Annotated in this window: 48 protein-coding genes and 1 tRNA gene; 31 read left to right on the top strand and 18 right to left on the bottom strand. The window is 64.7% G+C overall.

Going from position 1 to position 51,959, the window contains the following annotated elements; translation table 11 throughout:
- The coding region (locus EOA79_RS33125) for a hypothetical protein (RefSeq protein ID WP_206639227.1) at window positions 1–183 on the bottom strand (183 nt) is incomplete at its 3' end.
- Between the two features lie 6 nt (window positions 184–189).
- Here EOA79_RS33125 and EOA79_RS03785 point away from each other — a divergent pair.
- The 10 genes from EOA79_RS03785 to EOA79_RS03740 all read left to right on the top strand — a co-directional run bounded on the left by EOA79_RS03785 (window position 190) and on the right by EOA79_RS03740 (window position 14,977).
- Window positions 190–591, top strand: a complete 402-nt coding sequence (locus tag EOA79_RS03785; protein WP_095825513.1) for a PTS sugar transporter subunit IIA — start codon at window positions 190–192, stop codon at window positions 589–591.
- The gene (locus EOA79_RS03780) at window positions 588–884 is read left to right on the top strand and encodes an HPr family phosphocarrier protein (protein ID WP_095799052.1); all 297 of its coding nucleotides are present in this window, start codon (window positions 588–590) and stop codon (window positions 882–884) included. Before EOA79_RS03785 ends, EOA79_RS03780 begins: the two co-directional genes overlap by 4 nt.
- Before the next feature lie 173 nt (window positions 885–1,057).
- On the top strand, window positions 1,058–2,458 hold the full coding sequence (gene ahcY / locus EOA79_RS03775; protein WP_095825512.1) for an adenosylhomocysteinase: 1,401 nt from the start codon (window positions 1,058–1,060) through the stop codon (window positions 2,456–2,458).
- Between the two features lie 188 nt (window positions 2,459–2,646).
- Entirely contained in the window at window positions 2,647–5,202 is a 2,556-nt protein-coding gene (locus EOA79_RS03770) for a PAS domain-containing sensor histidine kinase (RefSeq protein ID WP_095825581.1), read from the top strand.
- A gap of 6 nt (window positions 5,203–5,208) precedes the next feature.
- On the top strand, window positions 5,209–6,720 hold the full coding sequence (tsaE, locus tag EOA79_RS03765; protein WP_095825511.1) for a tRNA (adenosine(37)-N6)-threonylcarbamoyltransferase complex ATPase subunit type 1 TsaE: 1,512 nt from the start codon (window positions 5,209–5,211) through the stop codon (window positions 6,718–6,720).
- On the top strand, window positions 6,717–7,478 hold the full coding sequence (locus EOA79_RS03760) for a nucleotidyltransferase family protein (protein WP_127335979.1): 762 nt from the start codon (window positions 6,717–6,719) through the stop codon (window positions 7,476–7,478). The genes tsaE and EOA79_RS03760 overlap by 4 nt, the downstream gene beginning before the upstream one ends.
- 60 nt (window positions 7,479–7,538) lie before the next feature.
- The gene (addB, locus tag EOA79_RS03755; protein WP_095825509.1) at window positions 7,539–10,658 is read left to right on the top strand and encodes a double-strand break repair protein AddB; all 3,120 of its coding nucleotides are present in this window, start codon (window positions 7,539–7,541) and stop codon (window positions 10,656–10,658) included.
- The gene (gene addA / locus EOA79_RS03750) at window positions 10,655–14,167 is read left to right on the top strand and encodes a double-strand break repair helicase AddA (protein WP_095825508.1); all 3,513 of its coding nucleotides are present in this window, start codon (window positions 10,655–10,657) and stop codon (window positions 14,165–14,167) included. Before addB ends, addA begins: the two co-directional genes overlap by 4 nt.
- 74 nt (window positions 14,168–14,241) lie before the next feature.
- On the top strand, window positions 14,242–14,565 hold the full coding sequence (gene trxA, locus EOA79_RS03745; RefSeq protein WP_041000044.1) for a thioredoxin: 324 nt from the start codon (window positions 14,242–14,244) through the stop codon (window positions 14,563–14,565).
- Window positions 14,566–14,695: 130 nt separating this feature from the next.
- Window positions 14,696–14,977, top strand: a complete 282-nt coding sequence (locus EOA79_RS03740) for a cupin domain-containing protein (RefSeq protein ID WP_067002933.1) — start codon at window positions 14,696–14,698, stop codon at window positions 14,975–14,977.
- 18 nt (window positions 14,978–14,995) lie between these two features.
- On the opposite strand, the gene EOA79_RS03735 is transcribed toward EOA79_RS03740, so the two are convergent.
- From EOA79_RS03735 to EOA79_RS03710, 6 genes are all read right to left on the bottom strand, one after another.
- Window positions 14,996–15,415, bottom strand: a complete 420-nt coding sequence (locus EOA79_RS03735; protein WP_095825507.1) for a VOC family protein — start codon at window positions 15,413–15,415, stop codon at window positions 14,996–14,998.
- Between the two features lie 29 nt (window positions 15,416–15,444).
- Window positions 15,445–16,770, bottom strand: coding sequence for a folylpolyglutamate synthase/dihydrofolate synthase family protein (locus EOA79_RS03730; RefSeq protein WP_095825506.1), 1,326 nt, complete (start codon window positions 16,768–16,770; stop codon window positions 15,445–15,447).
- Window positions 16,771–16,985: 215 nt separating this feature from the next.
- Window positions 16,986–17,912, bottom strand: a complete 927-nt coding sequence (gene accD, locus EOA79_RS03725) for an acetyl-CoA carboxylase, carboxyltransferase subunit beta (RefSeq protein ID WP_095825505.1) — start codon at window positions 17,910–17,912, stop codon at window positions 16,986–16,988.
- A 97-nt stretch (window positions 17,913–18,009) separates the two neighbouring features.
- Entirely contained in the window at window positions 18,010–18,849 is an 840-nt protein-coding gene (gene trpA / locus EOA79_RS03720) for a tryptophan synthase subunit alpha (RefSeq protein ID WP_095825504.1), read from the bottom strand.
- Window positions 18,850–18,851: 2 nt separating this feature from the next.
- Entirely contained in the window at window positions 18,852–20,102 is a 1,251-nt protein-coding gene (gene trpB / locus EOA79_RS03715) for a tryptophan synthase subunit beta (protein WP_095825503.1), read from the bottom strand.
- A 91-nt stretch (window positions 20,103–20,193) separates the two neighbouring features.
- Window positions 20,194–20,853 (bottom strand): phosphoribosylanthranilate isomerase, encoded by a 660-nt coding sequence (locus tag EOA79_RS03710; protein WP_095825502.1) that lies wholly within the window; start codon window positions 20,851–20,853, stop codon window positions 20,194–20,196.
- A gap of 110 nt (window positions 20,854–20,963) precedes the next feature.
- On the opposite strand from EOA79_RS03710, the gene EOA79_RS03705 reads away from it, so the two are divergent.
- On the top strand, window positions 20,964–21,182 hold the full coding sequence (locus tag EOA79_RS03705) for a hypothetical protein (protein WP_067002948.1): 219 nt from the start codon (window positions 20,964–20,966) through the stop codon (window positions 21,180–21,182).
- 44 nt (window positions 21,183–21,226) lie between these two features.
- Here the strand turns inward: EOA79_RS03705 and EOA79_RS03700 are convergent, their stop codons facing one another.
- The 4 genes from EOA79_RS03700 to EOA79_RS03685 form a co-directional block, all read right to left on the bottom strand.
- Complete coding sequence (locus EOA79_RS03700) at window positions 21,227–21,985, bottom strand: M48 family metallopeptidase (RefSeq protein ID WP_095825501.1); 759 nt, start codon at window positions 21,983–21,985, stop codon at window positions 21,227–21,229.
- A gap of 118 nt (window positions 21,986–22,103) precedes the next feature.
- A complete protein-coding gene (locus EOA79_RS03695; protein WP_067002952.1) occupies window positions 22,104–22,586 on the bottom strand; it encodes a DUF2852 domain-containing protein in 483 nt (160 codons plus the stop codon).
- Window positions 22,587–22,702: 116 nt separating this feature from the next.
- Complete coding sequence (locus EOA79_RS03690) at window positions 22,703–23,845, bottom strand: benzoate/H(+) symporter BenE family transporter (protein ID WP_095776870.1); 1,143 nt, start codon at window positions 23,843–23,845, stop codon at window positions 22,703–22,705.
- A 2-nt stretch (window positions 23,846–23,847) separates the two neighbouring features.
- Window positions 23,848–24,618, bottom strand: a complete 771-nt coding sequence (locus tag EOA79_RS03685) for an alpha/beta hydrolase (RefSeq protein ID WP_095825580.1) — start codon at window positions 24,616–24,618, stop codon at window positions 23,848–23,850.
- A gap of 214 nt (window positions 24,619–24,832) precedes the next feature.
- Here EOA79_RS03685 and infC point away from each other — a divergent pair, with 214 nt between their 5' ends.
- The 8 genes from infC (at window position 24,833) to EOA79_RS03645 (ending at window position 31,964) form a co-directional block, all read left to right on the top strand.
- Window positions 24,833–25,369: a translation initiation factor IF-3 gene (gene infC / locus EOA79_RS03680; protein ID WP_067003282.1), complete on the top strand. Its 537-nt coding sequence runs from the start codon at window positions 24,833–24,835 to the stop codon at window positions 25,367–25,369.
- 342 nt (window positions 25,370–25,711) lie between these two features.
- Entirely contained in the window at window positions 25,712–26,359 is a 648-nt protein-coding gene (locus EOA79_RS03675; protein ID WP_067324658.1) for an isoprenylcysteine carboxylmethyltransferase family protein, read from the top strand.
- A 239-nt stretch (window positions 26,360–26,598) separates the two neighbouring features.
- Window positions 26,599–26,802: a 50S ribosomal protein L35 gene (gene rpmI, locus EOA79_RS03670; protein WP_027166935.1), complete on the top strand. Its 204-nt coding sequence runs from the start codon at window positions 26,599–26,601 to the stop codon at window positions 26,800–26,802.
- Between the two features lie 38 nt (window positions 26,803–26,840).
- Entirely contained in the window at window positions 26,841–27,242 is a 402-nt protein-coding gene (rplT, locus tag EOA79_RS03665) for a 50S ribosomal protein L20 (RefSeq protein ID WP_040968947.1), read from the top strand.
- A gap of 185 nt (window positions 27,243–27,427) precedes the next feature.
- Window positions 27,428–28,480 (top strand): phenylalanine--tRNA ligase subunit alpha, encoded by a 1,053-nt coding sequence (pheS, locus tag EOA79_RS03660; RefSeq protein WP_245322440.1) that lies wholly within the window; start codon window positions 27,428–27,430, stop codon window positions 28,478–28,480.
- The gene (locus tag EOA79_RS03655) at window positions 28,477–28,917 is read left to right on the top strand and encodes a GFA family protein (protein ID WP_095825500.1); all 441 of its coding nucleotides are present in this window, start codon (window positions 28,477–28,479) and stop codon (window positions 28,915–28,917) included. Before pheS ends, EOA79_RS03655 begins: the two co-directional genes overlap by 4 nt.
- Entirely contained in the window at window positions 28,914–31,322 is a 2,409-nt protein-coding gene (pheT, locus tag EOA79_RS03650) for a phenylalanine--tRNA ligase subunit beta (RefSeq protein WP_095825499.1), read from the top strand. The genes EOA79_RS03655 and pheT overlap by 4 nt, the downstream gene beginning before the upstream one ends.
- Before the next feature lie 39 nt (window positions 31,323–31,361).
- A complete protein-coding gene (locus tag EOA79_RS03645) occupies window positions 31,362–31,964 on the top strand; it encodes a nucleotidyltransferase family protein (protein ID WP_127335871.1) in 603 nt (200 codons plus the stop codon).
- Between the two features lie 81 nt (window positions 31,965–32,045).
- Here the strand turns inward: EOA79_RS03645 and EOA79_RS03640 are convergent, their stop codons facing one another.
- A complete protein-coding gene (locus tag EOA79_RS03640; RefSeq protein ID WP_095825579.1) occupies window positions 32,046–33,041 on the bottom strand; it encodes an aldo/keto reductase in 996 nt (331 codons plus the stop codon).
- 96 nt (window positions 33,042–33,137) lie between these two features.
- On the opposite strand from EOA79_RS03640, the gene EOA79_RS03635 reads away from it, so the two are divergent.
- The 6 genes from EOA79_RS03635 to EOA79_RS03610 all read left to right on the top strand — a co-directional run bounded on the left by EOA79_RS03635 (window position 33,138) and on the right by EOA79_RS03610 (window position 39,683).
- Window positions 33,138–34,028: a LysR family transcriptional regulator gene (locus tag EOA79_RS03635; protein WP_067323833.1), complete on the top strand. Its 891-nt coding sequence runs from the start codon at window positions 33,138–33,140 to the stop codon at window positions 34,026–34,028.
- 64 nt (window positions 34,029–34,092) lie between these two features.
- On the top strand, window positions 34,093–34,665 hold the full coding sequence (locus EOA79_RS03630; protein ID WP_095825498.1) for a cytochrome b: 573 nt from the start codon (window positions 34,093–34,095) through the stop codon (window positions 34,663–34,665).
- Window positions 34,666–34,732: 67 nt separating this feature from the next.
- Window positions 34,733–35,308, top strand: a complete 576-nt coding sequence (locus tag EOA79_RS03625; RefSeq protein ID WP_067003284.1) for a YceI family protein — start codon at window positions 34,733–34,735, stop codon at window positions 35,306–35,308.
- Between the two features lie 267 nt (window positions 35,309–35,575).
- Complete coding sequence (locus tag EOA79_RS03620) at window positions 35,576–36,562, top strand: Gfo/Idh/MocA family oxidoreductase (RefSeq protein ID WP_067324656.1); 987 nt, start codon at window positions 35,576–35,578, stop codon at window positions 36,560–36,562.
- Between the two features lie 32 nt (window positions 36,563–36,594).
- Window positions 36,595–38,250 (top strand): FAD-binding dehydrogenase, encoded by a 1,656-nt coding sequence (locus EOA79_RS03615; RefSeq protein ID WP_095825497.1) that lies wholly within the window; start codon window positions 36,595–36,597, stop codon window positions 38,248–38,250.
- Between the two features lie 239 nt (window positions 38,251–38,489).
- The gene (locus tag EOA79_RS03610; protein ID WP_095825496.1) at window positions 38,490–39,683 is read left to right on the top strand and encodes a caspase domain-containing protein; all 1,194 of its coding nucleotides are present in this window, start codon (window positions 38,490–38,492) and stop codon (window positions 39,681–39,683) included.
- A gap of 232 nt (window positions 39,684–39,915) precedes the next feature.
- Here the strand turns inward: EOA79_RS03610 and EOA79_RS03605 are convergent.
- Window positions 39,916–39,992, bottom strand: a tRNA-Arg gene (locus EOA79_RS03605).
- Between the two features lie 202 nt (window positions 39,993–40,194).
- Window positions 40,195–41,688 (bottom strand): HAMP domain-containing sensor histidine kinase, encoded by a 1,494-nt coding sequence (locus EOA79_RS03600; protein WP_067002984.1) that lies wholly within the window; start codon window positions 41,686–41,688, stop codon window positions 40,195–40,197.
- A gap of 255 nt (window positions 41,689–41,943) precedes the next feature.
- Here EOA79_RS03600 and rpmH point away from each other — a divergent pair, with 255 nt between their 5' ends.
- Genes rpmH through yidC form a run of 3 tightly spaced genes read left to right on the top strand, consistent with a single transcriptional unit; the run spans window position 41,944 to window position 44,280 of the window.
- Window positions 41,944–42,078, top strand: coding sequence for a 50S ribosomal protein L34 (gene rpmH / locus EOA79_RS03595; protein WP_008833937.1), 135 nt, complete (start codon window positions 41,944–41,946; stop codon window positions 42,076–42,078).
- A 16-nt stretch (window positions 42,079–42,094) separates the two neighbouring features.
- Window positions 42,095–42,448 (top strand): ribonuclease P protein component, encoded by a 354-nt coding sequence (gene rnpA, locus EOA79_RS03590; RefSeq protein WP_095825495.1) that lies wholly within the window; start codon window positions 42,095–42,097, stop codon window positions 42,446–42,448.
- A gap of 14 nt (window positions 42,449–42,462) precedes the next feature.
- Complete coding sequence (yidC, locus tag EOA79_RS03585) at window positions 42,463–44,280, top strand: membrane protein insertase YidC (RefSeq protein ID WP_128292868.1); 1,818 nt, start codon at window positions 42,463–42,465, stop codon at window positions 44,278–44,280.
- A 345-nt stretch (window positions 44,281–44,625) separates the two neighbouring features.
- Here yidC and EOA79_RS03580 read toward each other — a convergent pair whose 3' ends face one another.
- Genes EOA79_RS03580 through EOA79_RS03570 form a run of 3 tightly spaced genes read right to left on the bottom strand, consistent with a single transcriptional unit; the run spans window position 44,626 to window position 47,703 of the window.
- Window positions 44,626–46,167, bottom strand: a complete 1,542-nt coding sequence (locus tag EOA79_RS03580; RefSeq protein WP_095825494.1) for a DHA2 family efflux MFS transporter permease subunit — start codon at window positions 46,165–46,167, stop codon at window positions 44,626–44,628.
- A complete protein-coding gene (locus EOA79_RS03575) occupies window positions 46,164–47,456 on the bottom strand; it encodes an HlyD family secretion protein (RefSeq protein WP_095825493.1) in 1,293 nt (430 codons plus the stop codon). Before EOA79_RS03575 ends, EOA79_RS03580 begins: the two co-directional genes overlap by 4 nt.
- Window positions 47,449–47,703, bottom strand: coding sequence for a hypothetical protein (locus tag EOA79_RS03570; RefSeq protein ID WP_095825492.1), 255 nt, complete (start codon window positions 47,701–47,703; stop codon window positions 47,449–47,451). Before EOA79_RS03570 ends, EOA79_RS03575 begins: the two co-directional genes overlap by 8 nt.
- A gap of 167 nt (window positions 47,704–47,870) precedes the next feature.
- On the opposite strand from EOA79_RS03570, the gene EOA79_RS03565 reads away from it, so the two are divergent.
- The 3 genes from EOA79_RS03565 to yihA all read left to right on the top strand — a co-directional run bounded on the left by EOA79_RS03565 (window position 47,871) and on the right by yihA (window position 49,588).
- Window positions 47,871–48,185: a hypothetical protein gene (locus EOA79_RS03565; protein ID WP_095825578.1), complete on the top strand. Its 315-nt coding sequence runs from the start codon at window positions 47,871–47,873 to the stop codon at window positions 48,183–48,185.
- 96 nt (window positions 48,186–48,281) lie between these two features.
- Window positions 48,282–48,920: a CatB-related O-acetyltransferase gene (locus EOA79_RS03560; RefSeq protein WP_095825577.1), complete on the top strand. Its 639-nt coding sequence runs from the start codon at window positions 48,282–48,284 to the stop codon at window positions 48,918–48,920.
- The gene (yihA, locus tag EOA79_RS03555; protein ID WP_067002997.1) at window positions 48,917–49,588 is read left to right on the top strand and encodes a ribosome biogenesis GTP-binding protein YihA/YsxC; all 672 of its coding nucleotides are present in this window, start codon (window positions 48,917–48,919) and stop codon (window positions 49,586–49,588) included. The genes EOA79_RS03560 and yihA overlap by 4 nt, the downstream gene beginning before the upstream one ends.
- A 158-nt stretch (window positions 49,589–49,746) precedes the next feature.
- On the opposite strand, the gene EOA79_RS03550 is transcribed toward yihA, so the two are convergent.
- The coding region (locus EOA79_RS03550; RefSeq protein WP_164893816.1) for a DNA translocase FtsK at window positions 49,747–51,959 on the bottom strand (2,213 nt) is incomplete at its 5' end.

Genomic DNA, 51,959 nt, shown 5'->3' with positions numbered 1-51,959 from the left:
GCTGTCGATAGCGCCTTTTTCATGATCCGGTCCGGATTTTTTGCTGCAATGCGTCAAAATGGACCGGGGCGTCGCAATTTTGGGCTTGTCAACCGGCCGTGCGTCGACAAGATAGCGCTCCCGCCGCCTGGAATGGTTGGCGAACATAAAATACGCCAGTGAAGCGGCGATGACGGGAGCCACCAAAGAATGATCGGACTCGTGCTCGTGACGCACGGTCAACTCGCCACCGAGTTCCGGCATGCCGTCGAACACGTGGTGGGGCCACAGGACAATTTCGAAACGGTCGCGATCGGCGCCGACGACGACATGGAGAAGCGCCGGGCCGACATCATCGACGCGGTGGCACGCGTCGACACCGGGGCCGGCGTCATCGTGCTCACCGACATGTTCGGCGGCACGCCTTCCAACCTCGCCATCTCGGTGATGGAATCGGGCCGCACCGAGGTCATCGCCGGCATGAACCTGCCGATGCTGATCAAGCTCTCCTCGGTCCGCAAGGGCGACAACATGGCCGCCGCGCTCGACGAGGCGCAGGCCGCGGGGCGCAAGTACATCAACGTCGCCAGCCAGCTTCTGAGCAGCAAATGAACGCCCATGCGCCGGAAAAAGACGAGGTTGTGCGTGAGTTCCCGATCGTCAACCAGCGCGGCCTGCATGCCCGCGCCTCGGCCAAGTTCGTCCAGGTCGCCAGCGGCTTCGACGCAACCATCCATGTCGAGAAGGACGGCGTGAAGGTCGGCGGCACCTCGATCATGGGCCTGATGATGCTGGCGGCAAGCCCCGGCTATTCGATCCGCGTCACCGCCAGCGGTCCGCAAGCCGGTCCGGCCATGGACGCGCTGGAGCAATTGGTCGCCTCGCGCTTCGGCGAGGAAATCTGAAGGTTCGCCGATCGGTGCCGCGCATTGTCTCCAAAGACATGCACGAATAAAGATTTCTTTATATCCCATTGTCGTTTGGCAGCCGATCTGCTAGTCAGGCCGGCAATCCGCGCCCTCCATGCGCCGTCCCGGCGCCGGCGCGCTTTTGAAGACAATCACACCGGAGCACTGCCATGACGGGTAGCAAGGACTATGTGGTCGCCGACATTTCGCTTGCCGGCTGGGGCCGCAAGGAGATCGAGATCGCCGAAACCGAGATGCCGGGCCTGATAGCCTGCCGCGAGGAATTCGGCGACAAGAAGCCGCTCAAGGGCGCGCGCATCACCGGCTCGCTGCATATGACGATCCAGACCGCGGTGCTGATCGAGACGCTGAGAGCGCTGGGCGCCGATATACGCTGGGCCTCCTGCAACATCTTCTCCACCCAGGATCACGCCGCCGCGGCGATCGCCGAGGCCGGCATTCCGGTCTTCGCCATCAAGGGCGAGTCGCTGGAGGACTACTGGGATTACACCGACCGGATCTTCCAGTGGGCCGACGGCGGCACGTCCAACATGATCCTCGACGACGGCGGCGACGCCACCATGTACATTCTGCTCGGCGCGCGCGCCGAGGCGGGTGAGGACGTGCTGTCCAGTCCCGGCAGCGAAGAGGAAGAGATCCTGTTCGCCCAGATCAAGAAGCGCATGAAGGCTTCGCCGGGCTTCTTCGCCAAGCAGAAGGAAGCGATCCGCGGCGTCACCGAGGAGACGACCACCGGCGTCAACCGCCTCTACCAGCTGCAGAAGAAAGGCCTGCTGCCCTTCCCGGCGATCAACGTCAACGACTCCGTCACCAAGTCGAAGTTCGACAATAAATACGGCTGCAAGGAATCGCTGGTCGACGGCATCCGCCGCGGCACCGACACGATGATGGCCGGCAAGGTCGCGGTCGTCTGCGGCTATGGCGACGTCGGCAAGGGCTCTTCGGCCTCGCTGCGCGGCGCCGGCGCTCGCGTCAAGGTGACCGAGGTCGACCCGATCTGCGCGCTGCAGGCCGCGATGGACGGCTATGAAGTGGTCACGCTGGAAGACGCAGCCCCCACGGCCGACATCGTCATTACCACCACCGGCAACAAGGACGTCGTCACGCTCGACCATATGCGGACGATGAAGGACATGGTGATCGTCGGCAACATCGGCCACTTCGACAACGAGATCCAGGTGGCGTCTCTGCGCAACCTGAAATGGACCAACGTCAAGCCGCAGGTGGACATGATCACCTTCCCCGACGGCAAGCGGATGATTCTTCTGTCCGAAGGCCGCCTGCTCAACCTGGGCAACGCCACGGGCCATCCGAGCTTCGTCATGTCGGCTTCGTTCACCAATCAGGTGCTGGCTCAGATCGAGCTCTTCACCAAGCACGGCCAGTACCAGAACCAGGTCTATGTGCTGCCCAAGCACCTCGATGAGAAGGTGGCGCGGCTGCATCTCGACAAGCTTGGCGCGCGCCTCACCGAGCTCTCTTCCGAGCAGGCGGCCTATATCGGCGTGACGCCGCAGGGCCCGTTCAAGCCTGAGCACTACCGCTATTAACCAAAACGAAAATATCTACAACATATTGAAGCCGGGTGTTGACTTTCCGCCCCGCTTCATTTTTTGCGCCTGTGATTCTTCACGCCGATTCCGGCAGGCGTTATTGTTGTGATTCGCGGTCCGGGGACAGTTGGGCCGGGGACGCATTCAGGGCGGTCTTGCATTCAAGCGGCGAAGAGGACCAAGACATGCCGGGGGATAACCCGCCACGCGCGGGAAAGGCCGTTTCCGGCGGCCACGAGGATTCGATCACGACCGGCTCCGCCGCGGCGGGCGGAGCCCTCTCATGGCGCGCCGGCGCCCGTCTCGGCACGCTTCTTGCCGCCGCCACGTCTGCCGCCCCATTGCTGAGCGTTGTGGCGCATGCCGATACCGGCGTGGCCGCGGCGGTCAGCACGGTCGAAGTGATGCAGCTTGCCATGTTTGCCGGCGTCATGGGGGCAGCCCTTGTCTCGGCCATCTTCCTGATCCGCGAGCGGGCACGGACGGCGTCGCAAAATGTCCAGCTCAGGGCGCGAATCGCCGACGTCAACGCGGCCTTGCAGCGCTCCGAGGCGCTGCTCAATTTGCGCGACCAGCGCGTCGTCGTGTGGAGTTCCGAGATCAAGAAACCGGAGCTGATCGGCAGCCTGCCGCTCGAAAGCGGCGCACCGGACGAGCGGCCCGCCTTCCTCGCTTTCGGCCGCTGGCTGATGCCGCGCTCCGCCGCGGCGCTCGAGAACGCCATAGCGGCGCTGCGCGACCAAGCGAAAACTTTCGATCTCGTCATCGAAACGCAAGCGGGCATGCCGCTGGAGGTGCATGGCCGCAAGAGCGCCGCGCATGTCTTGGTCCGCTTCATATCGCTGTCGGAAACGCTGCGCAGCCAGGCCCGGCTGAAGGTCGAGAATCAGCGGCTCAGCGCCGACTACGATACCATGCTCGGCTTGCTCGACGCGCTGAAGATGCCGACATGGCTGCGGGCGGCCGACGGGCGGCTGAAATGGGTCAACCGCGCCTATGCCGAGGCGGTCGAAGCGGAAAGCGCGGAGGCCGCCGTGCGCGAAGCCAAGGAGTTCCTCGGCGGACAGGCGCGCGAGCAGATTGCCGAACAGCACAAGTCGCGCCCCGTCTTCGAGCAGACATTGTCGACGGTCATCGAGGGTGATCGCCACATGTTTTCGGTCACCGACTTTGCGAGCGCCGACGGCTCGGCGGGGCTCGCCTGCGACATCAGCGCGATCGAGACGATCCGCGCCGAATATGAGCGCACCGTGCGCAGCCATGCCGACACGCTCGACCAGCTCAACACGGCGGTGGCGATCTTCGATACCGACGAAAACCTGCGCTTTTTCAACCAGGCATTCCAGAAACTGTGGGGCCTGGACGGCGGCTTTCTGCACAGCGCCCCCTCCAACGCGCTGCTGCTCGACCGGCTGCGCAGCGAAGGCAAGATCGCCGAACAGCCGGAATGGCGGCGCTGGAAAGAGAACCTGCTCGGCGCCTATCGCGCCGTCGAATCGCAGGAGCATTGGTGGCACCTGCCGGACGGCAAGACGATCCGCGTGGTGGCCAACCCGCAGCCCAAGGGCGGCGTCACCTGGGTGTTCGAGAATCTGACCGAGAAGATGGACCTCGAAAGCCGCTACCAGACCGCCGTGCGTGTGCAAGGCGAGACGCTGGACAATCTGGCGGAGGGCGTGGCGGTGTTCGGCCCGGACGGACGGCTGCGCCTGTCCAACCCCGCCTTTATCGCGCTGTGGGGGCTGGCGCCGGACGCGATCAAGGCTAACGTGCATGTCTCGGCGATCCGCGATCTTTGCGACCAACGCGCGGCAGACAGTCCGTGGGGCGGCTTCGTCGCCGCCATCACCGGCTTCGACGACGAACGCCGCGACAGCCACGGCCAGGCGGAACTCGTCAACGGCACGGTGCTGAGCTATGCCGTGATCCACCTGCCCAACGGGCAAGTGATGATGACCTTTGTCGACGTCACCGACACCGTCAATGTCGAGCGGGCGCTGAAGGACAGGAACGAGGCGCTGGAGAAGTCAGACCAGTTGAAGAACGAGTTCGTGCAGCACGTTTCCTACGAACTGCGCTCGCCGCTGACCAACATCATCGGCTTCACCGAACTGCTGTCGCTGCCGACGACGGGACCGCTGACGCCGAAGCAGCGCGAATATGTCGAGCATGTCGGCTCGTCGTCCTCGGTCCTGCTCACCATCGTCAACGACATACTGGATCTCGCGACGGTCGATGCCGGCATCATGCAGCTCGACATTTCCGAGATGAGCATCGACAGGACGATCGCTGCGGCCGCCGAGCTGGTCGCGGACCGGCTGGAGGAGCATCAGATCAAGCTCAAGGTCGACGCTGCATCGGCGCCGAAGAGCTTCCACGGCGACGAGATCCGGGTCCGCCAGATCCTCTACAATCTCTTGAGCAATGCCGCAAATTATGCGCCAGCGGCGAGCACGATCACGCTCGCTTGCCGTCAAATGGCAGACGGCGTCGAATTCTCGGTGCATGACGACGGGCCGGGCATGCCGCCGGACGTGCTGGAATCGGTCTTCCGACGCTTCGAGCCGCGCGCCAATGGCGGCCGCCGACGCGGCGCCGGGTTGGGACTGTCGATCGTCAAGAGCTTCGTCGAATTGCACGGCGGAACGGTGCGTATAGAGACCGGAGCGGACAAGGGCACGACCGTGATCTGCACCTTCCCGGAGACGCCCTCCGGCGGCATCCGCGAAGCGGCCGAGTAACGCGCTTTGGCAGAAACGGTGTTGGAACGATTTCTCGCCGACGAGGCGGCGACCGCGAGGCTTGGCGAAGACCTTGCCATGGCGCTGCGGGCTGGCGACGCAATTGCGCTGAAAGGCGATCTCGGCGCCGGCAAGTCGACGCTCGCCCGCGCGCTCATCCGGGCGCTTGCCGACGACGCCGGCCTCGAAGTGCCGAGCCCGACCTTCACGCTGGTGCAGAGCTACGAGACGCGGATACCCGTGCACCATTTCGACCTCTACCGCCTGTCCTCGCCGGACGAGCTCGACGAGCTCGGCCTCGACGACGCGCTGGCGCAGGGCGCGGCACTGATCGAATGGCCGGACCGAGCCGGCGACCAGCTGCCGGCAAATGCGCTCCAGGTCGAGCTTATCGAGCAGGGCGCGGGCCGGTCGGCAAGGATCTCCGGACAGGGAGCCGCCTTCGAGCGCGCGGCGCGCTCGCTGGCGATGCGTGATTTCCTGGCCTCGGCCGGCTGGGGCGAAGCGAGCCGCCGTCATTTCGTCGGCGACGCGTCCGCCCGTTCCTACGAGATCGCCTCGCTTCCCGGCCGGGCGCCGCGGGTGCTGATGAACTCGCCGCGCCTGGTGCTCGGACCGCCGGTGCGCGACGGCAAGCCTTACGCCGTGATCGCTCACACCGCACAATCGGTCGCCGCCTTCGTCGCCATCGACCGGGCGCTTCTCGCCGCCGGCGTCAGCGTGCCGCTTATCCATGCGCAGGACCTCGATCAGGGCTTTCTGTTGCTCGAACATCTCGGCTCGGAAGGATTTTTGGGCGGCGACGGCCAGCCGATCGTCGAGCGCTATGAGGCAGCGGCGGAGCTGCTCGCCATGATGCATGGTAAGGCCTGGCCCGACCGCATGGAGGCCGCGCCGGGCGTGTACCACGACGTTCCGCCCTTTGACCGCGAGGCGATGCTGATCGAAGCGGACCTTCTGGTCGATTGGTATGTGCCGATGGTCACCGGCGAGCCGGCAAGCGATGCATTGCGGGCAGGCTACCACAAGGCATGGAACGCGGTGCTCGACCGGCTCGAGGGCCAGGAATACACGCTGATGCTGCGCGACTTCCATTCGCCCAACATCATCTGGCGGGCAGAGCGTTCCGGCCTCGATCGGCTCGGCATCATCGACGTGCAGGACGCGCTGATTGGCCCGGCGGCTTACGACGTCGCCTCTTTGGCCATGGATGCGCGTGTCACCGTCTCGACCGAGATCGAGCGGCGGACGGTCGAAGCCTATGTCGCAGCGCGGCGTTCGGCCGGCGCCTTCGACGAAGCCGGCTTCGCCGAGGCCTATGCGATCATGGCGGCGCAGCGCAATTCGAAGATCCTCGGCATCTTCGTGCGGCTCGAAAAGCGCGACGGCAAGCCCTACTATCTGAAGCACCTGCCGCGCATCCGCGCCTATCTGAGGCGGGCGCTGGCGCATCCGGCGCTTGCCGGCCTGAAGGAATTTTACATGGCCCACGGCCTGCTCGAGGAGCGCTCGCCATGAAGCCGAAGACCGCGATGGTGCTTGCGGCCGGTCTCGGCAAGCGCATGCGGCCGATCACCGACACGATGCCGAAGCCGCTGGTGAAGATCGCCGGCAAGGCCTTGCTCGACTGGGGGTTGGACAGCCTGGAAGCCGCCGGCGTCGCCAGCGCCGTCGTCAACGTTCACTACCTGCCGGAGCAGATCATCGCCCATGTCGCCGGCCGCCGGGCGCCGAAGATCGACATTTCCGACGAGCGCGCGGGCCTGCTGGACTCGGCCGGCGGCATCGTCAAGGCGCTGCCGTTCCTGGGGGGCGAGCCTTTCTACATCATCAATGCCGATACGTTCTGGATCGACAGCGGCGAGCCCAGCCTCGAGCGCCTCGCCCTTGCATGGGACGCCGCTAGAATGGATATTCTGCTGATGCTCACCGATCTCGACTCAGCGATCGGACACTGCGTCGGCACCGACTTCCTCGTGGCGCCGGACGGCGCGCTGCACCGGTCCAAAGGCGACCCTGCCGGCTTGATCTATGCCGGTGCCGCGATCATCGATCCGCGCATCTTCAAGGATGCGCCCGAAGGCCCGCATTCGATCAACGCCTATTTCGACAAGGCAATCGACGCCGGCCGCCTGTTCGGCATGAAGATGAGAGGCCGCTGGATCACCGTCGGGACGCCGGACGCCATTCCGGCGGCCGAAGCGGCGGTCACCGGCGCGCCCGCGACCGCATCGGCCCAAAAATCGGGTCCGATTTTTGGAAAGCACGATGCGTAGACTCAAAGAGTTAGATCGTCGTTTGTGCGCCCAAACGGGCGCACAAAGATCTAATGCGGTATGAGCGGCTCGCGCCGCGTCTTGTCCATCCCGTCCGGAGCGCCGTTCCTGCCGACGCTGGCGGAGGCGTTGCTCGAAGGCCGCCTGATCCCAACCTTCCGCTTCGACGGCGAGCCGCTGGCGCTGGCTGACGCGACCATCTATGTGCCGACGCGGCGCGCGGCGCGCGCCCTGCGCGGCGCCTTCGTCGACATGCTCGGCAGACGCTCGGCCATCTTGCCGACGGTGCGGCCGCTCGGCGAGTTCGACGAGGACGAGGCCGCCTTTGACGCCGAGGCGGCACCGGCAATAGACCTCGCACCGCCGATCGCCGCGCAGGAAAGGCTGCTGTTGCTGGCGCCGCTGGTGCGTGCCTGGAAGGAAAGCCTGCCGGCGCACGTCCGGACGCGCTTCAACGAGGAGTTCGTTGTGCCGACCTCGGCCGCCGACGCCATCTGGCTTTCGCGCGACCTTGCCCGGCTGATGGACGAGATCGAGACCGAGGGGACGGATTGGGCGAAGCTCGCCACGCTGGTCACCGGCAACCTTGCGGGCTGGTGGCAGGTGACGCTCGATTTCCTCGGCATCGTCACCGACAACTGGCCGGAGTTGCTCAAAGAGCGTGACCGCTCCAATCCGGCCGCGCACCGCAGCGCGCTGATCCGGCTGGAAGCGGCGCGGCTGAAGCGCAGTCCGCCGACCGGACCGGTGATCGCCGCCGGTTCGACCGGCTCCATTCCAGCCACGGCCGAGCTGCTTGCCGTGATCGCCGGCTTGCCGAACGGCGCCGTCGTGCTGCCCGGGCTCGACCGCGAGCTCGACGACGCGTCCTTCGCGGCGATAACCGCGCCCGGCGCGCGGCCGGCAACACTTGGTCACCCACAATACGGCCTCGCCAAGCTGATCGGCAGCATTGGCATTGAGCGCCGCGATGTCGAGGAGATCGGCGCTGCGTCAAGACCGCTTGCATTACGCGCCGCCCTTGTCGGCGAGGCGCTGCGGCCGGCCGAGACCACCGAGCTTTGGACGGAGTCGCGGCCGCGTTTCCCGGTCAGCGATGTCGAGCAGGCGCTGGCCGGCGTGACGCTCGTCGAGGCTGCCAATGAGCGCGACGAGGCGGCAGCGATTGCCATTGCGCTTAAGCGCGCAGTGGAAATGCCGGGCAAGCGCGCGGCACTCGTCACCGGCGACCGCGCCCTGGCGCGACGCGTCTCGGCCGAGCTGCTACGCTTCGGCGTCGTCGCTGACGATTCCGGCGGCACGCCGCTAGCCAACACGCCGGCCGCCAGCCTGCTCAGGTTGGCGCTAGGCGCAGCATTCCGGCCAGGCGATCCGGTGGGTCTATTGTCGCTGCTCAAGCATCCGCTGCTTGGCCTCGGTCTCGAACGCCAGAGCGTGCGCAAGGCTGCCGAGCTGATCGAGCTGGTGGCGCTGCGCGGCGGCACCGGCCGGCCGGACGTCGCTTCCCTCGACGCGCTTTTCGAGACGCGGCTCGCGGGCCTTGGCGGCGACAGCCGTCAGCCCTTCTGGTTCCAGCGCCTCACGGTACGCGGTATCGAAGAGGCGCGGGCAGTGCTCAATCGCCTCACCGATGCGCTATCCCCGCTCACTGCGATGCGCGGCGAGAAGGATGCCGATATCGCGACATTGACGCGGGCGAGCGTCGTGGCGTTAGAAGGTCTCGGCCGCGCGGCCGATGGCAGCCTGACCAGCCTCTATGCCGGCGACGCCGGCGAGAAGCTCGCCGAGCTGCTGCGCGGGCTGGTTGCCGTGTCATCGCCGTTTATGATCGGTGCGGGCGAATGGCCCGACGTGATGGAGGCGCTGCTCGCGCCGGAAACGGTCAAGCCGGCGCAAGGCACCGACCGCAACATCGCCATCTGGGGCGCGCTGGAAGCTCGCCTGCAAAGCGTCGACACGCTGGTCATCGGCGGCCTCAATGAAGGGGTCTGGCCGCGCAAGCCCGAGAGCGACCGGTTCATGTCGCGGCTGATGAAGACCGGCATCGATCTCGAGCCGCCGGAGCGGCGCATCGGCCTGGCCGCGCATGATTTCCAGATTGCGATGGGTACTGAAACGGTGGTGCTGACGCGCTCGGCCCGATCCGGCGACGCGCCGGCGGTGCCGTCGCGCTGGCTGCAGCGCATCGTCACCTTCATCGGCAAGGACCAGGCGACGGCAGTTCGCCGGCGCGGCGACGCGCTGCTTGCCTGGGCGCGCGCGCTCGATGCCGGCGACAGGAAGGATTTTGCGTCTCGCCCACAGCCGAAACCGCCGCTGCACCTGCGGCCACAGCATTTCTCGGTCACCGAGATCGAGACGCTGCGCCGCGACCCCTATGCGATCTATGCCAGGCGGATTCTCAGCCTGATGCCGCTCGACCCGGTGATCCGCGACCCCGGCGCTGCCGAACGCGGCACGCTGTTCCACGAAATCCTGCATTTGTTCTCGCGAAGGATGGAGGATCCGAGGGCGCCGGGCGCGCTGGCAGCCCTCATCGAGGCCAGTCGCGCGTGCTTTGCCGACGCGGCACTTCCGCCCGATATCGAGGCGGTGTGGTGGCCGCGCTTCGAAAAGCTCGCGGAAAACATCATCGAATGGGAGCATACCCGCGCCGACGCCGTCGCCCGGCGCTATGCCGAGGAACGCGCCGAAAAGACCGTTATCGGCCGCACCGGCATCACGCTTTCGGGCTATGCCGACCGGGTCGACCTTCTCGCCGGCGGCATGGCCGACATCCTCGACTACAAGACCGGTTCCTCGCCTTCGAAGGCGCAGGCGCATACGCTTCTGTCGCCGCAGCTGGCACTCGAGGGCGCGCTTCTTCGGCGGGGCGCCTTCAAGGAGCTCGGCATCTGCGAGCCCTCGCAGCTTGCCTTCGTGCGGCTGAAGCCGAACGGTGAGGTGTTCGAGGAATCGATCCTCGAATACAACCGCAAGCCGAAGACCGCCAACGAGCTTGCCGAGGAAGCGTGGGCGCGGCTGGAAAGGCTGCTCTTCCACTATGCTGACCCGACCACCGGCTATCTGTCACGCGCGCTGCCGTTCCGCGAAGGCGAGGCCGATGGCGACTACGACCATCTGGCGCGCGTGCTGGAATGGTCGGCCGGCGGCGCAAGCGAGGACGAGGCGGAAGGATGAGATATCCGATCCCCTCCGACACCGCCGCCAGCCAGGCGCGCGCTTCCGATCCGCAAAATTCCGCCTGGGTCTCGGCCAATGCCGGCTCGGGCAAGACCCATGTGCTGGCGCAACGCGTCATCCGGCTTCTGCTCAACGGCACCGATCCGTCGAAGATCCTGTGCCTGACCTACACGCGCGCCGCCGCCGCCAACATGTCGAACCGCGTGTTCTCGACGCTGTCGGAATGGACGGCGCTTCCCGACGCCGAGCTCGCGACACGGATAGCCGCGCTCGACGGGCGGTCGGCCGATCGCGATACGATGCGGCGCGCGCGTCGATTGTTTGCCGAGGCGCTGGAAACGCCGGGCGGCCTGAAAATTCAGACCATCCACGCCTTCTGCGAATCGGTGCTGCATCAGTTCCCGCTGGAAGCCAACATCCCGGCGCATTTCGAGATGCTCGACCCGCAGATGGAGGCCTCGCTTTTCGCTGATGCGCGACGCGACATGATCTCGGGTGCCGGCACCGGTGTCGAAGGCCTGGCGGAAGCCTTTGCCACGGTGCTGGAGCGCGGCGGCGAGTTCGGGCTCGACATGCTGCTCTCCGAGATCGTGGGCAAGCGCGACGAACTGCGCGCCTTTATCGAAAAGCTGGGCAAGGACCGGGAGTTCCGGCTGCTGTTCGCCGAATTCGGCTTCAACCCCGGCCAGACGGCAGCCGGCATTGCCGCTTCGGTCTGGCCGCTGCCGGGCTTTGCGCCGAGCCAGTTCGCTGAATTCGGGCGCGCCGCCGAAGCCGCCGACGCGCGGCAGGTGCTGAACAACGTGCTGCCCTATGCGCAGACCGCTTTTGCCGAAGCTGATCCGATCAGGCGACTGCGACTGCTCGCCAAGGCATTTCTGCGCTCCGATGGCGACCCTTACGATCCACCGAAAATCTTCAAGAAAGCGCTGGTGGACAGGCTGCCCGACCTGCCCGAGCGCTATCTCGCGGCGGCCAAGGCGATCCTCGATGTATCGGACCGGCTGGGGCTGTTCCGCATGCTCGAAGGCACGGCCGCTGCGCTCACCGTCGCCGGCTGGCTGATCGCCCGCTACGAGCAGCTGAAGCGAAGCCGCGGTTTCCTCGACTTCAACGATTTGATCACCCGCACGGTCAGCCTGCTGTCGCGGCCCGATGCCGGGCCGTGGGTGCAGTTCAAGCTCGACCAGGGCATCGACCATATCCTGCTCGACGAGGCGCAGGACACCAGTCCCGACCAGTGGGAAGTGGTGAAGAAGCTGACGGAAGAATTCTTCGCCGGGTTCGGCCAGCGAGAGACGGTGCGGCGCACGGTGTTCGCCGTCGGCGACGAGAAACAGTCGATCTACTCCTTCCAAGGCGCGGCGCCCGATTCCTTTGCCGAAAGCCGGCTTTTGTTTGCCGGGCGGGTGCGCGACGCGGAGGCTTCGTTTGCCGACCTGAAGCTCACCTGGTCGTTCCGCTCGAGCGACGACGTGCTTGCCGCCGTCGACCGCGTCTTCGCCGAGCCAGGCGTGCGACGCGGCATCAGCCACGATCCCGATCCGCTCAGCCACAAGGCGATCCGCACCGATGCGCCGGGCTATGTCGAGGTGTGGCCCTCGATCGGCGCCGAAATGGTCGAAGAGCCCGACGACTGGACCTTGCCGGTCAACCACGCCAGCGCGCCCGCCGTGCGCGTGGCCGAACATGTGGCAACGACGATCCAGAACTGGCTGCGCAACGGCGAGGCCATCGAAGGCAAAGGCCGCAAGCTGACCGCCGGCGACATCCTGGTGCTGGTGCGCAAGCGCGATCGCTTCGTGCACGCGCTGTCGCGCAGCCTCAAGAACCGGCAGATCCCGGTTGCCGGCGCGGACAGGCTGAGCCTTCCCGGCCATATCGCCGTGCAGGACCTGATCGCGCTCGGCCATTTTTTGATTCAGCCGGAGGACGACTTGTCCCTGGCCGCCGTGCTGCGCAGCCCGATCTTCGAGGTTTCCGAGGAGACGTTGCTCACGCTCGCTGGCGAGCGGCCAAAGGGCCAGTCGCTGATCGCCTCGCTCCGGCAGCATGCCGGCGGAGACGAGGTCTTGGCCGCCGTTGTTAGCCGGCTCGATGGCTGGGCGACTGAGGTGGCGTTCAAGCCGGTGTTTGAATTCTATGCCGCCGCGCTTTCGCGTGACGGCCTGCGCCGCAAGATGACGGCCCGGCTCGGGCCGGAAGCCGGCGACATCCTCGACGAGTTCCTGAGTTTCTGCCTGGCTGAGGAACGTACCGGCCTGCCGGGGCTGGAATCCTTCCTCTCGACGCTGGAAAACAGCGGGCCGGAGATCAAGCGCGAGATGGACCAGACCCGCAACGAGGTGCGCGTCATGACCGTGCACGCCGCCAAGGGCCTGGAGGCGCCGGTCGTCTTCCTGGTCGACGGCGGCTCGGCGCCGTTCAGCGACCAGCACCTGCCGCGGCTGATGGCCTTCGAAAGCTCGGGCGCTGATTGGAAGGGCAAGGGCTATCTCTGGCGCTCGGCGAGTGACGTCGCCAACGGCGTTTCGAAAGCGGCCTCGGCGCGGGCGCGCGAGCTTGCCGACGACGAATACCGGCGGCTGCTCTATGTCGGCATGACGCGCGCCGAGGACCGGCTGATCGTCTGCGGCTATCACGGCAAGCGCGCGCCGAGCACCGGCACCTGGCATTCGATTGTCAGCCGGGCACTGCTGGGTGCGCCGGAAAGCGCTGAGCGGCGGCATCCGGCGACACCCGACGTGGCGGTGCATCGCTTCCATATGACCAAGCTGCCGCCGATGGCGCTCAATCAGGCTGAGGAGACGATACCGTTCGATCATGCCGCGCCGCTGCCGGACGGCCTGTTCCGGCCGCTGCCACCCTATGAGGACTTGCCGCGGCCGCTCTCGCCTTCAGGCGCCTCGGCGCTGATCGACGAAGCGACGGAAAGCTTGCCCGACACGCGCTCGCCGGTGCTCGATGCGGAAACCGAACCCGGCTTTGCGGTGATGCGCGGGCTTGCACTGCACAAATTGCTGCAGATGCTGCCCGGCATCGCCGAGGACGAGAGGCGGAGCGCGGCCGAACGCTATCTGGCGCGCGCCGGCGCCGACTGGCCGGCCGAAGAGCGCGACACCGCGCTGGAAGCCGTGCTTTCCATCCTGTTCGACAGAAGCTTCGGGGCGCTGTTCTCGCCGTCCTCGCGGGCGGAAGTCGCCATCATGGGCAGCCTGGAGGTGAAGGGCAAGCTGCGCTCCATCTCCGGCAAGATCGACAGGCTGGCGGTCACTGCGGAAACGGTCTCGATCGTCGACTACAAGACCAACCGGCCGGCGCCGGCCAGCCTGGCCGAAGTGCCGCCGGCCTATGTCCTGCAGCTTGCGCTCTACCGCGCGCTGCTTCAGCCGCTCTATCCGGGCCGCATGGTGACGGCCGCGCTGCTGTTCACCGAGGCGCCGCGCCTGATCGAGCTGCCGGCAGCGGCCATGGACGGTGCCCTTGCCCGACTCACGGGAGCGTGACACAAGAACTGCTTGAACATCGCCACCACAGCCACCACATTTGGTGCAACCCGAGTTTTCGAAAGGATTTCAGCATGGCCACCGTCAAGGTCGACAAGGGCAATTTCCAGGCCGATGTGCTCAATGCCAAGGAGCCGGTCGTGGTGGATTTCTGGGCCGAGTGGTGCGGTCCGTGCAAGATGATCGCCCCGGCTTTGGAAGACATCGCCAAGGAGCTCGGCTCGAAGGTGAAGGTCGCCAAGCTCAACATCGACGAGAATCCCGAGTTGGCCGCCCAGTACGGCGTGCGCTCGATCCCGACGCTGATGATCTTCAAGGGCGGCGAAGTGGCCGACATGAAGGTGGGTGCGGCGCCGAAGACGGCGCTGTCGCACTGGATCAATGGCAGCCTCGCCTGAGCCAATCCGAATATCAGAAAGATCGAGCCCGGCCATTGCGCCGGGCTTTTTCCTTGGCGCCATCGCTGACGGCGCTCTGGCCCTGACGCTTCGGGCAGCCATCTCCTTTCCTTAAGAAAAGGAGAGTCCCATGACCGGAACAGCCAAGGCCACAGTTCACGTCGACAATGAGCGCGTGATCGTCACCGAATACCGTTTCGCCCCGGGCGCCAACACCGGCTGGCACCGCCATGGCCACGACTATGTCATCGTGCCGCTGATGGACGGCAAGGTGAAGCTGGTGACCAAGGACGGCGAATCCTTCGCGGAGATGAAGCAAGGCGCGCCCTATTTCCGCCGGGAAGGCGTCGAGCACGATGTCATCAACGCCAATGACGGCGAATACGCCTTCATCGAGATCGAGCTGAAATAACCTTCGAGGCAGGCGCCGCTACCAATCGGCGACGCGATCGCCGCCGATGAATTGCGCGCTTTTGTCCGTGTATTCGAACAGCTCGATCTTCACGCCGTTGGGGTCTTTGATCCAGGCCTGCCAGGTGCCGTCGCAAGCGAGCTTCTTCGCCGTCACCTCGACCGCTTGCGACCGGATATGGGTGATCGCGGCGTCCATGTCTTCCACCTCCAGGCAGAAGTGGTTGATCTGGTTCGCCTCGCTGTAGCGGGCTTCGGTCTTCTCGAACACCTCGACATGGCTGCGGCCGCCGCAATTGAGATAGAAACCGAAGATCTTGCTGTCGCGCAGGAAGTTGAACTGCGTGTCCATGCCGAGCACATCCCGGTAGAAGCCGCGCGTCGCCTCAAGGTCATGCGCGAAGATGCAGACATGGGCCAGTTGGTTCACCTTGATCACGATTGCTCCTCGCGACTGCCTCGGCGCTATCAGGTCGGCGGCGTGCCGTTCTCGTCCAGCACAGCGCCGGCGAAATAGAGCGAGCCGCCGATGAGGATGCGCGGCGCCGGACCGTCCCAGCTGTCGCGCAGCAGCATAAGCGCATCGGCGACGGAGTTGACCGGCTCGGCCGACAGGCCGGCCTCGGTGGCGCGCAGCGCGAGCTCGTCATTGGGCACCCCGGCATCGCTCTTGCTCACCGGCACCGTGTAGACATGGCGGGCAAGCCCCTTGAAGGCGCTGAAATAGCCGGTCTGGTCCTTGGTGTTGATCATGCCGGCGATAAGGATCAGCGGGCGCGGGTTCTTTTCCTCCTGCTCGGCCAGCGCTTCGGCGATGACGACGCCGGCGCCCGGATTGTGGCCGCCGTCGAGCCAGATCTCGGCGCCCTTTGGGGCAAGCTCAACCAGCCTGCCCTGCGTCAGCTTTTGCATCCGGGCCGGCCACGTGGTGCTGGTCATCGCTTTTTCGGCAGCCCGATGGCTTATCTCGAAGCCGGCGGCCTTGACCGCGCCGATCGCCGCGGCGGCATTGGCGAACTGATGCCGACCGGGCAGGCGCGGCAGCGGCAGGTCCATCAGACCGTCCTCGTCCTGATAGACCATGCGGCCGTTCTCCTCGAAGGCCAGGAAATCCTGACCGTAGACAACGGTCGGGCAATCCAGCCGCTCGGCGGTCTCGATCAGCACCTCCAGCGCGGTCTCGCTTTCCTGCGCGCCGATCACCACCGGGCAGCCGCGCTTCATGATGCCGGCCTTTTCGGCCGCGATCAGCTCAACGCGGTCGCCGAGATAGGCTTCGTGATCCATCGACACCGGCATGATCACCGAGACGGCAGGCCGCGAAATGACATTGGTGGCATCGAAGCGGCCGCCGAGCCCGACCTCGATGATCGCCGCCTCGGCCGGATGCTCGGAAAACAGGATGAAGGTGACGGCGGTGAGGATCTCGAAAACGGTGATCTTCTGGCCTTGATTGGCCTTGGCGACGCGCGCGATGGCCTCGGCAAAGACATCGTCGTCGACCAGCTTGCCGCCGCCCTCGGCGGCCAGCCGGTAGCGCTCGTGCCAGTTTACCAGGTGCGGCGAGGTGTGCACGTGGACGAGATGACCGGCCGCCTCCAGCAGCGCCCGCGAGAAGGCGGCGCAGGAGCCCTTGCCGTTGGTGCCGGCGATGTGGATGACCGGCGGCAGCCGGTCCTGCGGGTTGCCGAGACGCTCGAGCAGGCGGGCGATGCGGTCCAGCGAAAGGTCGAAACCTTTCGGATGAAGCGTCATCAGATGTTCGATTTCACGATCGGCGGCGAGCGTTGTCATGGCGGAATCCTAGAACATTTGCGGCGAAAGAACAGGATCGCCTTCAATGCCTTTCGTTCGTGTGCAATTCCGGACGCAAAACCGCTACGCACTCTTGCTGGAATTGCTCTGGCGCATGAGCCCGTACCGGGATCGGTTTTGGAAAGGGATCATGCGCAAACAGCTACTGCGCAGCGCAGCTGGCGCCATCGCGGTGGGCGGCAAACGGTGTCGCGTCAGGCCTGCGGCCGGGCTTCGGCGTTGACGACCGCCGGCGGCAGGATCTCAGGCTCCAATGGCTTCTCGGCCACTGGGGTCTTGAGCAGCATCTTCAACAATCGTGCGATGGTCGGGCGCATCTCCAGACGCGAGACCACCATGTCGACCATGCCGTGTTCCATCAGATATTCGGCGCGCTGGAAGCCGTCGGGGAGCTTCTCGCGGATCGTCTGCTCGATGACGCGCGGGCCGGCGAAGCCGATCAGCGCGCCGGGCTCGGCGATGTGAACGTCGCCCAGCATGGCATAGGACGCGGTCACGCCGCCGGTGGTGGGGTTGGTCAGCACCACGATATAGGGCAGGCCGGCTTCCTTCAGCCGGTCGACGCCGACCGTGGTGCGCGGCAATTGCATCAGCGAGAGGATGCCCTCCTGCATGCGGGCGCCGCCCGAGGCGGCGAACAGGATCAGCGGCCGCCTGCGCTGCAAAGCGACCTCGAAGGCATGGACGATGGCCTCGCCCGCGGCCATGCCGAGCGAGCCGCCCATGAAGGCGAAGTCCTGCACGGTAACCACCACCGGCAGACCTTCGATGGTGCCGACTGCGTTAAGAATCGCGTCCTCGAGGCTTGTCTTGGCCTTCGCCTCTTTCAGCCGATCGGTGTAGCGCTTCTCATCGCGGAACTTCAGCGGATCCTGCACGACCTTGGGGTTTTCCAGCGTCTCGTATCTGCCGTCGTCGAAGAAGTATTTCAGCCGCTCCTTGGCCGAGATCTTCATATGGTGGCCGGAAGACGGGATGACGAACTGGTTGGATTCGAGGTCCTTGTGGAAGATCATCTCGCCGGTCTCGGGATCCTTGATCCAGAGATTTTCCGGCATGTCGGTGCGCCGGCCGAGCATCGAATTGATCTTCGGTCGAACGTAGTTGGTGATCCAGTTCATCGCTTCGGCTCCTGTCCCGACGAAGAGACGTCCAGCAATTCCAGGAAAAGTGTGCGGCGGTTTTCCGTCCGGAATTGCGTAAAAACAAATAGTCAGACTATTCGGCGGCAGCAAGGCGGGCCGAGCGGACGCCCTGGGCAAGCCCGCTGACCAGCGTGGCGACCGCTTCGGCCGGATCGGCGGTCTTCTCGCCCTTGGGCCCGAGCACATTGGCGACCGCGTTGACAATCGCCGTGCCGACGACGACGCCGTCGGCGGAGGCGCCGATGGTACGCGCCTGCTCGGCGGTCTTGACGCCGAAGCCGACGCAGACCGGCAGCGCGGTGTGACCCTTGATGCGTTTGACCGCCGCCGACACCTTGGCAGTGTCGGCCAAGGCCGAGCCGGTGATGCCCGTCATCGACACGTAGTAGACGAAGCCGGAGGTGTTCTCGAGCACCTTCGGCAGGCGCTTGTCGTCGGTGGTCGGCGTCGCCAGGCGGATGAAATTCATGCCCGCCTTCAGCGCCGGAACGCAGAGCTCCTCGTCCATTTCCGGCGGCAGGTCGACAACGATCAGGCCGTCGATGCCGCTCGCCTTTGCGTCGGCCAAGAAACGATCGACGCCGTAAATGTAGATCGGGTTGTAGTAGCCCATCAGCACGATCGGCGTTTCGTCGTCGCCGGCGCGGAATTCGGACGCCATCTTCAGCGTCTTGACCAGCGTCTGACCGCCTTTCAGCGCCCTGAGACCCGCCGCCTGAATGGCCGGGCCGTCGGCCATCGGATCGGAGAACGGCATGCCGAGCTCGATGACATCGCTGCCGGCGCCGGGAAGCGCCTTCATGATAGCGAGCGAAGTGTCGTAATCCGGATCGCCGCCCATGAAATAGGTGACCAAAGCCGGACGGCCCTCGGATTTGAGCTTCGCCATGCGGCGGTCGATGCGGGTCGTCATTGTCAGATCTCCATGCCCAGCATCTTGGCCACCGTGTGCACGTCTTTGTCGCCGCGGCCGGACAGGTTGACGATGACGATCTGGTCCTTGTCCATTTTCGGCACGATCTTCATCGCATGCGCGATGGCGTGCGCCGATTCCAGCGCCGGGATGATGCCTTCGACGCGGGTCGTCAGTTGGAAGGCCTCCAGCGCATCGTCGTCGAGGATCGGCTCATATTCGACGCGGCCCGAATCGCGCAGCCAGGCATGCTCGGGCCCGACGCCCGGATAATCGAGACCGGCCGAGATCGAATGGCCGTCGAGAATCTGGCCGTCCGCATTCTGCAAGAGATAGGTGCGATTGCCGTGCAGCACGCCCGGCGAGCCGGCATTCATCGAGGCGCAGTGCTCGACGCCGTCGAGGCCGCGACCGCCGGCCTCGATGCCGATGATGCGCACATCCTTGTCGTCGAGGAACGGGTGGAACAGGCCAATGGCGTTGGAGCCGCCGCCGACGGCGGCGATGATGACGTCGGGCAGCCGGCCTTCCTGCTCCAGCATCTGGGCGCGCGCTTCCGTGCCGATCACCGACTGGAAGTCGCGCACCAGCTCCGGATAGGGATGCGGGCCGGCGGCGGTGCCGATCAGGTAATAGGTGTCCTCGACATTGGTGACCCAGTCACGCAGAGCTTCGTTCATGGCGTCCTTCAGCGTGCCGTGGCCGGCGGTGACCGGGCGCACCTCGGCGCCGAGCAGCTTCATGCGAAAGACGTTCGGGCTCTGGCGGGCGACGTCGGTGGCACCCATGTAAACCACGCAAGGATAGCCGAAGCGCGCAGCGACCGTGGCGGAAGCGACGCCATGCTGGCCGGCACCGGTCTCGGCGATGATGCGCTTCTTGCCCATGCGCTTGGCGAGCAGGATCTGGCCGAGGCAATTGTTGATCTTGTGCGAGCCGGTGTGGTTCAGGTCCTCGCGCTTGAAATAGACCTTGGCGCCGCCCCCGAGGCCCTTCGCCGAGGAAACCTCCCGAAGATGCCTTGTCAGGCCTTCGGCGAAATAGAGCTTGGACGGTCTACCGGCATAATGGGTCGAAAGGTTCTCCAGCTCCGCCTTGAACTCCGGATCATTCTTGGCCTTGTTCCACTGCTCTTCGAGATCGAGGATCAGCGGCATCAGCGTCTCGGCGACGAAGCGGCCGCCGAAAATGCCGAACATGCCCTGCTCGTCGGGCCCGGTGCGGAAGGAATTGGGCATAGCCGGCCTGTTCATCGCCGATCTCCTGAGTCTTTGCTTCTGAGCACGTCCTTATCGGAAAACCGGTTCCCACTTTTCCGGGACATGCTCGGGTTTGAAAACTTCCTCAGGCGGCGCGGTCGTCGCGCGCGGCCCTGACGGCCCGGAAAAACTGCTCGATCAGCGCCGGATCCTTGACGCCCGGAGCGCTCTCCACGCCGGAGGAGATGTCTATCCCGGGCGGATTGGCCAGTCTGAGGGCATCGCCGACATTGGCGGCGTTGAGCCCTCCGGAAAGCATGTAATCGAGGCCGGCGTCAAGGCCAGCAAGGATGCGCCAGTCGAAGGCGACGCCGTTGCCGCCCGGCAATTGCGATCCCTGGGGCGGCTTGGCGTCGAACATGACGCGGTCGGCAACGCCGACATACGGCTTTATTCGCTCGAGATCCGCGGCTTCGCTGACCGACAGCACTTTCATCACCGGCAGGCCATGGCGAGCCTTGAGTTCCGCCACACGCTGGGACGTTTCGGAGCCATGCAGTTGCAGCATATCCGGCTGCATCCTCGCGACAATATCGTCGAGAAAGTCATCATCCGCATCGACGGTGACGGCAACCGCCTTGGCCTTTCCGATGGCCGCCTGGCGCAGACGGCCGGCCTCGGCCGAATGGACGAAGCGCGGGCTTTTGGCAAAGAAGATGAAGCCGACATGGCTGGCCCCGCCGGCGAGCGCGGCGGCCATCGCGGCGTCGGTCTTCAATCCGCAGATCTTGATGTCGAGCGTCATGGCGCGGGATTGGCACGAAAAGCCGCAAGAGTCGAGAAAAAGCATGCCGTTGCCGGGCCGACGGAAAGCGCTACCTTTCGAGTAGGGACACAGGCGGGAGCAGGAAGATCATGACCGACAAGACCGTCGCCGAACTCAGGCAGAAGATCGCGCAGGCGCGCGAGGTGATCGCGCATCTGATGGACAAGTCCGCTTTCAACGGCGCCGAGGCGCACCGGGCGCTCGACTATTTCGGCAGCGACGCGTTCGACCGGAATTTTCTGCCGTGGCCGCATGCGAGTGAGGAAGGGCTGCGGCCGGAGGAACTCAACGCGGCGAATGACGATTGAGCGGCTGCGGTGGGCCGCCAGCTATACGGGTGCCAGGGCGACGCCTACTCAAACACGATCGCCTGCAGCGCGCCGCCGTTGCGCTTCAGCCAGTCCTTGCAGCGATCGGTGTCGGGGCAGAGCTTTTCGCACAGCTTCCAGAATTTCGGTCCGTGGTTCATCTCTTTCAGATGCGCGACCTCATGCGCCACCAGGTAATTGATGACCGGTGGCGGCGCCATCATAATGCGCCACGAGAAGGACAGATTGCCCTCCGAGGTGCATGACCCCCAGCGGCTGGAGGTATCCTTGTAGCGGATCGCCTTGGCGCGCTTGCCGATCGCCTCGGTATGCTTGATCACCAGCTTCTCGATCTCGCGCTTGGCCTCGCGTTTCAGATAATCGGCGATGCGGCGCGGCAGGTGGACACGCTCGCCATGGATGATGAGCAGCGGGCCGCGCTCGTCGCGCGCGATGGTGACCGTGCCGCGTTTGGCCGGCTCATGGACGATGCGGTGCGGCACGCCGCGGATCGGGATCTTGATGCCGGGCCGCACCTGCGGGCGCATCGGCACCTTGGCCAGGCGCTGCTCCAGCCAGTCCTGATGGCGGTCGAGGAACTTCTCCACCTCGCCGCGGCGCAAGCCGGGCGGCACCGTTATGCGCAGCCCCTGGCCGCCGGAATCGATACGCAGCGTCAACCGCCGGGCCCTCGCGCTCTCGACGATTTTGAGCGGCAGGGTGCGGCCGGCGACGCAATGCTCGCGCTCCACGACGGGCTTGGGTTCTGGCTTGGTCAGATTGCGAAAGAAGCCGAGGGTCATGGCCGGACGATACGCGATTCGAGAAAAACGACCAGTAGAGTGAGGCTACATGGAGAACAAAAAAGAAACGGCGCCGCTCGCGCGACGCCGCATGTCGGCCGAGTCTTATGATTGAGGCTCAGTCGTCAAGGAGGTTCGACCCCTTGCCGCGCTTCGGCCCCGTCGCTCCGGTTGGACCACTCGTCGTGGTTGGCGCGGTCCGCTTGTTACGCTCGGCCATGAAGCGGTCGAACTCTTCCTGGTCCTTGGCACGGCGCAGCTCGCGGGCATACTCGTCGAACTCGTTCAGCATCTCGTCGAGCTTGCGGCGCTCCTCGGCGAGGCGCTCAAGTTCCTTCTCGCGCCAGTCGTCGAAAGCGACGTTGCCGGTGCGGGACGAGCCATGGCCCCAGCGGGCCGCCTTTTCCGAGCCACGGCGGCAGCCGGCGAAGATGCCGTCGGTGGCGCGGTTGACATCGCGCTTGAAGCCTTCGAGCCGGTCGCCCCAGATGATGTAGGCAAGCATGGCGAAGCCCAGCGGCCAGAACACCATGAAGCCGATCACCATCAGCGCGATGGTCGCCGGCGTCCAGGCCGGACGGATCAATGCACTTGTGTTCATTTTCTCCCAATCCTTCCGTTGGAGACAGCCAAACCGGCTGCGTGGAATCGAAATGGGAAGGCGAAATCGGCGATTCAAGGCAAGTCCGGCCAAAACCGGCGAAAGGCCTGAAATGATTATCGCTTTTTGAGTTTCTCGAGGAAAAGCACTGCCATTCCGGCGACCAGCCCCCAAAAAGCCGCGCCGACGCCGAACAAGGTGAGCCCTGAGGCCGTCACCGCAAAGGTGAGCGTGGCCGGCATGCGCTCGCCCGCATCATGGAGCGCGATCGAGAGCGCGTTGGCTAAAGGCGCCATCAGCGCCAGGCCGGCGACCAGCACGATCAGGCTCTGCGGCAGGACGGCGAAGATCGCCACCAGCGAAGCGCCGAAGATGGCGAAGACCAGATAGGCGAGCGCATAGAACGGCCCCGTCTTCCAGCGCTCGGCGGGATCCGGATGGACATCCGGGCCGGTGCAGATCGCCGCGGAGATCGCCGCCAGATTGGTCGTCGAGGCGCCGAACGGCGCCGAGAGCAGCGAGAACAGCCCGGTGACGCCGATCAGCGGGCCAGGTTCCGGGTGGTAGCCGGCGGCTTTCAGCACCGCGAGACCGGAGAGGTTCTGCGAGGCCATGGTGACGAGGTAGAGCGGCAAGGCCAGGCCAATGATCGCCGAAACGGTGAACTGCGGAGCGATCAGCGTCAGTGTCGACAATTCCGGCGCCGGCAGGCCGCCGACGCGGCCGGTGAGGAAGGCGGCAAGGCCGCCGCCGATCAGCACGACAAGGACCGAAACCGCCGGGTTGAACAGCCGGATGACGAAGAAGGCGGCGATCAGCGGCAGGATCAGCCACGGATCGGCGGGAATGGCCTTGACCGCACTGATGGCGAAGCCGACCAGGATGCCGGCCAGCATGCCGGACGCCACCGAGGCCGGAATCTGCGCGATCAGCCGGGTCAGCGGCTTGAACAGGCCGGTGGCGATCAAGAGGATGCCGGTGACGATGAAAGCGCCGACGGCTTGCGCCATGGTGAAGCCGCTGGAGGCCGCGATCAGCGCCAGGCCCGGGGTCGACCAGGCGGTGATGACCGGCATTTTCGTGCGCCAGGACAGCCACAGGCATTCTAGGGCCATGGCCAGGCAGATCGCCGTCACCCCGCTCGCGGTCTCGATCTGAGTGGCGCCGATCGCCTTGGCGGCGGCAATGACGATGGCCAAAGTGCCGCCAAAGCCGACGATGGCCGCAACGAAGGCGGATATCGGGATTGAAATGCGCATGCTCATGAAACCCGCTGGACCAGGTCGCCGACGGCGCGGTTGAGCATGTCGAGATCCTCCGGGCGGGAGAGGCGATGATCGCCGTCGGGGATAAGCGACAGCGTGACGTCATCGGCCGGCAGCAGTGCGGCGAGCTTCAGCGCATGGCCGGAAGGCACGTCGGGATCGGCGAGACCCTGCAGGATATGCACCGGGCAATGAGTGTCGATCGGCCTGGTCATCACCCGGTTCGCGCGGCCGTCCTCGATCAGCGCGCGCGTGTAGATATAGGGCTCGGCGGAATAGTCGGACGGTTCCTCGAAAAATCCCTTTTTCGAAAGGTCGCGCTTCTGCGCCCTGGTCAGCACCGGCTCGATCAGCTCGACGGTAAAGTCGGGCGCCGGCGCAAGCAGCACCAGGCCGGCGATGCGGTCGTCGCCGGCCTTGCGCAATTCCTGCACCATGCGCAGCGCAATCCACGCCCCCATTGAGGAGCCGACCAGGATCTGCTTGCCCTTGCTGAAGCGGCGAAAGACGGCGAGGCTCTCGGCCAGCCATTTCGAGATCGTGCCCTCGGCGAATTCGCCGCCCGATTCGCCGTGGCCGGAATAGTCGTGGCGCAGATAGGCGCGGCCTTCGCGGCTCGCCCAGGCCGACAGCGCCTCGGCCTTGGTGCCCAGCATGTCGGACTTGTAGCCGCCCAGCCAGACGATGCCCGGCGCTGAGCCCGGCCCCTGCCTGACAGCGATCTGCGTTCCGTTCACGTCGATGAAAACTGGTGCGCTGGCGTCCATGACCTCGTCCTTCCGGCCGGTCTTTTGGCACATCCGGCGGTTCGCGGAAAAGTGCTCGCACCTTTTCTTTGCTTGGTGCAGGCAATGGCAAGCTTTGAGGTGATTTCCTGGCGAGGCTGTGCTATTGACTCCGGCCGCGCGCTCACCACATAGGCGCGTCCAAGCGATTGAACTCAAAGAAACCCTGAACGAAACGGCCGAGGAGACCACGACCATTCGCAGACCTTTCAAAGCAGCGGCCCCGACCAAGGACGGTCCGCGCTCCAATCGAGACATCCGGGTGCCCCGGGTCCAGCTCATCGACGCAGAAGGCCACAACCGTGGCGAAGTTTCCATCAACGACGCTCTGCTGCTGGCCGAAGAGGCCGGGCTGGATCTCGTCGAGATATCGCCCAATGCGCAGCCGCCTGTCGTCAAGATCCTCGATCTCGGCAAGCTGAAATACGCCAACCAGAAGAAGGCGGCCGAGGCGCGCAAGAACCAGAAGGTCATCGAGATCAAGGAGATCAAGATGCGCCCGAACATCGACAGCCATGACTACGAGACCAAGATGAAGGCCGTGCGGCGCTTCTTCGAGGACGGCGACAAGGTCAAGCTGACGCTGCGTTTCCGCGGCCGCGAAATGGCGCATATGGAACTCGGCATGCAGCTCCTGAACAAGGTGCGCGAGGAAGTCGCGCCGATCGCCAAGGTCGAGGCCGAGCCGAAGCTCGAAGGCCGACAGATGATGATGGTGCTGGCGCCCCGCTGACGGTGCGCCTCACGTTTCTTTCCGTCCTGGAGCCATTCCGGCGCGATCGCCGCAAACTGTCGCGCCGATCACGGTTTCGCGAAGGAGAATTGACCGGCCGGCGCTGCTTGGTGCTCCAAAATCCGCCTGAATTGCCGCGGAGGGCGACCCGACGATCGGCGGGGCGCCTGTTTTTCTATCCGATCGCCGGCTTCTCGATGGATCGAGCTCCTCGATCGCGAGCAAATCGACGATCGGATTTTCCCGATCGCGAGCAAATCGACGATCGGATTTTCCCGATCGCGACCAAATCGACGATCGGGTTTTCCCGATCGCGAGCAAAACACGACGATCGGATTGGCCATGGTCGATGAAACAAAGATCCCGACCGACAACCAGATAGAAGGGTTGGGCGGCTACCAGTATATGCGCCGCATCGTGCTGGCGGTGCTCATCGTGGTGCTGTTTGCGGCACTCCTGTTCGGCCAGTCGACGTTCCCTCCCGAGACGCCCGTGCACGAGACGATCGAGATGTTCGGCGTGCTCCTGATCTTCCTGGGCATCGTCGGGCGCTTGTGGTCGACGCTCTACATCGGCGGCCGCAAATCCTCCGAAGTGGTCACCGGCGGGCCCTATTCGATCACCCGCAACCCGCTCTATCTGTTCTCGACCGTGGCCGCAGCCGGCGTTGGCGCGCAGATCGGCTCGTTTTCCGGCATCATCCTCTTCGCGGTCCTTTGCGCCGGCGCGTTCCACATCGTCATCCTGCGCGAGGAGCGCTATCTCAAGGAAGTCCTCGGCGCTCCCTACAAAGCCTATCTGGCGCGCGTGCCGCGCTTCTTTCCAAAGCTTTCGCTCTACCAGGAAGGCGACACCGGCAGCTTCAAGCCGCGCCTGCTGTTGAACACGCTGCTCGACGGGCTGGTATTCCTGGTGGCGCTGCCGGCCTTCGAACTGATCGACGGCGCGCAGCAGTCGGGGGTGCTGCCGGTGTGGTTCACGCTGCCCTGAACGGGACAGCGCGCCGCAGGGCGTGAGGTGTTGCGCACGAGCCCTGTTTGATCTATAGGACCGCCGTTCTGCGTATCGGGCCGGAAATCATCTCTGATTTACGGAAAGCACGATACGCAGAGCAAAAACAAAAACCGCCCGGCAGGGCATGCCGTGGCGGTTTCATTTGCTTTTCGGGCTCTGGTCGGCCCGAAGCGAGAAAAGAAGCGCGATGGTGCGCCACATTACGGAGTAGCAAAATGCCCAAGATGAAGACCAAATCGGCCGCCAAGAAGCGGTTCAAGATTACCGCCACCGGCAAGGTGCTGTCGGCTGCCGCCGGCAAGCGCCACGGCATGATCAAACGTTCCAACAAGTTCATTCGCGATGCCCGCGGCACGATGGTTCTGGCTGAACCGGACGGCAAGAAGGTCATCAAGAATTTTCTGCCGAACGGCCTTTAAGCATTCGGTCCGGAACAGCGTTTTAAGGAGATCATGACATGGCACGCGTAAAGAGAGGCGTCACCGCCCACGCCAAGCACAAGAAGGTCCTGAAAGCCGCCAAGGGCTTCTACGGCCGTCGCAAGAACACCATCCGCATCGCCAAGCAGGCGGTGGAAAAGTCGCTGCAGTACGCCTATCGCGACCGCAAGAACCGCAAGCGCTCGTTCCGCGCGCTGTGGATCCAGCGCATCAATGCAGCGGTGCACGAGCACGGCCTGACCTATGGCCGCTTCATCGACGGCCTCAACAAGGCCGGCATCGAGATCGACCGCAAGGTTCTTTCGGACATGGCCATCCACGAGCCGCAGGCTTTCGCAGCCCTTGTGGCCAAGGCCAAGGTGGCGCTCGAATATCTGAAGAACACCACGCCGAATGCTTTTGAGAGCGCTGTCGCCTAAGCCAGCGCTTCCCAAGCATTCGCTATTCTGATTTGGGGAACCCGCGCTGGCACGGCTGGCGCGGGTTTTTCTTATGCCTGATGCAACCAAATTGGTGACGCACCGGACCCCGGTGGTTGCCCGATCGAGAGAGTTTCGCCGTGAACGCCACCGCTGGAAATCTTGAAACCCTTGAAGCTTCTTTGATGGCCGACATCGCGGCCGCGGCCGACGAGCAGGCGATCGAGGCTGTGCGCGTCTCGGCGCTGGGCAAGAAGGGCTCGGTCTCCGAGATGCTGAAAACGCTCGGCGCGATGAGCGCCGAGGAGCGGCAGGTCAAGGGCCCGGCGATCAATGGGCTGAAGAACCGCGTCACCGAGGCGCTGACGGCGCGCAAGTCGGAGCTGAAGGACGTGGCGATCGCGGCGCGGCTCGCCGCCGAAACGGTCGACGTCACGCTGCCGGTGCGCCAGTCGCCGGCCGAGCGCGGCCGCATTCATCCGATCAGCCAGGTGATCGACGAGATCGCAGCGATCTTCGGCGATCTCGGCTTCGCGATCGCCGAAGGTCCGGACATCGAGACCGACTATTACAATTTCACCGCGCTCAATTTTCCCGAGGGGCATCCGGCGCGCGAGATGCACGACACCTTCTTCTTCCAGCCGGACGAGAAGGGCGAGCGCAAGCTTTTGCGCACGCACACCTCGCCCGTGCAGATCCGCACAATGGAGCAGCAGAAGCCGCCGATCCGCATCGTCATTCCCGGCAAGACCTACCGGCAGGATTCGGACGCCACGCACTCGCCGATGTTCCATCAGGTCGAGGGGCTGGTGATCGACAAGACCGCCAACATCGCCAACATGAAGTGGGTGCTGGAGGAATTCTGCAAGGCCTTCTTCGAAGTGCCGAGCGTCAAGATGCGCTTCCGGCCGTCCTTCTTTCCGTTCACCGAGCCCAGCCTCGAGGTCGACATCCAGTGCGACCGCTCGCGGCCGGGCGAAGTGCGCTTCGGCGAAGGCTCCGACTGGATGGAAATCCTGGGCTGCGGCATGGTGCATCCCAACGTGCTGCGTTACGGCGGGCTCGATCCCGACGAATACCAGGGCTTTGCCTGGGGCATGGGCATCGATCGCATCGCCATGCTGAAATACGGCATGCCGGACCTGCGCGCCTTCTTCGACGCCGACGTGCGCTGGCTCACGCATTACGGCTTCCGGCCGCTCGACATGCCGACGCTGTTCGGGGGCCTTTCCACATGACTGCTCCCCACACCGGGGGCTGCCGCTGCGGTGCGGTGCGGTTCGAGGCCCCGGCCGAGCCGCACCACATCAGCTATTGCCATTGCGGCGATTGCCGGCGCGCCAGCGGCGCGCCGGTGTCGGCCTTTATCGGCTTCGCGGCCGACCAGATCGCGCTCGAAGGCAAGTCGCTGAAGAGCTACCGGAACGGCCCGGTGGCGCGCTCGTTCTGCGGCATTTGCGGCTCGCCGATCGCCTATAGCGACGAGCGGCTCGCCGGCCATATTTACTTCACGCTCGGCGCCATGGACATGCCTGCCTATTTCAGGCCGACGCTGCATGCGCATGTGCGCGAGCAGCTGCCCTTCCTGCATATGCCCGATTCACTGCCGCGGCACCTCAAGACGAGCGTGGCTAGACCTGACGCGCAAAGCCCTTCCTACGGAACACAGTCATGAAATTCACCCTCTCCTGGCTCAAGGACCATCTCGAGACCGACGCTTCGCTTGCCGAAATCGTCGAGCGGCTGACGGCGATCGGCCTCGAAGTCGAACATGTCGACGACAAGGCGGGCCTAAAACCCTTTGTCATAGCCAAGGTGCTGACTGCCGTGCAGCATCCCGACGCCGACCGGCTGCGGGTGCTTACGGTCGATACCGGCGACGGCAAGCCGCCGGTGCAGGTGGTGTGCGGGGCGCCCAACGCCCGCGCCGGCCTGGTCGGCGCTTTTGCTGCGCCCGGCACCTATATTCCCGGCATCGACGTCACGCTTTCGGTCGGCAAGATCCGCGGCGTCGAGAGCCATGGCATGATGTGCTCCGAACGCGAGCTGCAGCTTTCGGACGAGCATACCGGCATCATCGACCTGCCCGAAGACGCACCGGTCGGCACCAGCTTCGCCGCCTACGCCCATCTCGACGATCCGGTGATCGAGATCAACCTGACGCCGAACCGCCCCGATGCCACCAGCGTCTACGGCATCGCCCGCGATCTCGCGGCGAGCGGCCTCGGCCGGCTGACCGGCGGCGCGATCATGCCGCATGCCGGCGACGGCATGTGCCCGGTCAAGGTCAAGATCGAGGCACCGGAACTCTGCCCCGGCTTCGCGCTGACGCTGGTGAAGGGCGTGAAGAACGGCCCGTCGCCGAAATGGCTGCAGCAGCGGCTGATCGCCATCGGGCTTCGGCCGATCAGCGCGCTGGTCGACATCACCAACTACGTCACCTTCGACCGCGGCCGGCCGCTGCATGTGTTCGACGCGAAGAAGGTCACCGGCAACCTTGTGGTGCGCCGCGCCAGGGACGGTGAAAACGTGCTGGCGCTCGACGGACGCGAATACTCGCTGACGCCCGAGATGTGCGTGATCGCCGACGACAACGGCATCGAATCGATTGCCGGCATCATGGGCGGCGAGCATTCGGGCTGCGACGAGAACACCACCGACGTGCTGATCGAATCGGCGCTCTGGGACCCGATCACGACGGCCCGCACCGGTCGCACGCTCGGCATCATCAGCGATGCGCGCTACCGCTTCGAGCGCGGCGTCGACCCTGAGTTCATGGTGCCCGGCGTCGAGCTCGCGACCAAGCTGGTGCTGGAATTGTGCGGCGGTACGCCGACCGAAATCGAGGTGGCGGGCTATGCCGGCCACAAGCCGAAGATCATTCCCTTCCCGCTGTCGGAAGTGAAGCGGCTGACCGGCATCGAGGTGCCGAGAGAAGAAGCGCTCACTATACTGACCCGTCTCGGCTTCGAGCCGCGCAGCTCAGGTGACGCCGTCGAGGTGAAGGTCCCCTCCTGGCGTCCGGATGTCGACGGCAAGGCCGATCTCGTCGAGGAAGTGATGCGCATCCACGGCGTCGACAACATAGCGCCGCAGCCGCTCACCTCGCATGACGCGGTCAACGGCAGGATCCTGACCATGCTGCAGGTGCGCACCCGGGCCGCCAAGCGCGCGCTCGCCGTGCGCGGCATGATGGAGGCGGTCACCTGGTCGTTCATTCCGGCGAAACACGCCGAGCTGTTCGGCGGCGGCCAGAACCGGCTGAAGCTCGCCAACCCGATCGCCGCCGACATGTCCGACATGCGGCCGTCGCTGCTGCCCGGGCTGATCAGCGCCGCCCAGCGCAATGCCGATCGGGGCATCGGCGACGTGGCGCTGTTCGAGGTCTCCGGCACCTATGAAGGCGACTTGGCCGATCAGCAGCGGCGCGTCGCCGCCGGCGTGCGGCGGGGCACCGCCAAGCTCGACGGCTCGGGCCGCAGCTGGGCCGGCAATGCCGGGCCGGTCGGGGTGTTCGACGCCAAGGCCGATGCGATCGCGGCGCTCGAAGCCTGCGGCGCGCCGGTCGACAGGCTGCAGATCGAGCCCGGCGGCCCGGCCTGGTACCATCCCGGACGCTCAGGCACGATCAAGCTCGGGCCGAAGACCGTGCTCGGCACTTTCGGCGAGTTCCATCCAAAGACGCTCGAAGTGCTCGACGCCTCCGGGCCGCTCTGCGGCTTCGAGGTCTTTGTCGATGCCGTGCCGGAGCCGAAGGCCAAGCCGACGCGCACCAAGCCGAAGCTGGAGCTTTCACCCTTCCAGGCGGTGAAGCGCGATTTTGCTTTCGTCGTCGACCGGACGGTCGAGGCCGGCACGCTGGTGCGGGCAGCTTTGGCCGCCGACAAGAAGCTCGTCACCGGCGTTTCGGTGTTCGACGTCTTCGAGGGCGCTGCGCTCGGCGCCGCCAAGAAGTCGATCGCCATCGAAGTCTCGATCCAGCCGGTCGAAAAGACGCTGACCGACGAGGATTTCGAGGCGCTGGCCAAGCGCATCGTCGAGAACGTCAACAAGCAGACGGGCGGCGTGCTGAGAGCCTAAAGGATTGCCGGAAGGTGGCGAATCGCCCTCCATTGGGCGATGCACCATCTCCGCTATTCCGGCCTGCCTTTCGAGGAGCAACGCGCGGCGTTCCTCGAAATCGTGGCGGCGGACCCGCTGCTGGCCAAAACGCTGGCGCGAGTGCGTGAACTGGCGTTGCCGGACTGGCTGGTGGTTTCCGGCGCGCTCTACAACAGCATCTGGAACCATCTCACCGGCAGGCCCTCAGGCTACGGCATCAAGGATGTCGATCTGTTCTATTTCGACGGCACCGATCTCTCCTACGAGGCCGAGGACGCGGTGATCCGCCGGGCGGCGCAGCATTTCGAAGGACTGACGCTGCCGGTGGAGGTGCGAAATCAGGCACGCGTGCACCTGTGGTATCCGGCCAAATTCGGGCAGGCATGCCCGCGCTACACGAGCGCGAGTGAATCGGTCGGCTATTTCGCCTCGAAGACGCATGCGGTCGGGGTGCGGTTCGACGCAGACGAGGCGTTGGAGCTGGTGGCGCCGTTCGGGCTCGACGACATTTTTTCGTTCCGTATCACGCCGAACCGGGCGCTGGACAACCAGCGGACGCATGAGGCGAAGGGGAGGAGGGCGCGAGAGAACTGGCCGGAGATCAGCGTGCTGCCTTGGTAGGTCAGCGCGAGGCGCCCCCCTCTGTCCTGCCGGACAGAGGGGGGCGCTGTCCCGCCAGCGTCTCAAAGCAAGCTGAAATGTCTAACCATTCACCAGCGCCAGCAGCTCTTCGGTATAGCGCTTACCGACGACCTTGTCGGGCGACAGCGCGTCGCCGATGGCCGCGACCTCGGCGGCGCTCAGCTTGATCCCGGCCGCTGCCGTGTTCTGCTCCAAATGGCGGATCTTGCGCGCGCCGGGGATCGGCACGATGAAATCGCCCTGGTGCAGCAACCAAGCGAGCGCCAGTTGTGCCGCTGTCACGCCCTTTTCCATCGCCAACTTTTCCAGCACGGCAATGACGGCATTGTTGGCTTCCATGGCTTCGGCCTGGAAGCGCGGCAGGCCGAGGCGCCAGTCGCCGGCGCCGAGCGTATCGCGCTTGGCGATGGTGCCGGTGAGCAGGCCGCGGCCGAGCGGACTGTAGGGGACAAAGCCGATGCCGAGCTCGCGGCAAACGGCAAAGACCTCGTCCTCGGGATCGCGGCTCCACAGCGAATACTCGCTCTGCACGGCGGCGATCGGGTGCACGGCATGCGCCCGGCGCAGCGTGGCGCCGCTCACTTCCGACAGGCCGAGCGCCCGCACCTTGCCCTCGCGCACCAGTTCGGCCATGGCGCCGACCGTGTCCTCGATCGGCACGTTCGGGTCAACGCGATGCTGGTAGTAGAGGTCGATGACGTCGGTATCGAGCCGCTTCAGCGAGGCCTCCGCCACCGCCTTGACGTGCTCAGGGCGGCTGTCGACGCCGATCATGCGGTCGATGCCCGAACCGTGCTCGGATATCTTGAAGCCGAATTTGGTGGCGATGGTGACCTTCTCGCGTACCGGCTTCAGCGCCTTGCCGAGCAGGATCTCGTTCTCGTAAGGGCCATAGACTTCGGCGGTATCGAAGAAGGTGACACCGATCTCGATGGCGCGGCGCAGCGTAGCGATGGCTTCCGCCTCCGGCTGTCCGCCATAGACAAAGCTCATGCCCATGCAGCCGAGGCCGACGGGGAAGACTTCGAGTTCAGTTCCTAATTTGCGGGTTTGCATGGCGCATCTCCTTGTTGCGATGGAGATGAAATAGCGCCTAGGCATCCGTTCGATAATCATGTCTCTTTCGCACAGCTCGCTCTATAAGATAGATCAATGAACCGGACGAACCTTTCCCAGCTGGCCGTTCTCGCCGCGGTCGCGCAATGCGCCAGCTTCCGCGGCGCGGCCCGCGAGCTCGGCATCGCGCCGTCGGCGGTCAGCCATGCGGTGGCGAGCCTGGAGGCGCGGCTCGGCGTGCGGCTTCTGGCGCGCAGCACGCGCAGTGTCGCCCCGACCGAGGAAGGCGCGCGGCTGTTGGAGCGCCTGCGGCCGGCACTGTCCGAGATCGACCTGGCGCTGGAAACGGCGGTCGAGACGCGCGACCGGCCGGCTGGCAATCTCAGGCTTAGCGTGCCGCGCACCGCCGCGCATCTGGTGCTGACGCCGCGGCTCGCTGCCTTCACCGCCGCCTATCCCGAGATCATGCTGGAGATCGTGATCGAGGACCGCTTCACGGATGTGGTGGAGGGTGGGTTCGACGCCGGCGTCAGGCTGGGCGAAAGCCTGCAGCGCGACATGATCGCGGCGCGCATCGGGCCGAACATCCGCGGCGCGTTGGTCGGCGCGCCCTCCTACTTCGCGACCATGCCCAAACCGCGTCATCCGCGCGATCTCGCCGATCACCGCTGCATCCGCTTCCGCTTCTCCAGCGGCATCCTCTACCGCTGGGAGTTCGAGAAGGACGGCGAGGAAATCGAGATCGCCGCGCCAGGGCCGCTGATCCTCGACGAGGACCATCTGATCGCCCAGGCCGCGATCGACGGCGCCGGGCTCGCCTTCGTCTTCGAGGACTATGTGAAGGCGCCGCTCGCCGATGGCCGGCTGATCCGCGTGCTGGAGGACTGGTGCCCCGCTTTCGACGGCTTCTTCGTCTACTACCCAAGCCGCCGCCAGATGCGGCCGGCGTTGCGGGCCTTCGTCGATTTCTTCAAGGTGAGCGGGTAGGGCTCCTCCGTTCCGCTTGTGGGGAGGGCTGGAAGAAAGGTGATTTCAGCGACGTTTTTCGACCATGCAATCGTCCATCACCAACACCGCCACCCGCTATGGCTGGGCGATGATCATCCTTCACTGGCTGATCGGCCTCATCTTCATCGGCCAGTTCGTGCTCGGCTTCGTGATGATGCGCATCGACAGCCAGCGGACGTCTTTCGAGCTGATCCAGCTGCATAAGTCCGTCGGCTTCCTGCTGCTTGGGCTGGTCATCCTGCGCATCGCCTGGCGTGTCGGCAATGCGGCGCCAGCACTCCCGCCTTCGGTGGGAACATTGGAGCGCAAGGCAGCGCCGCTGGCGCATTTGGCGCTTTACGCCTTCCAGGTTGCCCTGCCGCTCTCCGGCTGGGCGCTGGTCTCGGTCTCGACGCTGGAAATCCCGACGATGCCCTTCAACCAGTTCGTCATGCCCGACCTGCCGCTCGCCGAATCCGACGCCGCGGAAAGCTTCTGGTCGGCCGCGCATTGGTATCTTGCCTATGCCGGCATCGCGCTGGTCGCGTTGCATATCCTTGCTGCGATGCGCCACCATTTCCTGCTGCGCGACAGCGTGCTCACGCGCATAATCACGCCTTCGTCAGCCCGGGAATAGAGCGGGCCGCCCGTTCGTTGGTGGCGGGGAGACAGCAATGCGCTGGTTCAGGATAGGAAAGATGTCGATGCATGCGCGCATCCTCGGATTGGCGGCCTTTGCCGCTTGCCTTGCCGCGCCGGTTTGCGCCGCGGTGGCGCTCAGTGACGCCGCCGGCAGCTACACGATCAGCCCCGCGGGCTCCTCGATCCGCTTCACCATCGGCAAGGCCGGCGGTGGCGGCTTCGGCGGCGCCTTCGGCCGCTTCAAGGGCACGATCCGCATCGACAATGCCGATGTCGGGCGCTCGAAGGTCAACCTCACCATCTTTCCGGAAAGCGTCGGCACCGGCCAGGGCCGCATCGATGCTTTCCTGCGTTCCGACGCCGTCTTCGACAGCGCCAACAATCCGGAGATCCAATTCCGCTCGACAAACGTGACCCGCACCGGCGAGACCACCGCCGTGGTCACCGGCCGGCTGACGGCGCGCGGCAAGACGTTTTCGGAAAAGTTCACGGCCGAGCTCGATGGGCTGAAGTCAGGAACCATCAAGTTCCATGTCACCGGCAAGGTGCTCAGATCGCGCTACGGCATGGATGTCGGCACGCCGATCTATTCCAACGTCGTCGACTTCGACATGACCCTGACGGGGAGAAGGGGTTAGCTCTGGTGGCGCATCCTCGGGTTCGTCATCCTAGGGCGGAGCAAGGAGCGAAGCGACGCGCGCAGACCCTAGGATCCATGGCGTGACGCTAAGGCGTTGCAACGGTTACAGATCTCTGCATCCCTGCACTTTACGTCAAGGTCACGGGAATGGATCCTCGGGTCAAGCCCGAGAATGACGAAGGCGCTTTGTGGCCCGCGTCTGCGATTGGCTTTTCTCCGGAATTGGGGCACACCTCCATCGACGTAACCGACATGGAGAAGCATGATGTTCCGATGGGGTGTTCTGTCGACGGCCAAGATCGGCCGCGAGCAGCTTTTGCCGGCGATCGTAGATTCGGAGAATGGCGTGCTGTCGGCGATCGCCAGCCGCGACCTGTCGAAGGCCAAGGCACTGGGCGAGCGTTTCGGCGCGCCGCATGCCTTCGGCTCCTATGAGGAACTGCTCGCTTCCAAGGAGGTCGATGGCGTCTATATCCCGCTGCCGACCTCGCAGCATGTCGAATGGACGGCAAAGGCAATCGAGGCGGGAAAACATGTGCTGGTCGAGAAGCCTCTTGCGCTCGACGCCAAGGACATCCCGCAGCTGATCAAGCTGCGCGACGAGAAGAAGGTGCTGGTCTGCGAGGCCTTCATGGTCGTCTACCACCCGCAGTGGATCAAGGTGCGCGACCTGATCGCCAGCGGCGCGATCGGCCGGCTGCGCCACGTGCAGGGCGCGTTTTCCTATTACAATGTCGATCCCACCAACATGCGCAACCAGCTGGATCTTGGCGGCGGCGCGCTGCCCGACATCGGCGTCTATCCGACCGTGTCGACGCGCTTCTCGACCGGCAAGGAACCGGTCCGCGTGCAAGCCACCATCGAGCGCGACAAGACCTTCGGCACCGACATCTATTCCTCGATCCGCGCCGATTTCGGCGACTTCGAACTGTCCTTCTACCTGTCGACGCAGATGGCGGCGCGGCAGGTGATGGTGTTCCACGGCGAGAAGGGTTTCATCGAGGTCTTTGGCCCGTTCAATGCCGGGCTCTACGACCACCACCGCATCGAATTGCACAATCAGAACCACACGGAAGCGCAGGTGTTCCGCTTCCCGGGCACCCAGCAGTACCGGCTGGAATGCGAGGCCTTCGTACGCGCGGCCCAGGGCGGCAAGGACCGTGTCTTCACGCTGGAGGAATCGGTCCTCAACCAGAAGGTCATCGACGCCATCTTCCGCGCCGGCGACAAGGACGGCTGGGAGCCCGTCTGACAGGCCGTCGGAAGGCGCTGGGGGGAACGAAGATGGCTGACGACGCGGATGTCATCATTGTCGGCGCGGGGCTGGCAGGCCTCGTCGCCGCGGCAGAACTTGCCGATGCCGGCAAGAAAATCATCATCGTCGACCAGGAGCCCGAGCAATCGCTGGGCGGCCAGGCCTTCTGGTCGTTCGGCGGGCTTTTCCTGGTCGACTCGCCCGAGCAGCGGCGCATGCGCATCCGCGATTCCCACGACCTCGCGCTCGCAGACTGGATGGGCACCGCCGCCTTCGACCGCCCTGAGGATTTTTGGCCGCGCAAATGGGCTGAAGCCTATCTCGGCTTCGCCGCCGGCGAGAAGCGCTCCTGGCTGATCGAGCGCGGGTTGAAATTCTTCCCCGTCGTCGGCTGGGCCGAGCGCGGCGGCGGCTATGCCTGCGGCCACGGCAATTCGGTGCCGCGCTTCCACATCACCTGGGGCACCGGGCCCGGCGTGCTGGAGCCCTTCGTGCTGCGCGTGCGCGAGGCGCAGAAGCGTGGGCTCGTCGAGTTCAAGTTCCGCTACCGGGTCAATGAGATCACGCGGACCGGGAAGACGGTGACCGGGGTGCGCGGCGACGTGCTGGAGCCAAGCACGGTCGAGCGTGGACGCAAGAGCTCGCGCAACGTGGCCGGGGATTTCGAGCTCCACGCCCAGGTCGTGATCGTCGCTTCCGGCGGCATCGGCGGCAACCACGAGCTGGTGCGTAAGAACTGGCCGCAGCGTCTCGGCGCGACGCCGAAGCGCATGATCACCGGCGTGCCGGACCATGTCGACGGCCGCATGCTGGCAATTGCCGAAGCAGCGGGCGGGAGGGTCATCAACCGCGACCGCATGTGGCACTATGTCGAGGGCATCAAGAATTGGGCGCCGGTCTGGACCGATCACGCCATACGTATCCTGCCGGGTCCCTCTTCGCTATGGCTCGACGCGCGCGGCAGACGGCTGCCGGTGCCGCTTTTCCCAGGCTTCGACACTTTAGCCACGCTCAGCCATATCATGAGCACCGGCTTCGATTATTCGTGGTTCATCCTGACGAAGAAGATCGTCCAGAAGGAGTTCGCGCTGTCGGGCTCGGAGCAGAATCCGGACCTCACCGGCAAGAGCTGGCGGCAGGTGCTTGGCCGCGCCACGTCGGGCATTCCCGGCCCGGTGAAAGCCTTCATGGAAAAGGGTGAGGATTTCATCGTCGAGGCCAACCTTTCGAAGCTGGTGGCGCGGATGAACGGGCTGGCCGGCGAGCCGCTGCTCGATGTGGCGCAGGTCGAACGCGAGATCCGCGCCCGCGACATGCAGCTCGACAACCCGTTCTCCAAGGATGCGCAGGTCACCGCGCTGCGCGGCGCGCGCGCCTATCTCGGCGACAGGCTGATCCGCACCGCAAAGCCGCACAAGATGCTCGATCCGGCGAACGGCCCGTTGATTGCGGTGCGCCTCAACATCCTCACCCGCAAAACGCTGGGCGGCCTGCAGACCGATCTCGACAGCCGCGTGCTCGACGCGGCGGGCGAGCCGGTCCCTGGTCTCTATGCGGTGGGCGAGGTCGCCGGCTTCGGCGGCGGCGGCGTGCACGGCTATGCGGCTCTCGAAGGCACCTTCCTCGGCGGCTGCATCTTTTCCGGACGCAGCGCCGGAAGGGCGGCGACGAAGGCGGTCGGCTGAGCGATCGAACGGTGTTGCCAAAAGCTCGTGAGCTCGGCCCACCTTGTATGCTGCGGCCTCATTCGGGGGTTTGATGTTGCTTGAAGTCGATGCCGGAAAGGGCGTTGACGATGCACGGAGACCTCATACCAAGCGGCCTCCGGCAAGTTTGGCCCCTTCCCCAAGCAAGATGGCCCTTACAACGGGTACCCACGCGCTTTAACGGATGCTAATATTCTCCGTTACTCGGGAAGGTCGCAATGTCCAAGGTTTGTTTGTTGTGCGCGTGCCTTCTTTTGCTGGCCGGCTTGTCGACACCGGCCTCCTCTGAGACCCAGATCGGTCAACGCAGCCATAGATATGCGCTCGTAATCGGTAACTCGGCCTACCGTTTTGCGTCATCGCTTCCCAACGGGGTAAATGATGCGAATGCCATCTCCCGAGTTTTGCAAGAGACGGGCTTCGACGTCACCCTTGGATTGGATACCGACGCATCAACGTTCAGGGAACTCATCGGAAAATTCAGGCGAAACTTGCGGCCGGGTGACGTCTCGCTTTTTTACTTCGCCGGACACGGGCTCCAAGCGAACGGGGAGAACTACCTATTGCCCGTTGACGCCGCCCTTCAACGTCCGGCCGACTTGGCTCTGGAGGCTGAGCGCCTGCAAGACATCATCGCCGCCATGACGGCCGAGGAAAATATCGCAATCGTCCTTCTCGATGCCTGTCGGGACAATCCTTTCGTTAAGCAATTGAGTGGACCGGGTCAAAGTCGCGGCCTTGCCATAGGAAAGGGGCTGGGAGCCTTGGATGCTGGCAGGGGAGTCTTTATCGGCTTTGCAACACAACCCGGCAACGTGGCTCTCGATGGAGCCGTCAATCATAGTCCGTTTGCAGACTCTCTTGTGAAGCGGATAAAGACTCCTTCGATCGACATTGAAATTCTCATGCGTCGCGTCCGGTTGGACGTCATGAACGCGACTTCTGGGAAGCAGGTTCCCTGGAGCAACTCGTCCCTGGTGGAGCCGGGATTCTCATTCAACCCGGATGCCGCGTCTAGTCCGTCTTCGGCAGACGCCTATCAGCCAGACATCAACGCGGCGGCAGAGCTTGAATTCTGGAAATCAATCAAGGATACATCCGATGTCTCGATGTATCGTGCTTATCTAGCGGCATTTCCGAATGGTGCATTCGTCGAAATTGCAAAGAGCCGAATTGCCAAGTTCCAAGCACCTACGCCGCCACGCAAAAAGATCCTGCCAAAGAAAGTCAGTCGCAAGCCGCAAGTGTCGTTGCCTATCGATGAACCTTCCAATCGTTCGGCAAAAACGAGCGCACCAGCTAAACCGGAATCCGTGGGGCGATGCAGGGATGGCAACAAGGAGAGGTGTCGCCAGAGATGCCGTGAAGGCGCAAGGCGTGCCTGTCGCAAGCTGCAACAGCTAGGGGGTTAGTAACGCCGATGACTGCCTTGCGCGCGGTGGGACTTAGGCCGCGCCGCCGACTGCGGCTGGAGACGAGCAAGGGTGCATGAAAAAAAGCTGAACTCAAGAACGCTCGGGTACCACTGCCGACCCGATCAGGATCGTGGATTAATACGCCACGTGAACCTCGCCGCGTGAGCGTAGGCAGCCAGCGACTGCTTCGGCCGGCGAGGCAAATGCGCGGGAGTTCAGTTTGATTAATTGGCGCGCCCGAAGAGATTCGAACTCCTGACCCCCAGATTCGTAGTCTGGTGCTCTATCCAGCTGAGCTACGGGCGCGCATCAGGCCGTGTGAGACACAAGCCCCGCGATCCGGTCGAGACGCCGGCCGCGATGTGGAGTGTTCCCTAACGACTGAATTTCGGAAAAGCAAGCCGGCCCGGCAAAAGTTTTGTCGCAGGCGTTTACAGGATCACATTCCGACCGGGGTCTTTGCTTCGCGGAACTCCGAAGCGGGAACGTCTTCCCTGGCCTGCCACGGTCAAGCCGGGCGGCGCAGGCCGTTGCGGGCCTGATCGAGCCGCACCGGCTGGTCGGGGATGGTGACGGCGAAGACCGTGCGGCCGCCGATCGATTCGACCAGCTCCACCGTGCCGCCATGGGCGCGGATCAGCTCATGGGCGATCGCCAGGCCAAGGCCGGTGCCGCCGCTGCGCGCCGAGCCGCGGAAGGCGGCGAACAGGTTTTCGCGCGCCTTGGGCGGGAGGCCGGGGCCGGTGTCGCTGACGGTGATGCGGCTGACGCTGCCCAAGCGCTCGGCCGAGACGGCGAGCCGACGCACCACCGCGCTCTCGGTGTCGGCCGCCATTGCCTGCACCGAGTTGCGGCACAGATTGGTGAGCACGCGGAAGAGCTGGTCGGAATCGGCGTCGACTTCGAAGGTGAGCTCGACGGCATTGATGAATTCGATGCCCTCCTCGATATCGAGCAGGCCGTGCACGTCGTCGACCAGCTGGCGCAGCCGCAAGCGGCGGCGCGACGGCGCCGGCTCCTGTGTGCGGCCATAGGCAAGCACGCCCTCCGAATAGGCGACGGCGCGGTCGAGCGCGCGCAGGAGCTTCGGCGCGAAGGACTGCACGGTCGGATCCTTCACCTGGCGCAACCGGTCCGACATAAGCTGCGCGGAAGCCAGGATGTTGCGCATGTCGTGGTTGATCTTGGACACGGCAAGCCCGAGATTGGCGAGGTGCTTCTGCTCGGCGAGCATTTTTTGCAGCCGATCCTGCATCTGCGACAACTCGCGCTCGGCGACGCCGATCTCGTCGGCACGCTCCGTCGGGCAAATTATGCGGCCGGGATCGTCCGGCGCCTCGGAGAAGGACAGGATCGAGCGCGTCATGGTGCGGATCGGGCCGATCATGATCAGATCGATCGCCGCATAGACAAGCATGGCGGTGAACAGCGAGATCAGCAGCGAGACGACGGCGACGTTACGCGAATATCTGAGCATGGCGTTGCGCAGACTGTAGTCCGGCATGATCAGCTCGAATTCCTTGTCGCTGTCGCCGACCGGGCCGAAGACGCGCAGCATCCGGTTTCCGCCGGCGAACAGCGTTTCCAGCGCGCCGGTCATGCCGTTGACCAGACCGACATTGGCAATGTCGATATGCTCGTCGACCTTCGGCGGCATGTCGGCCACGACCAGCAGCCGCGAGACGCCGCCGTCGCGCACCGCGATCGCCTTGGCGCCGATCGCCATCAGCACGTCGTTCTGGGCGGTGTGCGACAGGGAGTTGGGCTCGCCCTGCAGCAACACGATCGACACGGCGGCGGAGGTGCTCAGCCGCTCCTTCAGCCAGTTCACCCGGTAGCTGGCGATCCAGGGCAGGAAGATCAGGATTTCGGCGAGCAGCACGAAGACGATGGTGAGAAGCAGAAGCTTGGTCGACAGACCGCGCGACAGCGGCACCCGGCGCGGCGAGCTTGCCGCCGCGGGGCGTGGCTTTTCATCCGTTGACAGGACTTCACTTGTCATGACGCGGTTTTCACGAAGGCTTGATCGAGCAAGATTATGCGATTTGCGGCTTTTTTGCCAATTTCGCCGCCAGCCAGTGAAAAAATGCCTTTGGGCGGGCTGGATTGACTTCCAAAATCCTTCTTCCTATAAGCCCGCTCACGCTCGGGCCTTCCGTCCCGGCGCGGTTTCGATCGCGCCTATAACCGGCCCGGCAAAGCTCCTGTTACAGTGTGACAGAATCAAGAAGGGCCGCACGCCGCGGTATTAAAACAAATGAAGCGTACCTACCAACCGTCCAAACTCGTCCGCAAGCGCCGGCACGGTTTCCGTGCCCGCATGGCCACCAAGGGTGGCCGCGGCGTCGTCGCAGCCCGCCGCAACCGCGGCCGCAAGCGGCTCAGCGCCTGAACGAAAGACGAGATCGTTGCCCGCAATCGGCAAGCCAAAGGGGAAAACTCCCGGGCGGCTTCTGAAACGCGCGGATTTCATGGCTGTGCGCGGCGGCGAGAAGCGCCGCGGGCGGCTTTTTCTGGTCGAGGTTCTCGACCGGGGCGACGATTGTGCGCCACGCGTCGGCTACACCGTGACCAAGAAGGTCGGCAACGCCGTGGTGCGCAACCGCGTCCGGCGGCGGCTGAGAGAAGCCGTGCGAACGCATGCCGCCGATGACATGGCGCCCGGCAGTGACTATGTCATCGTCGGGCGCGAAGACGTGCTTGCCATTCCGTTCGGCCAGTTGAAGGCCGAGCTTTCCCGCCGGCTGCGCGGAACACGATAGGCCAAGGGCTTTCGATGGAAAACAACCGCAATTTCTTCATCACCATCGCGCTGTCGGTGCTGATCCTGACGCTCTGGCAGGTGTTCTACATGAACCCCAAGATGGAGCAGCAACGCGAGCAGGCCCGCATCGAGCAGCAGCGCGTCGAGGCGCAGAAGAAGGAAGCGCAGGGGACCAATCCGGGCGCGGCCGGGACGCCGGCGCCGGCTCCGGGCGCCATCCCGACCGCACCTGGCGGCGAGACAGTCACTGTAGAGAGCCTTGACCAGGCTGTTGCCGCGACCAAGCGCATCAAGATCGACACGCCGAGCCTCGAGGGCTCGATCAATCTCACCGGCGCTCGCCTGGACGACCTCGAGCTCAAGCACTACACCGAGACGGTCGACAAGAATTCGCCCGAGATCCAACTCCTCAATCCGCAGGCGCTACCGACCGGCTATTTCGCCGAGATCGGGTTCGTCGGCACCGACAAGACCGGCGCGGTGCCGAGTTCCGACACGGTGTGGAGCGTTGAGGGCAATCCGACGCTGACCCCGTCGACGCCGGTGACGCTGACCTACACCAACGACAAGGGCCTGACCTTCAAGCGCACCATTTCGGTCGACAACGATTATATGTTCACCGTTTCGGACACCGTGCAGAATTCGGGAAGCGCTGCCGTCAGCCTGTTCAACTACGGTCGCGTCACGCGCTACGACAAGCCGGCGGTCGCCAGCACTTATGTGCTGCATGAAGGCCTGATCGGGGTTACTGGCACCGAGGGGCTGACGGAATACAAATACGCCGCCATCGAGAAGGACAAGGAAGTCAAGCCAGGCAAGTCGACCGACGGCTGGCTCGGCATCACCGACAAGTACTGGGCCGTCACCATGGTGCCGACCGAAAAGCAGCCCTTCCAGCCGCGCTACGGCTATTTCGAGGACGGGCGCCATCGCTACCAATCCGACTTCCTCACTGATCCGATCAACATCGAGGCCGGCCAGTCCGCAACCATCGAAACCGAAGTGTTCGCCGGCGCCAAGGAAGTCGCCAAGATCAACGCCTATGAGGCTGACCGCCATATTCGCCAGTTCAATCTGCTGATCGACTGGGGCTGGTTCTATTTCATCACCAAGCCGATGTTCTGGCTGATCGACACGCTGTACAAATTCTTCGGCAATTTCGGCCTAGCGATCCTGGCCACGACCGTCATCGTCAAGGCCATCTTCTTCCCGCTGGCCAACAAGTCCTACGCGTCGATGGCGAACATGAAGAAGGTGCAGCCGAAGATGCTGGAAATCCGCGAGAAATACGCGGACGACAAGATGAAGCAGCAGCAGGCGATGATGGAGCTCTACAAGACGGAAAAGATCAATCCGTTGGCCGGCTGCTGGCCGGTGGCGCTGCAGATCCCGGTCTTCTTCTCGCTCTACAAGGTGCTCTACATCACCATCGAGATGCGGCACGCGCCGTTCTTCGGCTGGATCCACGACCTCGCGGCGCCCGATCCGACCTCGGTGTTCAACCTGTTCGGCCTGCTGCCCTTCGCGCCGCCGGCCTTCCTCCCGCATATGGGCGCCTGGGCGGTCGTGATGGGCATCACCATGTTCCTGCAGATGCGCATGAACCCGACGCCGCCGGACCCGACGCAGGCCGCGGTGTTCACCTGGATGCCGGTCCTCTTCACCTTCATGATGGGTTCCTTCCCGGCCGGCCTCGTCATCTACTGGGCCTGGAACAACCTGCTCTCGATCCTGCAGCAGGGCGTGATCATGAAGCGCCAGGGCGCCAAGATCGAGTTGTGGGACAATCTGGCGGCGATGTTCCGCAAGAAACCATCGCCGGCGGAATAGATGGCACCCCGGCCCTAACACCAAAAACCCCGGCATGACCGGGGTTTTTTCGTTGGCGGCTTGCCCTATGGCGCTCCGGACAGAACTTCGCGCAGCCGTCTTTCGGAATTTGGCCTGCCCCCGCGAAACTGCGGCATGGCCTGCCTCGTAGCTTCCCCGGTCCTCCCCAAAAGCCGCGACGGCTTCCGGCGCAGCGACGCCGGTGTTGGGAAGGCCGTCCGGCAGGCCGGGGTCCCGCGGGGGGACCCCGGTTTTTCCTCCTAAAGCGCGACGCGCTTTAGGGACGTTGTAATGCAGTGTCGTTTTCCCAAAACCGCTCCACGCTTTTGGGCGACATGCACCAGCTCACTCCATGACGGCGCTGTGGTCGACCTTGGCCGGTGTGCCAGGCTTGCGCAGCAGAAGCACAAGCGGGATGGCGGCGAGCGAGAGCAACATCATCAGCTCGAAGTCGTCGACATAGCTGATGATCGTTGCCTGCAGCGTGACCAGCCCGTCGAGCGCGGCGCGGCCGGCGGCGGTGTAAGGGCTCAGCGCCTGCGCGATCGCCGGATCGCCGAACGCCGGACTATAGGGCGTCACATAGTCGGCGATGTTGGCATGGTTGATCTGCTGGTTCTGCGTCAGAAGCGCGGTGACGACCGAGATGCCGACGCTGGAGCCGATGTTGCGCGACAGATTGTAGAGGCCCGTCCCTTCAGCGCGCCGTTCCGGCGCCAGCGTGGCGAAGGTGATGGTGGTGAGCGGCACGAACAGGAAGCCTAAGCCGGCGCCCTGGATGAAGCCGGTGCGGATGATCGTCCATTGCGAAACGTCCGGGGTCCAGCCGGTCATGTCGTACATCGCCCAGGCGGTGACCGCGAGCCCCGTGAACAGCAGCCAGCGCGTGTCGACCTTGCCGACCAGCCGGCCGACAAGGAACATGCAGGCCATGGTGCCTAGGCCGCGCGGTCCCATGACGATGCCGGCGGTCACCACGGGATAGCCCATCAGCGTTTGCAGGTAGGGCGTCATCAGCGCCAGGGAGGCGAGATAGGTGATGCCGATGATGAAGATGAACACCATGCCGACCGCGAAATTCCGGTCGAGGAACAGCCGCGGGTTCACGAAGGTGTCGCGGGCGGTGAAGGTGTGGACGATGAAGATATAGAAGGCCGACGCGCAGACCAGCGCCTCGACGATGATCTCGGACGAGGAGAACCAGTTGAGCTGCTCGCCGCGGTCAAGGAACATCTGCAGCGAAGCGATGGCGAGGCTGAGCATGCCGAAACCCAACCAGTCGAGCCGGGCCTTGAGGTCGAGCTTGGTCTCCTGCACGAACATCGAGACGCCGGCGAAAGCCAGCACGCCGATCGGCACGTTGATGTAGAAGACCCAGCGCCAGGAAACATTCTCGGTCAGCCAGCCGCCGATGACGGGCCCAAGCACCGGGCCGACCATCACCGAGACGCCGAACAGCGCCATGGCCGAACCGCGCTCCTCGACGCTGTAGATGTCCAGCAGGATACTCTGGGACAGCGGTACAAGGGCGGCGCCGAACAGGCCTTGAAGCAGCCGAAAGCCGACGATCTGCGGCAGCGACTGGGCAAAGCCGCACAGCACCGAGGCGACGACGAAGCCGGTGATGGCGACCAGCAGGATGCGCTTGCGGCCGAAGCGGTTGGCAAGATAGCCCGAAGGCGGCGTCATCACCGCCGCGGCGACGATATAGGAAGTGAGCACCCAGTTGATCTGGTCGGCGCTCGCCGACACGCTGCCCTGGATATAGGGCAGCGCCACATTGGCAATGGTGGTGTCCAGCGCCTGCATGATGACCGCCAGGATGACGCAGGCGGTGATGGCTCCGCGATTGGCGACCGCAGGCGTGCCCGTGGCGACGGTGCTCATGACTTTTGCTCAAACCGCTTGAAGAGGTCGGTCACGAAATCGGGCAGGCCGCGGGCATGGCCGGTGTCTATGCTGACAACCGCGCTCATGCCCCCGCGCAGCGGCGGCTTGCCTTGCGGGTCGTCGATCGTCACCCGCATCGGAATGCGCTGCACGACCTTGACCCAGTTGCCGCTGGTGTTCTGCGCCGGAAGCAGCGAGAAGCTCGAGGACGAGGCCGGGCTGATGCTGCCGACCTCGCCATGCCAGACCTCGCCCGGATAGCCATCGATGCTGATCGTCGCCTTTTGCCCCGGCCGGACATAAGTGAGCTCGGTTTCCTTCGGCTCGGCGGCGATCCAGATGTCGGTCGACGAGACCAGGCTGAAGGCCGGCTGCGAGGCGGGAAGGTACTTGCCGACCTGCAGCGCATCGACATTGGTAACGACGCCGTCGAACGGCGCCTTGACGACGGAATCGCCGAGATTGCGCTGGGCATCATCCAGCGCCGATTGGGCCTGCAGGTAGAAGGGGTTCTTCTCGACCGGCTGGTCGGCGTCGCCGCCGAGCTGGGCGAGCGCTGCCTGCGCCTGCGCCTTGGCGACGATGACTTTCTGCCGGGCGGCGATGAGATCGTGCTGGGCGCTGTCGAAAGTCGCCTTCGAGGCGGTTGAGGTCTTGAGCAGATCCTGCTGACGCTGGAAGGCCGACTCGTAATAGGGGATGTCGGCCTCGGCCTGGGCGATCTGCGCCAGCGATTGCTGGTAGCTCGCCTGCAAGGTCAACACCTGGTTGCGCACCGTGCCGAGCTGCGCCTGAGCGCCGGCCAGCGCCGTCTCGAACGAGGCCGGCCGCAAGCGGAAGAGCACTTGGCCCTTCTTAACCGCCTCGTTGTCATGCACGTCGATCTCCTGCACGGTGCCGGAAACATCGGTGGAGACGCCGAGCGACTGCGCCTGGATATAGGCATTGTCGGTGGTCATGACCTGACCGCCGACGACGTAGTAATAGCCGCCGACCGCCAGCGCCACCGGAAGCAGCGCAAACAGGACAGACCGGGTTAAGCTGCGCCGCGGCTTGGCCCGGGCCGGCGAAGTTATCGTGACGGCGGCCGGCTTCGGCTGGGCCGAGGGTGCTTCGAGCGCAGCAGGTTCCGGCGCGACAGGGGCTTCCAGCTCATCGTTTTCGATCCCCGGATTGGCGGCACGCCTTTGCTCGCGCTGGCTGTCCAGGCGAATGACCTGGTCGCTGCTTCTGTCGCCGGCATTGTCGCCGTCGGCGGGTTTGCGTGGTGAGGCTGGTTCAGACATGGACTTTCTCCCGGTCGACAGCCGGCTGGGCGCAGGCCTCGAGCAGATTGGATTTGATCAGACAAAGTGTTTGCAGCTCCTGCCGCGCGTCCGCGGAAAGGTGAATGCCTTGCTGTCGAGACAGATAGGGCCGCACCTGCCAATGCCCGCGAGTCAGGCTCGAGCGGCGCGAGCGCTGCTCGAAGCGTTTTCCGGGCAGGCGCGCGACGTCGTGCAGGACGAAGCTGCTGGTGAGCGAGGAAGGCATGGGAGGAACTTCGGAGTCGGCAGACAAGCTTTCGTGAGCATGCTTATTATCATCATGCACATAATCCTGCTGGACGCGGTGTGCAAGACCAGCTAAGCCGCCTGGAGCAAACGTCGCGCCGACGTGGCGCAACTGAAGGCCGGCAGAGGCACGCACGAAAAATGAAGATGAACCGGCTCAGGATCGCGACCGTGGCTGCCCTCCTGACATGCGCGTTTCCGGCCGCCGCCAAGGAAGCGGTGAGCTGCGGCGGCGCGGCAATGCTCGGCGGCGCGCAGCTCAACTGCAGCCACGTGCAACCCAAGGCTCCGCCGCAGTTCTGCACCTATAGCTGGGCCCTGCACACCTCGGCCGGCGACCAGAAAGTCGTCGACGGCAGTTTCACGCTGCCGCCCGGCGCCTCCAACGTCCAGGTCTATCAGGGCAGCGGTTTCGACAGCGCGCTTTCCAACCCGATCGTGATCTGTCGCGGCAGCCGCTGAGCGCGGGTTGGTGCTGCAGCCGGATCACGGTAGTTTGATCGGGAGACAGCGTCGCCAGGGCGCCGCCTCGTGCCTGCCAACTACGGACTGACCGCGATGACCGGACCCAACCCCAACATCAAGCATCCCATTGCGATGCATCCGCGCGTCGGCTTCCTGAAGCCGCTGGTCAATGCGCCGAACATCGAGATCGGCGACTTCACCTATTACGACGATCCCGACGGCCCGGACAAATTCGCCGAGAGGTGCGTGCTGCACCACTATCCCTTCATCGGCGACAGGCTGATCATCGGCAGGTTCTGCGCCATCGCCGAGGGTGCCCGCTTCATCATGAACGGCGCCAATCACGCCATGTCCGGCTTCTCCACCTATCCGTTCAATATTTTTGGCCATGGCTGGGAGGAAGGTTTTGACCCCGAGACCTGGTCGAAAGAGATCCGCGGCGACACGATCGTCGGCAATGACGTGTGGATCGGCATGGATGCGGTGATCATGCCGGGCATCGAGATCGGCCATGGCGCGATCGTCGCCGCGAAATCGGTTGTCACGCACGACGTGCCGCCCTATGCGATCGTCGCCGGTAATGCGGCCAAGGTGGTGAAGATGCGCTTCGATGAGTTCACGGTGCGACGGCTTTTGAAAGCGGCCTGGTGGAACTGGCCGGTCGACAAGGTCAGCCGCAACCTCAACGCCATTCGAGGCGCCGACATTTCCAAGCTGGAGGCCGCCGTTTGAACGCGCCGGACAAAACCACGAGCGAAACTGCCATAAGTCCGGAGCTGTTCACCCGCGCGTGGATCTTCATCCGCGGCGTGCCGTCGATGAAATTCCTGCCGCCGGAAGGGCCGCCGGAGATCGCGTTTGCCGGCCGCTCCAACGTCGGCAAGTCGTCGCTGATCAACGCGCTGGTCGGCCAGAAGGGGCTGGCGCGCACCTCCAACACGCCCGGACGGACGCAGGAGCTGAACTATTTCGTGCCGGACGGCTTCTCCGGCGAAGGCGCCGACCTGCCGCCGATGGCGCTGGTCGACATGCCGGGCTACGGCTACGCCAGCGCGCCGAAGGATAAGGTCGATGCCTGGACGAAGCTGATCTTCGAGTATCTGCAGGGCCGCGTCACGCTGAAGCGCGTCTATGTGCTGATCGACGCCCGGCACGGCATCAAGGCCAAGGACGAGGAGGTGCTGTCGCTGCTCGACAAGGCGGCGGTGTCCTACCAGATCGTGCTGACCAAGACAGATAAGATCAAGGCGGCCGGCGTGCCGAAGCTGATCGAGGAGACGCTGGCCAAGATCAAGAAACGGCCGGCGGCGTTCCCGGCGGTGCTCGCGACTTCGTCGGAAAAGGCCTCAGGGCTCGAGGATCTGCGCGCGGCGATCGCCTTGGTGGCGAACGGCGGCTGACGCATTTTTCGCCTTGGAGCAGGGCAGCCGCGTACTGCGCTCCCCCTCACCCAGTCTCCGCTTCGCCCGGCTGACCTCTCCCCGAGGGCCCCAGATAGAATAAGGACGGGCAGGACCAGCCGCGATCGGCCGACCTGACTGCGCGCCCTAACGCCCGCTCAATCCGTCTCGTCGCGCTCCGGCGCATGGTCGCGCCGGCCGGCAAGGATTTCGCGCTTGCCGACATGGTTGGGCGCGCCGACCAGGCCTTCCTTCTCCATGCGTTCGACCAGCGAGGCGGCGCGGTTATAGCCGATGCCGAGGCGGCGCTGGATGTAGGAGGTCGAGCATTTCTTGTCGCGCTTGACCACTTTGACCGCCTCCTCATAGAGGGCGTCGCCATCCTCGGCGTCGATCGAGCCCTTGTCGAAGACTGGACCCGTGTCGGCCGGATCTTCTTCCTCTTCCTCGCCGGCGGTGACCGTATCGAGATATTCCGGGCGGCCTTGCGCCTTCAAATGCGCCACGACGTGCTCGACCTCGAGATCGGAGACGAAGGGACCGTGCACGCGCACGATGCGCCCGCCGCCGGCCATGTGCAGCATGTCGCCCTGGCCGAGCAGCTGCTCGGCGCCCTGCTCGCCAAGGATGGTGCGGCTGTCGATCTTGGACGTCACCTGGAAGGAGATACGGGTGGGGAAATTGGCCTTGATGGTGCCGGTGATGACGTCGACCGACGGGCGCTGTGTGGCCATGATCAAATGGATGCCGGCGGCGCGCGCCATCTGCGCCAGCCGCTGGATGGCGCCTTCGATCTCCTTGCCGGCCACCATCATCAGGTCGGCCATCTCGTCGACGATGATGACGATGTAGGGCATCGGGGCGAGGTCGATCTCCTGCTCCTCGAACAGCGGCTCGCCCGTGCCCTTCTCGAAGCCGACCTGCACCTGCATGACCACGACCTCCCCCTTGTCGCGGGCGGCCGCGGCGCGCTGGTTGTAGCCGTCGATGTTGCGCACGCCGAGGCGCGCCATCTTGCGGTAACGCTCCTCCATCTCGCGGACCGCCCATTTGAGCGCGGTGACCGCTTTCTTGGAATCGGTGACGACCGGCGTGAGCAGATGCGGGATGCCGTCATAGACGGACAATTCGAGCATCTTGGGATCGACCATGATGAGGCGGCACTCCGCCGGCTTCATCCGGTAGAGCAGCGATAGGATCATGGTGTTGATGGCGACCGACTTGCCCGAGCCGGTGGTGCCGGCGACCAGCAGATGCGGCATCTTGGCGAGGTCGGCGATGACCGGCTCGCCGCCGATGGTCTTGCCCAGCCCCAGCGCCAACTTGCACGATGTGTTGCGGAAGCCGGCCGATTCGATCAGCTCGCGGAAATAGACCGTCTCGCGCGTTTCGTTGGGCAGCTCGATGCCGATGACATTGCGGCCCGGCACCACGGCGACGCGCGCCGAGATGGCCGACATGGAGCGGGCGATGTCGTCGGCCAGGCCGATGACGCGGCTGGACTTCACGCCCGGCGCCGGCTCGAACTCGTAGAGCGTGACGACCGGACCCGGCCGGACATGGATGATTTCGCCCTTGACGCCGAAATCCTCCAGCACGCTTTCGAGCAGGTCCGCGTTCTGTTCCATCCGCTCCTGCGACATGTAGAAGCCCTGGCCTTCCGGCGGCATCTGCAGCAATTCCTCGGACGGAAGCTCGTAGCCGGCCGAAGCGGGCTGCGGCGCGACCTTGCCGGCGACGGGCAGGGGCGGCGCGGGTCTCGCGGCCTGGGCGCTCTTTGCAGCGGAACGCGGCGCGACGGACTCGGGCGCGGGCGATTCGATTTCCACAGGAGCGGACCGGAGAGCGGGCAGATCGACCGGCGCCGTCAGCGGGGCCAGACTTGCGGCCGGCCCGTGCGAGCGCCATTCGATGACGCGGTAGAACGAGGTCGCCTCGCCGATCGCGGCGGGGCGGAACGGGCTCGGTTGCGCCGCAGGACTCATCCGCGCGGGAGCCGCGGGCGTCTGCAAAGGATCGTTCAGCCGTGCCCGCGCCAGGCGCTCGGCGAGCAAGGGCAGGCTGAACTCGAAAAACGCATCGTCGGAAAGATAGGACCAACGAAATTTCGGCGGCTGCGGCTTTTGTGCCGGAGTGGCTACGGCCCGTGGCGACGGCGCGGCGCTGGCCTGCTGCGGCTTGACGATGGCCTGCGGCGGCTTGGCCGGGGCGGTGGCGGCCGCGCCGGGGACTGCCCGGCCCGGATTGGTCGGCTGGGGCGCCAGCGGCGCCGGACGAATGGGAAGCCCGAGGGAAGCCACCGCCTTGGCCGGCGCTTCATCAACTGGCTCCGGTGCGGGCCGTTTGTCGGAATCCGGCGTGCGAGTGAAGC

It is taken from the genome of Mesorhizobium sp. M1A.F.Ca.IN.020.03.2.1, assembly GCF_004023205.1.
In the GTDB taxonomy this organism is placed as follows: domain Bacteria; phylum Pseudomonadota; class Alphaproteobacteria; order Rhizobiales; family Rhizobiaceae; genus Mesorhizobium.
The sequence above is the reverse complement of the archived record's forward strand: the minus strand, read 5'-3'. Positions and strand labels throughout refer to the sequence as shown.

Bases quoted from the DNA above. Each gene is read 5' to 3' on its own strand.
- EOA79_RS03785 (WP_095825513.1), top strand. From the start codon at position 190: ATGATCGGACTCGTGCTCGTGACGCACGGTCAACTCGCCACCGAGTTC.
- EOA79_RS03780 (WP_095799052.1), top strand. From the start codon at position 588: ATGAACGCCCATGCGCCGGAAAAAGACGAGGTTGTGCGTGAGTTCCCG.
- ahcY (WP_095825512.1), top strand. From the start codon at position 1,058: ATGACGGGTAGCAAGGACTATGTGGTCGCCGACATTTCGCTTGCCGGC.
- EOA79_RS03770 (WP_095825581.1), top strand. From the start codon at position 2,647: ATGCCGGGGGATAACCCGCCACGCGCGGGAAAGGCCGTTTCCGGCGGC.
- EOA79_RS03760 (WP_127335979.1), top strand. From the start codon at position 6,717: ATGAAGCCGAAGACCGCGATGGTGCTTGCGGCCGGTCTCGGCAAGCGC.
- addB (WP_095825509.1), top strand. From the start codon at position 7,539: ATGAGCGGCTCGCGCCGCGTCTTGTCCATCCCGTCCGGAGCGCCGTTC.
- addA (WP_095825508.1), top strand. From the start codon at position 10,655: ATGAGATATCCGATCCCCTCCGACACCGCCGCCAGCCAGGCGCGCGCT.
- trxA (WP_041000044.1), top strand. From the start codon at position 14,242: ATGGCCACCGTCAAGGTCGACAAGGGCAATTTCCAGGCCGATGTGCTC.
- EOA79_RS03740 (WP_067002933.1), top strand. From the start codon at position 14,696: ATGACCGGAACAGCCAAGGCCACAGTTCACGTCGACAATGAGCGCGTG.
- EOA79_RS03730 (WP_095825506.1), bottom strand. From the start codon at position 16,770: ATGACAACGCTCGCCGCCGATCGTGAAATCGAACATCTGATGACGCTT.
- accD (WP_095825505.1), bottom strand. From the start codon at position 17,912: ATGAACTGGATCACCAACTACGTTCGACCGAAGATCAATTCGATGCTC.
- trpA (WP_095825504.1), bottom strand. From the start codon at position 18,849: ATGACGACCCGCATCGACCGCCGCATGGCGAAGCTCAAATCCGAGGGC.
- trpB (WP_095825503.1), bottom strand. From the start codon at position 20,102: ATGAACAGGCCGGCTATGCCCAATTCCTTCCGCACCGGGCCCGACGAG.
- EOA79_RS03710 (WP_095825502.1), bottom strand. From the start codon at position 20,853: ATGACGCTCGACATCAAGATCTGCGGATTGAAGACCGACGCCGCGATG.
- EOA79_RS03705 (WP_067002948.1), top strand. From the start codon at position 20,964: ATGACCGACAAGACCGTCGCCGAACTCAGGCAGAAGATCGCGCAGGCG.
- EOA79_RS03700 (WP_095825501.1), bottom strand. From the start codon at position 21,985: ATGACCCTCGGCTTCTTTCGCAATCTGACCAAGCCAGAACCCAAGCCC.
- EOA79_RS03695 (WP_067002952.1), bottom strand. From the start codon at position 22,586: ATGAACACAAGTGCATTGATCCGTCCGGCCTGGACGCCGGCGACCATC.
- EOA79_RS03690 (WP_095776870.1), bottom strand. From the start codon at position 23,845: ATGCGCATTTCAATCCCGATATCCGCCTTCGTTGCGGCCATCGTCGGC.
- EOA79_RS03685 (WP_095825580.1), bottom strand. From the start codon at position 24,618: ATGGACGCCAGCGCACCAGTTTTCATCGACGTGAACGGAACGCAGATC.
- EOA79_RS03675 (WP_067324658.1), top strand. From the start codon at position 25,712: ATGGTCGATGAAACAAAGATCCCGACCGACAACCAGATAGAAGGGTTG.
- rpmI (WP_027166935.1), top strand. From the start codon at position 26,599: ATGCCCAAGATGAAGACCAAATCGGCCGCCAAGAAGCGGTTCAAGATT.
- rplT (WP_040968947.1), top strand. From the start codon at position 26,841: ATGGCACGCGTAAAGAGAGGCGTCACCGCCCACGCCAAGCACAAGAAG.
- pheS (WP_245322440.1), top strand. From the start codon at position 27,428: ATGGCCGACATCGCGGCCGCGGCCGACGAGCAGGCGATCGAGGCTGTG.
- EOA79_RS03655 (WP_095825500.1), top strand. From the start codon at position 28,477: ATGACTGCTCCCCACACCGGGGGCTGCCGCTGCGGTGCGGTGCGGTTC.
- pheT (WP_095825499.1), top strand. From the start codon at position 28,914: ATGAAATTCACCCTCTCCTGGCTCAAGGACCATCTCGAGACCGACGCT.
- EOA79_RS03645 (WP_127335871.1), top strand. From the start codon at position 31,362: ATGCACCATCTCCGCTATTCCGGCCTGCCTTTCGAGGAGCAACGCGCG.
- EOA79_RS03640 (WP_095825579.1), bottom strand. From the start codon at position 33,041: ATGCAAACCCGCAAATTAGGAACTGAACTCGAAGTCTTCCCCGTCGGC.
- EOA79_RS03635 (WP_067323833.1), top strand. From the start codon at position 33,138: ATGAACCGGACGAACCTTTCCCAGCTGGCCGTTCTCGCCGCGGTCGCG.
- EOA79_RS03630 (WP_095825498.1), top strand. From the start codon at position 34,093: ATGCAATCGTCCATCACCAACACCGCCACCCGCTATGGCTGGGCGATG.
- EOA79_RS03625 (WP_067003284.1), top strand. From the start codon at position 34,733: ATGCATGCGCGCATCCTCGGATTGGCGGCCTTTGCCGCTTGCCTTGCC.
- EOA79_RS03620 (WP_067324656.1), top strand. From the start codon at position 35,576: ATGTTCCGATGGGGTGTTCTGTCGACGGCCAAGATCGGCCGCGAGCAG.
- EOA79_RS03615 (WP_095825497.1), top strand. From the start codon at position 36,595: ATGGCTGACGACGCGGATGTCATCATTGTCGGCGCGGGGCTGGCAGGC.
- EOA79_RS03610 (WP_095825496.1), top strand. From the start codon at position 38,490: ATGTCCAAGGTTTGTTTGTTGTGCGCGTGCCTTCTTTTGCTGGCCGGC.
- EOA79_RS03600 (WP_067002984.1), bottom strand. From the start codon at position 41,688: ATGACAAGTGAAGTCCTGTCAACGGATGAAAAGCCACGCCCCGCGGCG.
- rpmH (WP_008833937.1), top strand. From the start codon at position 41,944: ATGAAGCGTACCTACCAACCGTCCAAACTCGTCCGCAAGCGCCGGCAC.
- yidC (WP_128292868.1), top strand. From the start codon at position 42,463: ATGGAAAACAACCGCAATTTCTTCATCACCATCGCGCTGTCGGTGCTG.
- EOA79_RS03580 (WP_095825494.1), bottom strand. From the start codon at position 46,167: ATGAGCACCGTCGCCACGGGCACGCCTGCGGTCGCCAATCGCGGAGCC.
- EOA79_RS03575 (WP_095825493.1), bottom strand. From the start codon at position 47,456: ATGTCTGAACCAGCCTCACCACGCAAACCCGCCGACGGCGACAATGCC.
- EOA79_RS03570 (WP_095825492.1), bottom strand. From the start codon at position 47,703: ATGCCTTCCTCGCTCACCAGCAGCTTCGTCCTGCACGACGTCGCGCGC.
- EOA79_RS03565 (WP_095825578.1), top strand. From the start codon at position 47,871: ATGAACCGGCTCAGGATCGCGACCGTGGCTGCCCTCCTGACATGCGCG.
- EOA79_RS03560 (WP_095825577.1), top strand. From the start codon at position 48,282: ATGACCGGACCCAACCCCAACATCAAGCATCCCATTGCGATGCATCCG.